Raw genomic sequence first — 57,671 nt, forward strand, 5'->3', positions numbered from 1 at the left:
GAAGATCACGGGCTGGGTCTGCAGGATGTGTTTATCCTGAAGAGTGTTTATTCCGTCGCTGCCGTTGCGTTGGAAATACCTTCCGGCTACCTGGCCGACGTCTGGGGACGTAAGAAATGCTTAGTGACCGGATGTTTTCTCTTCTTTGGCGGATACCTTTGTTATTCCTGCACCAATACGTTTGAGGCCTTTATCATAGCTGAATTATTACTCGGTATTGGGCAAACGTTGGTCAACGGCGCCGACTCCGCCCTGCTCTACGACACCACGGCGCATTATAAGAAAGAGAATCTCTACATGCGTTACGAGGGACGCATCACCATGATCGGTAATTTTGCCGAAGCGGTGGCGGGCATCCTCGGCGGGTTGTTAGCGGTTTCTTCACTCCGCTATCCCTTCTACGGGCAGGTAGTGATTGCCTTTATCGGCATCCCGGCAGCTTTTTCTCTCAAGGAGTATGCGGGAAAGACGCAAGTACAGAACCCCGTAAACGAGATACTTCGCATCATCAAATACGCGCTTGTCACGAACAAGAAGCTTTGTTATAATATTTTGTTTTCGGGCGTGATCGGTGCGGCCACGCTGACGATGGCTTGGTTTGTGCAACCCTTCCTGATCGATCTGGAAACGCCGACGGAGTATTTCGGCATTATCTGGACGGTGCTGAACCTGACCGTCGGCATTGCAGCGCTCTATTCCGACCGGATCGAACGCTATTTCGGCATACAGAAAACAAGCTTGTTGATTCTTTTCTTCATTATCGGGGGATATGTCGCGTTGGCTTACAACCAAACTTATTGGGGCTTGGCCGTATTATTCGTCTTTTACCTGTTCCGCGGATTCGCCACCCCTATCCTAAAAGGATATATCAACCAGATGACCTTTTCGGAAATGCGCGCCACAGTGCTCTCCATCCGCAACTTCGTAATTCGCCTGATATTTGCTGCCGTAACGCCATTCATTGGATGGCTGAACGATATGTACTCACTCCGGGTCGCCCTATTGGTATCGGCAGCTGTATTTTTTATCCCGGGATTGATATTCGTCCTATTGCAATTGAGCAAAAAAGCATCCTAAAAAAGTCCGGTAGCCGTCTATCCTTTCTTTGAAACCAATACCTTGTCGATGCGCGCACCATCCATATCGACAATTTCCAGGTGGAAGGTAAACCATTCGAGCCGCTCACCGGTATGAGGCACATGCTCCAATATCTCCAGAATCAAGCCACTCAGGGTATTATAATCATGGTCGGCATAAAGATCTTCCAGATCGAAATAGGCCAGGAAGTCATAGAAAGAAAGCTGTCCATCGACCAGCCAGGAGCCGTCTTCACGTTCCACAATTTCCATCTCCTCACCGGCTTCGGGCATCTGTCCGATCAGGCCTTCCAGGATATCCTTCATGGTAACGATCCCTTGTATGCCACCAAACTCATCAGTCACAATACCATATTTGACACATGCCTGCTTGAATTGCGCCAAAGCATTATACACACTTTGATTTTCCGGCAGGTAAGTAGCCGGTCGAATAATTTCTTTCAACGTAAAGCCGGGCTTCTCCAGGTGTAAAAACAGATCTTTCAGAGAAACAACTCCCTGCAGATCGTCCAACTTTCCGGAAGCAACCGGGTAAATATTATATAAGTTCTCCTGCACCTTTTCACGTATCTCCGCCACACTATCGTCCATATCCAGCCAGACCAATTCGCTCCGATGCGTCATGATCGAACCGACATTGCGGTCGCCCAGGTTGAAGACACGTTCGACTATATCCTGTTCCACCTCCTGCACCTCACCGTCATCCAGTCCTTCCTGCACAATCGCTTTGATCTCCTCTTCAGTCACTTTACTCTCTTCCACATGTTTCAGACCAAACAGACGCACGACAAAGTTTGTACTGGCAGAAAGTAACCACACCAAAGGAGCGGTGATTTTCGACAATATATTCATCGGTTTGGCGATAACCTTCGAGACCGCCTCCGCGAAACTCAGGCCGACCCGCTTCGGAACCAACTCACCAAGAATCAACGTAAGGTAGGTAACAGCAATCACAATCGTCGTTTTGGAAATAGCCAAAGCATAGGGTTGCAACAACGGCACACCGGCCACAACCTCCGCCAGGTCGGCAGCAAAGGCTTCGCCGGAATAGAGACCGGTCAGGATGCCGACTAAGGTGATACCAATCTGTACGGTGGACAGGAAACGATCCGGTTCGTTGGCCAGATCTAAGGCAGTTTTAGCTGATTTACTTCCTTTTTTTGCATCGATTTCCAACCGGGCCTTGCGGGCGGACACTAAAGCGATTTCTGACATGGAAAGGACTCCGTTTAATAAGATCAGGCCAAGAATTATGACAATTTCCATTTAAGTGAATGATATAAAGTTTAAAACAAACATACATATTTAATAACAAACGAGTCGTACATTTGATTTTAAAAACAGAGTTTTTCTGGAAAAAAGTAAAAAAAATTGCTCATTTGTTTGCATTTTATCAAAGACACCGTATATTTGTCGCCGAAATATCAAAAAACAGATGAGAACAAATTTAGTAAATACATGTTGGTGGTGGCGTTTCAAACTACTCAAAGAGTCGTAGGGAACGAGGGCCGTATGTATATATACTAAAAATAGGAATATAGGATTCGAAGAGGTCTGTCGCAACTGCGGCAGGCCTTTTTTTATTTGCGCATATACCAAATTGTTTAATTAAAATAGAAAAAAATGAAAACGTATCAAGTGAACAAAAACGGTTTTTATGGTGATTTTGGAGGAGCATATATCCCTGAAATACTTCACCAAAGCATCGCCGACCTGCAGGAGACCTACCTGGAAGTATTGGAAAGCGATAGTTTCAAACAGGAATTTGCAGAGTTGCTGCGCGATTACGTCGGTCGCCCTTCCCCACTCTACCTGGCCAAACGGCTGAGCAAACGCTATGGCGGACGCATCTACCTCAAGCGGGAGGATCTCAACCATACCGGAGCGCATAAGATCAACAATACGATCGGCCAGATCCTATTGGCACGCCACATGGGGAAAACCCGCATCATTGCCGAAACAGGCGCCGGACAACACGGAGTCGCTACGGCAACGGTCTGCGCCCTGATGGATATGGAATGTGTTGTCTATATGGGAGAAACAGACATCAAGCGCCAGCATGCCAATGTGCAACGTATGCAGATGCTGGGAGCGGAGGTGCGTTCGGTCACCTCAGGCAACAGAACGCTGAAAGAAGCGGTGGATGAAGCGATTCAAGACTGGTGTGCAAATCCCTCCGACACCTTTTACCTGATCGGTTCAGCGGTAGGTCCTCACCCCTATCCGGACATGGTTGCCCGCCTGCAATCGGTGATCAGTAAGGAAATCAAAAAGCAGTTGCTGGAAAAAGAGGGACGCGACTACCCCGATTACCTGATTGCCTGCATCGGTGGCGGCAGCAATGCCGCCGGAACGATCTACCACTATATGGACGACGAACGGGTAAAAATCGTATTGGCAGAAGCCGGCGGGAAAGGTCTTTACTCAGGCATGACTGCCGCAACGATTCACTTAGGTAAAAAAGGAGAATTGCATGGTATGCAGACATTGGTGATGCAAAACGAAGCGGGTCAGGTGGAAGAGCCCTATTCCATCTCCGCCGGACTGGATTATCCGGGCATAGGGCCTCTCCATGCCAACCTGCACACGACAAAACGCGCCAAGGTATTGGCCATCAACGACAATGAAGCCTTAAACGCAGCCTTCGAACTGACTCAATTGGAAGGTATCATCCCTGCCCTGGAAAGCTCCCATGCGTTGGGAGCCCTTCCGAAACTGAGGTTCCAACCCGACGAGGTGGTGGTACTTACCGTCTCCGGAAGAGGAGATAAAGATATGGACACCTATCTGTCTACTCTTTCTCAATAGTCTGCCTTTGGCTCTAAACAGGTCGACAAAACGAAACTATTTTTCAAAAATTTCTTTTCCTTGGCTCATCCGGAGAATGCCTACTTACCGGATGAGCCTATCTTTTTTTTCCGAAAATGTTAAAATATCGATTGTAAGCAAAACGACCATTTTGCTTACAAATCCATACGTTAAAAAGTGTTTCTCCCGGGAGTTTGTCTCCAAAGTCCCGCTTTTTTGCGCGAAAACTCCCGCCGAAATTACAAATCGTAAATTGGGGGTTTCGTCGGAAACGAGCGAATTAACATTTGTTCGCATTTTATACAATGCCTGGAAACTATTCAGTTCCCCATCGGGTCATGTTTCGGTATTGATGGGGAGTGAGTCCTGTTTTGCGCTTAAAAACGGTGCAAAAGTAATCGGCATTGTCGAATCCAGAGTCGAAGGCGATTTCTTTATTTGCCAGGGTGGTGTTGGTGAGCAGTTCTTTGCTCTTTTGAATGCGTAGTTCGGTGATGTACTGAGCAGGCGAGAACCCGGTATAATCTTTGAACAGGCGGCGAAACCAGGAATAGCTCATGTTGATTTCACGAGCCACCTGTTCAGGGGTGATGTTTTGCTGAAAGGATTCCCGGATAAGGACTTTTGCTTTATTCATCCGGTATAGTTCTTTGTTTTCAAACGAGGCACACTTATCGATGGAATAGACATTGCCCAATAGATAGTTAACAATACCCGCCAATATCTGCTGATAGCCTGCCATCTGCTCCTGCGCCGTTTGTATGGCACGTTTGTATTGCTGTAATAATTCGTCGTTCATGCCGATATTGAATACCGGGTGCTGGCGATTGAAGAAGCCGTTGCGCACCCGCTCGTCGATATTAACCCCGGTAAATCCGATCCAATACTCGTCCCAGCCGGTCTCTTTGTCGGGTTTGTAGCTATGCCATTCGCCCGGAAACAACAGGAACATATTGCCCTCCTTCACCTCAACCCGCTTCCGTTCAGACGAAGTAAAGACACCTTTGCCGCGGGTGATATAGAGCAATTGGTATTCATTCAACACACGCCCCTTATCGACATTGAAGAGGTAGCGCGTTGGATGGTTACGGGGCGGATAGGCTTCGCCGGGCTCGATGCGCTGATAGCCCACAGAGTTGACGATGAGCCCCCAGAGGCTATCGGATTCGTTTACGATCAGGTATTTTATATGTACGGCGGAAGATTTCATAATTCAATAGCAAAAAATAAAGTCTCCAATAGCGAAAACGCCTCAAATGTAGCAATTAAGAAATAAAAAGCAACAAATATCAGTAGCAAAATTCAAAGTACACAAATCAAATAAAGCAGTAATCTTTTCCGGAACATCCTTATATTTGCAATCAACTTGCATTTTTTTAGGCAAGAGTTATTACATAGTTACGAAATACCATGACACAAAAACACCATTTTTTCGCCCTCGACTTGGGTGCGACAAGCGGACGCTCCATTATTGGTCGTCTGGAAAACGGCAAACTGGAACTACAGGAGCTAACACGTTTTCCCAATACAATCCTTCGGGTGCAAGACAAGTATTACTGGAATATCTACGCCTTGTACGAATCACTGAAAGAGGGTCTGAAAACAGCTGCCGCTAAAGGCATCGAAATAGACTCGATCGGTATCGACACCTGGGGAGTCGACTTTGCCTATCTGGCAGAAGACGGTAGCTTGATCAACCTGCCGCGCTCCTATCGAGACCCCTATACCGAAGGGGTGCCCGAAGCGTATTTTACCCGCCTATCCCGCCAGGAAGTGTACGACCTGACAGGTATACAAATAATGAATTTCAATAGTCTATTCCAGCTATACGCAGCACAGAGAGAGGGCTCGTTTGCCGTGAGACAGGCCAAAAACATATTGTTTATGCCCGATGCCCTATCTTATCTGTTGACTGGTGAGCGCTATTGTGAGTATACGATCGCTTCCACCTCCCAAATCGTAAACGCCCGTACACAAAAAATAGATCCTCTCTTGTTGGATGTTCTTGATATCTCTCCTGAAGTATTCCCCGAAGTGGTGATGCCCGGTACAAAAGCAGGCAACGTCATGGAGAGCGTGGCACGGGAATGTGGCATAGGCGAAACGCCTGTGATTGCTGTGGCCGGGCATGATACGGCATCTGCCGTAGTGGCGGTGCCGGCAGAGGATGAAAACTTCGCCTACTTGAGTTCGGGCACCTGGTCGTTGATGGGGATAGAGGTGAAAGAGCCGATTATCAACGAACAAACTTTCGCCATGAACTTCACCAACGAAGGAGGCGCCGACGGCACGATACGCTTCCTAAAGAACATTACCGGTATGTGGTTGTTGGAACAATGCCGCAAGGAATGGGATAAAGTCGGGAAGAGTTACAGCTATCCGGAGATTGTTGCCTTATCAGATTCGGCAAAGCCTTTCCGTTCACTTATCGATCCCGACGACGCTTCGTTTGCCAATCCGGAGAGCATGCTTCAAGCTATTACGGCTTATTGCCAACGCACCAACCAGCCCTGTCCGGAAGAGGACGCGCAATTTATCCGTTGCATATTCGACAGCCTGGCGCTTAAATACAAACAGGTATTGAACAGCCTGCAGGAGGTTGCCCCTTTCGAGATCAAGAAACTGCATGTGATCGGAGGCGGCTCGCAAAACAAACTATTGAATCAGATGACAGCCAATGCGATCGGTATACCGGTGGTAGCCGGTCCGTCGGAAGCTACGGCCATGGGTAATATCATGATACAGGCGATGGGTATGGGTGTTGTCGGCAGCCTGCAAGAGATCCGCGATGTTATCCGCAACAGCGTATCGCCGGATGTATTTGTTCCGACCGACAATGCGATCTGGAGCGAGGCGTTTGCAAAATTTCAAACAATACAGCATTAAATAATATACTTAAATTGATTACCATGAACAAAAGTGCATTAGTAGAGAAATCGTATGAGATAGCGAAAGAACGCTATCAGGCCATAGGGGTTAACGTAGAAGACGCCTTAGAAAAATTGCAAAAGATAGCCGTTTCTATCCACTGCTGGCAATCGGACGACGTGACCGGTTTTGAGAAATTAGAGAACTTAGGCGGAGGTGGCATCCAGGCTACCGGTAACTACCCCGGCCGTGCGCGCAACATCGAAGAGCTGCGTACGGATATCGAACAGGTGCTTACCCTTGTCGGAGGAAGCCATCGTTTGAACCTACACGAGATATATGGTGATTTCGGCGATAAAATGGTTGATCGCGATCAGGTGGAACCCGAACATTTCACCAGCTGGATGCAATGGGCGAAAGAAAAAGGCTTAAAGCTCGATTTCAATTCTACCTCGTTTGGTCACCCGAAGAGCGGCGACCTGACCTTAGCCAATCCCGACAAAGCGATCCGTGATTTCTGGATCGAGCACACCAAACGCTGTCGTAAGGTATCGGAAGAGATGGGTAAATTCCAGAACGATCCCTGTATCATGAACCTATGGATCCATGACGGCATGAAAGACCTGACTGTAAACCGCCTGAAATATCGCCAGATCCTGGAACAATCATTAGACGAGATCTTCAGTACCGAGTATAAGAATATGAAAGACTGTCTGGAATCTAAACTGTTCGGTATCGGACTGGAAAGCTATACCGTAGGTTCACACGACTTCTACCTGGGCTATGGTGCGAAGAAACAGAAGATCGTTACCTTAGACACAGGCCACTTTCACTTGAGCGAAAGCATTGCGGACAAGATTTCTTCGCTCCTGCTGTTCACACCGGAAATCATGTTGCATGTAAGCCGTCCTATCCGTTGGGACTCTGACCACGTAGTAATCCTCAACGATGAGATTAGCGAATTGGCGAAAGAAATCATCCGTGCCGACGCCTTGGATCGCGTACACGTTGGACTCGACTTCTTCGATGCTTCTATCAACCGTATCGGAGCCTATGTGATTGGTATCCGTTCGACTCAGAAAGCCTTCTTGCAGGGACTGCTCGAACCGATCGCTCAATTGCGCGAATACGAAGCAAACGGCCAATACTTCGAGAGACTGGCGTTGCTTGAAGAGGCAAAGGGACTGCCCTGGAATGCCGTATGGGACTACTTCTGTTTGAAGAATAATATCGCGGTTGGTGAAGATTATATCACCGAAATACAGCAATACGAAAAGAACGTTACCTCTAAGAGATCATGAATACGATCATAGGTCTGTTGATCATTGCCATTGGCAGTTTCGGGCAGAGCAGCTCGTATGTACCTATTAAGAAGGTAAAAGAATGGAGTTGGGAATCGTTCTGGCTTACCCAGGGTATATTCGCCTGGTTGGTATTCCCGTTTTTAGGCGCGCTACTCGGCGTGCCTGGGGGATCGTCCTTACTTGAATTGTGGGGATCGGGCGGAGCTTTCTCTGCCATTATCTACGGTGTGTTATGGGGAGTCGGTGGACTGACCTTCGGGCTTAGCATGCGCTATCTGGGCGTTGCGCTCGGACAAAGTATCGCCCTTGGCACCTGCGCCGCTTTCGGCACCTTGCTTCCTGCTATGTTGGCTGGTACCGATCTGTTGCATGGCAATGGACTATTGTTATTGATCGGGGTAGCGATTACGCTGGCCGGTATCTCCATCATCGGGTATGCCGGTAGCCTTCGTTCCAAAAACATGACGGAGGAAGAGAAGAAAGCCGCTGTAAAGGATTTCGCTCTGACAAAAGGTCTGTTGGTTGCCCTGTTATCCGGGGTGATGAGTGCCTGCTTCGCCATGGGACTGGATGCGGGAACACCGATTAAGGAGGCTGCCATTGCCGGTGGTGTGAAAACACTTTATGCCGGTTTGCCAGTGATCTTCTTAGTGACGGTGGGTGGTTTTGTGACCAACGCAGCCTATTGCATTCAGCAAAACATCAAAAACAAGACCGGTAAGGAGTATTTCTCAGTGAAAGGCTCTGTCTTGGTGAACAACCTCTTGTTCTGTGCCCTGGCTGGTGTATTGTGGTACTCCCAATTCTTTGGTCTGGAAATGGGCAAGAGTTTCCTGACGGATAGCCCGGTTTTACTGGCCTTCTCCTGGAGTATCCTGATGTCGTTGAATGTGACGTTCAGTAATGTGTGGGGGATCATTCTCAAAGAATGGAAAGGGGTGAAAGGAAGTACGATCGCTGTATTAATCATTGGTTTATTGGTTCTTATCTCCTCGATTATCGTAGTGGCGCTGTCACAATCCTGAATAGATTCGTATTAAAAAATAAAAGAAGGCGTATCAACGTGGCAAACGTTGGTACGCCTTTATTTATTCTCCTATCTCAAAGCCTCCCACCTCTCCTGTAGAAAGTACTCTCCCGCCATAGCGAACATTTCACAGGAAAGTACCAGGAATACTTTGTGTTTTAATATTTACAGAAATCCTTGGTTGATTTCAGGCAGTTTAGTTGGAAATCACGATTTTTAGGTTTTAGGCGTAATAACAATTTATAGGAAAAGCATTTGCCACAGTTAGCCAAAAATAGATATCTTTGACACAGTTTTCCGCTAAAAAAATGAATACATGATGAAATATTGTTTTAGAACAGCTCTCCTCTGTGGATGCCTGTTGATTACGACACAAGCCTTTTCGCAAATAAAAAACAAATGGATTCCTCTGTTTGGTGAGAACCTTTCTGAAGCCCAGTACGATCCCGAAGGCTGGTATGAGGCAAATGGCATACTAACGGCCACAAAAGACAAGGTGATATGGACAACTATTGAATATGAGAACTTCGAGATTGACCTGAATTTCAAAAACGACAGGGGGACGAACAGCGGCGTGGTGGTCTATTGCACAGATACCACCAATTGGATTCCTAACTCGGTCGAGGTACAAATAGCCGACGATCATTATTCGCGATGGGCAGATGCTCAACCTTTCGAGCGATGCGGCGCCATCTATGGGCATCTGGGGCCTCACATTAACAAGGTGGTTAAAAAACCGGGCGCCTGGAATCACCTGCGCATCCGTTGTTCGGGACAACATATTACCGTTGTCTTGAACGGCAAGAAAGTGACCAATATGAATATGGCTTTGTGGACATCGGGAACAGAAAACCCCGATGGTTCGGAAATACCCTCCTGGCTCCCCAATCCGTTGGCCGACAAACCGACAAAAGGCTATATCGGTTTGCAGGGAAAACACGGATCAGCCTCCATCTCCTTCAAAAACATAAAAATTAGAAGCACCGACCCTGATGGCTTCCCGGCACCTGTCGTAGAAGAAAAAACAGAAGAGGTACAGCCGGAGGAGTGGCAGATGAACGGACAACAAGGGATAGGACTATAAGGTATCCACCACCTCACGCTGCTGATCAAAAAACAAGATTCTCTCCCGTTCTCCGATGCCGGAGATCAGCGTGGAATAGCGCTTCAGGGATTTGATCCAGTTATTTATCCGACTAAAAGAGATATTATCTTCTGATATCATCATGAAAAAGATAAAGGAAGAAAGCATACTGGCTTGCATATTAGGCGAACAGATATAGGCATAGGTAATATCAATATTGGCATCCGAAATATACAATTCAAACTTATTCCCTGTTTCATCATACCTCCCCTTTGAGGCCAGGTTTTCCAAGTCATTCAAAAAGCGATGCAGTTCCTTTTTCAGGTCACGGATCTCTTCATTGCCCATTAAACGAATGCTTTTAGCATATTTTATATCATCCACTAAAGCCCTTATAATCTTACGATCCCAAATATAATAAGTGTCAGTAACTTCTTTCAGCAAAAGCCCCAAATCACCCCGGTAATCGATCAGATCATCTGCCTCCACTATTTTATTATAGGGAAGGGAGGAAGGAGAATTTTCTGCATGATGGGTGTATTTTAATAGCATAAATCGCGTAAGCAAACTATAAGGAAAGAAAAGAGTAAAAGGAATCCCCGATAGAGCCATGCCAAACTCGGAATAAGGCTCTTTGCCTAATCGCTCTAAATAATGTATCGCATCCGTAACAATAGGCATTTTTTTAGAGGCAGTCAAATAATATTCCGGCAAACGCATCAATAATCTCTTTTGCGATTCCTGACCGTTCCGCGCGATGATCTCATCTAACGAAATATTCAATTTAGCGGCAAGAATAGCGGTTTCACGAAGCGTAAATTGGACTTCTCCACGCAACCGCCTATAGGCTGTTTCTTTTTCCATACATAAGGTTACAGCCACAAAATCCGCCAAAATCGTTTTTTTGGTAATTTTCCCTTCTAAAGCATTTACAAAAGCTTTATTCATTATGCAATCATTCATATAGTAAGTGTTATTGGTTTAACTAAAAACGTACCTCAAATGCATTAAAGTCAATCCGTCATGGTCTACCAATTGGATTAGGGTCACACAACCGTTCAAAAAGAAGCGATTCCGACAAATATAGACATAAAAAATCTCTTTTAAAAGAAAAACTGGCATGAATTGTACGAAACATTCCGCTACTTTTGTTAGAAATTTATTTGTTATTACTTATTCGATTTAACAACTAAAACTATGAACAGATGTCAATCCCTTCTTATCTACAACTCACGTTGGTAAATCCGATTTCTATCTGTTAATGCGACCAGCTTTTCTAATACGTATAAAAGAAAAGCCATCTATGTATTTTTTTTATATAACAAACAAAACTTTTTAATAACTATTCGGCTATGATGAGTCACGAAATTGGTAGCAATGCAGGAGATGTTTACTCCTTATTATCACAAAAAGGGAAACTTTCCATCAGAAAGATTGGCGAACTGACCTATAAACAAGAATCAGTCATATTTCTTGCGTTAGGTTGGTTGTTGAGAGAAAACAAAATTAAAATTACGGAACAGAATGGAGAACTGCTATCTGAAATTTCATTCACCACAAGTGATATGTACTATTAAATTTCAGCCTACTTTTTTCCGTTTTTTTAGGTTTTTATAGGTATAAAAAAATGAAGGGTGTCTAGTCTAAGAACACCCTTCATTGCTTCATATCTTTCCTGTTTTTCTTATTTATTGGAAGACAAAAACACCTTTGTCCCTCCGTTTCGATGTATATCCGAAGCCTGCGTAATAATCACCTCTTTCACCCCGGCATCGATGGCCTGGTAGGCATTTTCCAGTTTAGGGATCATGCCTCCCTGGATGATACCCTCTGCCACATATTTCAGGAACGTTTCCCGGTCGATTTCAGGGATCACGCTGTCGTCATTATCCGCATCCAATAACACCCCTTTTTTCTCAAAACAGAACATAAGCGTCACCTCAAAATGTTTGGCCAACGCCTTGGCGGCCTCCCCGGCTATCGTGTCGGCATTGGTATTGAGCATATTGCCCTGCTTGTCATGGGTCAAAGGAGCCAACACCGGCACAATGCCCTGTCGGATCAACGAAGCCAACAAGTCGGCATTCACCTCTTTCACATCACCGACAAATCCATAATCGACCTCTCTCACCGGTCGTTTTTCCGAGCGCATCAGGTTCATGTCCGCGCCGGTCATCCCTAACGCGTTCACATCCAATGCCTGCAAACCAGCTACTATATTCTTATTCACTAAACCTCCGTACACCATGGTGACCACTTGCAGAGTTTCCAGATCCGTAATCCGGCGACCATCCACCATCCGGCTCTCAATGCCTAACCGCGCCGCCAAGCTGGTAGCCGAACGTCCACCCCCATGCACCAACACCTTATATCCCGGAATGGCAGAGAAATCATGCAACAACTGATTCAGCGTCTCCGCCTCCTCCACAATCTTCCCTCCAACCTTTACCAACGTAAGCTTTTCCTTCATCTTATTCAAGTATATTTTCAGCCACAAAAATACGAAAGAAATGAATTTATCACTACATTTGCCACCACATCATTCGCGGTAGTAGCTCAGTTGGTAGAGCATCAGCTTCCCAAGCTGAGGGTCACGAGTTCGAATCTCGCCTACCGCTCCATTGATAATCAAGGAACTAACATGTTCCTTTTTCATTTTAGAAGCACTTCCATTCCACTTTTATTAACCTTTATGCAGAACTTATCTACTTTTCTGCTTTTTCATCAGAATTTTCTTCTCCTAAGCTTCTTATACCATTTGCCAAAGCTGCTATGGATTTTTCCATAGAATCTTCATGCAACTTCTTGGCTTCTTCCTCTGGTAGGCTGCTTATAAGCCTTACATCATCTTCCCCTACCAGACCTCTCATTCTGTTAAATTCTTTTCTGCTTTCCATATCTTCACTTTTCCCTAAAGATAACAAGAACTTGGCACAGGAACAACCTATCAGGCATAAACAACAAAAGTCCAGATACAATAAGCATCTGGACTCTCAAAAACATCAAGTATACCCTTGTTTTAATCTGTTTTACAAGCTTTTTTTACCTTTTTTTTCTTTCCTATAGTTTTATCTTATACGAATTTTTTCCCTTTTTTACTATATAAATTCCCGGCTGTAGAACTTCCTTCAATTCGTCCTCATAGTACTCACCTACTTTTTTGCCTTCAAAGGTAAAAATTGAAACAATTTCTCGGCTTATCAAAGGAATGTTAGATACAGTCTCGTCTCTTGGATTTTCAAAACGAATCCCTCCAATAGAATAATCATAATAATAACTTTCTCCAATTTTTACATTTGCTCTTAGGTAAACTGAATAGCTTGTACCGTTTTTAAACTCTACTTGGAATGAAAATTTAATCGAAAATATTATTTCTTTAACCTTAAAGAATACTACGATAGTTTGGCAATTACAGGTTTAGAGTTTCATACTCTAAACCTGAGTAAAAGCATCAACTTCCTAAGTATGCTACCTAACAGTATCGATTTTGAATAATTATTGTTGGCTTATTATCCGGATAGAGGGTACGTCTGTCCATCTTGGATGTATATAATCCTGGTTAACTTCAAATCCCTCCAATTCATATCCGTCACTCAGGCTTTTTATAGGTTTATTTTTCCAAGTATATCCCGGATATTTCTCCCACCATATACTTTCCGGAGCATTCATTGATCCATTCATACATTCATAGAAATCGTCCGCCACCTCCTGAAGGATATGAGCAAATCTCAGATTCATTATCCACTTTTCGGGTATTCCTTTCACGCCATGAATAACACCCAAAATATTTCCGGTAATAGCTCCTGTGCTATCTGAGTCTCCAGTATGGTTTACCGCAGCTAAAACTCCACCAACAAAATCATCCTTAAAATATATCGCACAATAAAGGGATATAGCCAATGCCTCTTCCGCAACCCATCCACCGCCCAGCTTTTCTTCGATATTAGTAGAATGGTCATCCAGGATACTCCTATGAGCCTGAGAACCCAAACAATCAATTGCTTTTTCAATAGCTCTTAATAACTCTTGATGGTTTGCTTTCGTCTTCAATATTATATTCGTTTCCTTTATCGCTTCCTCCAGGCCAGTACCATTGGTCAAAAAAGAAATCAGTGCAGCAAAATAGCCGGCAGCCAAATAGCCGGTAGGATGTCCATGGGTAATAGCCGCCAGTTCACACCCAATATCAAATGCCTCTTTAGGAGGGTAGGCTAACCCGACAGGAGCCATTCGCATGATTCCCCCACACCCTTTACTATTGTTTATCGGTTCAAGCGTGCTACCCCTTTTGTTAGATTGCAAAGCAGAAAGGCAGGAGTGACCCGGCGCTCGCTGTTTGAAGAGTTCTTTTTGTTGATAAAGCCATCCATTCTCCAAGGTATCCTTATCAAGAAAATACTCACTCTCTATGGATTGCGTTTTTAACCAACGCAAATAAGAACGGTGTACTATTGCTGGAAGCCAAGAGGAACCAATAACGCTTTTACACATTTTCGTCCGCAACAAGCCCTCGGCTGTAAACAATGTCATTTGCGTATCATCTGTGAACTCGCCCACATTGCCGGGGTATTCAACATAATCAGCTAACGGTGTTTCTCTATCATAGTCGTCATCTATTTCGTCACCATACTTGATGTCAATCTCATCGAATGACATAAACTCAACAGGAGCGCCCAAAGCATCACCAACCCCTCCGCCTATAAAGCAGCCTAGGTATTTCTGTTTCCGGTCTTTTTCTATATATGCCCGCGCCTCTTCTCTACATTTTATAGTATAATTTATATACCAGTCAAGATATTTCAGATTATACCGTTTTAGAATGTGTAATTGCTCTTCTTCGCTATACTCCATACTGAATTTTATAAGACAATACTTATATTCTATTACATTCCCCAGTTTTCCAAGATCATTATATAAGTCATGGTCTCTAATTGCTATAAATTCAGCCAATATATCTTCGGGGGTCTCTTTTTGGGTAAGCAACAATTCTTCATAGAGAAGAATCGGATAGCAATGAGTCAAGATGGAAAGTTTGGGGAAAACAATCCTCAAATCTGTCTGATTTTCTACTGCCTCCTTCAATATTTGAATAGGAGGTTTCGAAATATCTGAAAAATAGTCTGTCGCAAGCTTTAGTAAGTCATCAATGCAGCTATCCATCTCTTTCTCATGAATCCAACCCGTCCAAGATGAATGCATAAAATGCAAATGTGGAACCATTTGGTGGTATTCCGGCAATCCTAAACACACACAAACGTCTTCAAAAATCTTAGCACTAAAGATCCCTCTCGGCTTTAAAATTTCTCGTAATTTTTCTCTTTTGCTATTTTCGTTCTTCATTATTTATTAATTCAGAATAAAAGAGTTTCTCAGCCTTACTTAACCTCAGATTCAGAAGCAGGGACGATTAGTTCCCATTTATCCTTATATTCTTTTATATGTTTAGGATGTATTCTTCGTTGTTCCTTATAATGATCGCACCGCTCAACAACCTCTTTGCTTGGAACTATATAGAAATCAGGTATGGTTTCAATGTCTTCGAATTTATTACGATAGATAACAAACACTACATAACGATTATCTTTAACCTCGATATTATTTACAGGGACAGAAGCATATCCGGAGACAGACTTCACATCCACTTCTATATACGTTCCTTCTTCCTGTAAGATAAGAATATCTACTGCTTTTTTATTCCCCATACTTAAGAATGCTTCAGATTTTCTTCTATATAACATAGAAAGAACCAAGTATTCACTGGCAATCCCCGTAAAATAAGCTTTGTTATCACTCATGATGTTTATTCTTTATTATTAATTAGTATTCATCTCAATCGCTTTCCGATGTATCTCATTTAGCTTCTCCTTTAGATGTAACGGCTTGATTACTTTCAGGGACTCACTTTGTGAAAGCAATTCCATAAGGAAATCGTATGTAATTTTAACATACAACCGGATTCTAAATTCTTCGCTATTGTTTATTAGAACTTCTTGTGATTCATGGAGTGGAAAAGAGTTATTATATCTTCCACTTTTAGGAGGAAATGATAAAATCACCTCTTCTGCGACTTTATCCCTGTCGGAATAAATTCCAAAGGAGTTTGCAAATTCTTTATTGATATCTATTCGCTTATCCTTCTCAAATCTAACATACGTATCACTCAATTTATAAATGCGATCCAATCCCCAAGTTTTGATCAGTCCTTTTTCCTTCGGATCGCCATCAATCTCTACGGCAAGAAGATACCATCTTTTCTTAAATTCTTTTAAGGCATAAGGCATAACCTTTCTCACATGAGAAAAACTATTGTCATATTTAAGATAAAAGAAATCAACTATTCGACTTTCCTTTATTGCTTGTATAAGCGTATGCAAATGCTCTGTCCCATTGAGCTTTGTTTTTTCCACAAAGACAAAATCAGGAAGAACACCTAAAAAATTGAATGGCTCAAATATTCTTTCAAGCCTTGAGTATTGTTCTTCATCCTCAGGAATGTAATAGCCATTATGTAACTTCGAGTATTCAATGCTAATATCAAAATCACGTATATCCCTTAAATCTCTCTGGATAGTTCGTTTAGAAACTATCGCTTGATAATAAGAGGACATCTCTTGTTGGATATAATCTACAAGATCATCTAAACTGATATACTTTTCACTCCGTATTTTACTAATAATAAGTAAATAGCGCTGGATATACGTCGATTTTGACATAATATAATCAATTATTTGACAAAGGTAAGCTACTCAAATGCCAAAGGATGTCATTCTACTTTATAATATACACTTTTCAATAACCTTCTGGTCATCCCGAAGGTTCCGACTGAACAAAACCGCGTAAAACAAAAGAACTCTAAAGGAACAAATCATTCCCACTCCGGTGGATCTTGATTTTTCAGGTGCTTCACAAAGAAATCGTGCATTTTGCGCAATTCAAAATCACCTCCTAAACTATGTCCTTTGCCGGGCAGGTAGAGCTGCTCAAAGTTTTTATTGGCTTTCATCAAAGCACTGACCACTTGCAGGGTTGAAGTCGGATCGACATTATCATCCAATTCGCCGTTCACCAATAGCAGCTTCCCTTTTAATAGATGGGCATTATCGACATTCGAAGACTCGCTATAGGATTTATCGATCGGATAACCCATCCATTGTTCGTTCCACCACATTTTATCCATCCGGTTATCATGACAACCACAGAAAGCAACCGCCACCTTATAGAAATCATTGTGGAAAAGCAACGCAGCCATGGCATTCTGCCCACCAGCCGACCAGCCATAAATACCCACACGGGATATATCCATATAGGGGTATTTCTCTGCAGCTGCCTCGATCCATAGCTTACGATCCGGGAAACCGGCATCTTTCAGATTCTTCCAGGACACATCATGGAAGGCTTTGGAACGGTTATAGGTTCCCATTCCATCAATCGATACCACAATAAAACCTAATTCAGCCAATTTGGAAATCAAATGGTAAGTAGGAGAAAAATTCTTATTCACATGTGAATCATGCGGCCCGGCATAGATCATTTCAATTACCGGATAGCTCTTATTCGGATCGAAATGGCTGGGGCGAATAATATTCCCCCAAATATCGGTCTGTCCATCTCTGCCCTTGGCATGGAACACTTCCGGCATCGTCCAGCCTTTTGCTATCAGATCTTCGATATCCGCCTTTTCCAGATCCATCGTTTTCTCGGCCGTATCGGTCTTTTTCAACAGATAAACAGGGGGCAGATCCGGACGTGAATAGGAATCAACAAAATAGGCATAATCATCTGAAAAAACAGCACGATGGTTTCCATTTTCTTTTGTCAGATCGGCAAAGCCGGTGCCATCGAGCTTGATGCAACAATAATGAAGGTTATAAGGATCTTCCTCCTTATTAAAACCGGAGGCAGTAAAATAGATCATACCCCGCTCTTCATCTACTTTCAACACATCCCTAACCACCCATTCGCCTTTGGTTATCTGTCGGATCACACGTCCTGTATGACCATCAAGCATATACAGATGGCGCCATCCGTCACGTTCTGAGATCCATAGCGTTTGTTGCCCATCATTCAGATAATATTTATAAAGCTTATTGTAATAGATAAACGTTTCCGATTGTTCATCAACCACATGATGTATCTTACCGTCCTTCGCATTCACTTCGGCGACAATAAAACGTTGATGTCCTCTTTCATTAAAATCAAAGGTAAACCCTCTCCCATCCGCACGCCATCCGGTCAACCGGAGAGAATACTGATTTTCATACAGATCCGTATCCAATGGCATCTGCGTCTTATTTTCAACATCGAACATAACCGGTAGCCTCACCGCTAAAAGGTCACCCGGCTTGGCATAATTGCGCCACCGGAGTTCGGGTTGCAGCTGTTTTTCCGGAGCGGACTCTATCAACGGAATCCTGCGCGTCTCCGTATCTTTCACTTTAAGTGTGATCAGTCTCCTGGAGTCAGGAGACCATACTAATTGCGAACTATAATAATGGTTCATGGTACCGTCCATGGTCAGAGCGAATTCCTCTTCATTGAACGTACGTTTTATGTACACGTTGTTATCACGAACGTATGCCTCCCATAAGTTGTCTGGCGACACGACCGAATTTCCGGTGCGAACCATCGCATTATTCGAACGGGGATCTCTTCGGGACGCATTTTCTTCCGCCGCACCATTGGCATTGAGACGAATCAACTTATTCTGACGGATAATATACTCCCAACTGGCTCCTCCAGCCATAAAGGTCATCTTTTCCTTATCAGGAAATTCCACATTGGCCAAGGGGAGGTTATTCCGGCTCACTTCTCCTTCGATCTCCTTACTCAATAAAGAAGCCAGCTTATCGTGCGAAAAAGCATAGTTTTTTTGTCGTTTATCGGCATCGACCATGTAGTAGAAATCCCCTCCTCTTTCATGGTTCATATACCAGAATGTATGTGTACCGTTAATCCATTGCGGCTGGATGGATGCCGCATAGACATACTTGTTTAGGTGCAAGATCGTATCAGAACGATCATAGTCTGTTTTTGTAACCTGTGCTAACGCAACGATTGGAAGCAACAGAAAGAGTGCAAAAAAAATCTTCTTCATAATTGTATTATTGTTTAGAAATGCAATAATACAATTCTTTTGCATACCATCTCCCTGGAATACTCTTAAAAAACAAAAAAAGCCGTCCCCAATACTGAGAACGGCCTTTTGGGTGAAAGACGGGATTCGAACCCGCGACCCTTGGAACCACAATCCAATGCTCTAACCAGCTGAGCTACAATCACCATATTTGTCTATCCAAAAGACACTTCTTTTTAAGACGGTGCAAAGATAGAACTTATTTGTTAAATCACAAGAGATTTAACCATAAATTTCTTTTTTTCCGGCCAACAGCGTATTGCGCATAAGGGATATAATCGTCATCGGCCCTACCCCACCCGGTACCGGCGTAATATAGGAACATTTTGGCGCCACCTCATCAAACTTAACATCACCGGTCAGTTTGAAACCACTCTTTGTCAAGGCGCTGGGCACACGCGTCGTGCCTACATCCACAACGACTACACCCTCTTTCACCATATCCCCTTTCAGGAATTCGGGAACTCCTAATGCCGCAATAATAATATCAGCGCTCAGGCACATCTCTTTCAGGTTTTTGCTACGGCTATGGCATACCGTTACCGTACAGTCGCCCGGATAAGCCTTTTGCATCATCAATGTCGCCATCGGTTTGCCGACGATATTGCTACGTCCCAGCACCACACAATGCTTACCCTGCGTCTCTATTTCATAACGTCTGAGAAGCTCCAGGATACCAGCCGGAGTAGCTGAAAGGAAACAGGGAAGCCCAATCGACATACGTCCGACATTGATCGGATGGAATCCGTCCACATCCTTACGATAATCAATGGCTTCAATCACTTTTTGTTCCGATATATGCTTCGGTAAAGGTAGCTGCACAATAAACCCATCCACATCCGGATCGTTATTCAATGCTTCCACCTGATTCAAAAGTTCATCTTCCGTTACATCTTCCTCGTAACGGATCAGAGAAGATTTGAATCCGATCTCTTCACATGTGCGAACCTTACTGGCTACATACGTTTCGCTACCGCCATCATGTCCTACCAGAATAGCTGCCAGATGAGGGATCTTACCACCTTCCGCTTTGATGCGAGCCACCTCTTCGGCCATTTCCTGCTTCATCTGAGCAGAGACCGCCTTACCGTCTAAAAGCTTATACATAGAATTATATCTTGAAAGTTATCGTCTCTTCATCTTAGGCATATTCTTCATGCCCGGTTTCATCTGCGTCATCATACGCATCATCTTACGTGTTTCATCAAATTGTTTGATCAGTTTGTTGACCTCCTGAACCGTTGTTCCGCTCCCATTAGCAATACGCTGACGGCGCGAACCGTTCAACACCGCCGGGTTCGTGCGTTCCTCCGGAGTCATCGAATAGATAATCGCTTCAATTGTTTTAAAGGCATTATCATCGATATCAATATCCTTCATCGCTTTGCCTACACCGGGAATCATCGAAGCCAACTCTTTCAGGTTACCCATCTTCTTGATCTGCTGGATCTGACCAATAAAATCGTTGAAGTCGAATTGGTTTTTCGCAATCTTCTTTTGCAAGCGGCGAGCCTCTTCTTCGTCATATTGCTCCTGAGCACGTTCTACCAAAGAAACAATATCACCCATGCCCAATATACGGTCGGCCATACGTGACGGATGGAACACATCCAGTGCATCCATCTTTTCACCCGTTCCGACAAACTTGATCGGCTTATTGACAACAGAACGTATAGAAAGCGCCGCCCCACCACGGGTGTCACCGTCCAATTTAGTCAGAACCACCCCGTCAAAGTCTAAGCGTTCATTAAATTCTTTGGCGGTATTAACGGCGTCCTGCCCCGTCATGGAGTCGACAACAAACAGCGTCTCATTCGGCTGGATAGCCTTCTTGATGGCTTCAATCTCGTTCATCATCTGCTCATCGATAGCCAGACGCCCTGCCGTATCGACAATAATCAGATCATTTCCTTTGATTTTCGCCTCTTTAATCGCATTCAGCGCAATTTGAACAGGGTTTTTGTTTTCTATTTCAGAATAGACAGGTACCCCTATCTGCTCGCCCAACACATGCAACTGTTCGATAGCCGCGGGACGATATACGTCAGCAGCCACCAAAAGAGGCTTCTTCCCACGTTTTGTTTTCAGCATGTTTGCCAATTTGCCGGTAAAGGTAGTCTTACCCGATCCCTGCAAACCGGACATCAGGATAATCGCCGGACTGCCGTCCAGATTCACATCCACCGTATCTCCGCCCATCAGGGTAGCCAGTTCATCATGTACAATCTTGACCATCAACTGACTCGGCTTCACAGCCGTCAGCACATTCTGTCCTAACGCTTTCTCCTTTACCGTATCTGTAAATTGCTTGGCTACTTTATAATTCACGTCAGCATCCAACAACGCCCGACGCACATCCTTCAGGGTTTCCGCAACATTAATCTCCGTAATTTTGCCTTCCCCCTTCAACAGCTTAAACGACCTATCTAACCGTTCGCTTAAATTCTCAAACATACTATCTATTTTTGTTGATTATCCATATTTTATTGAGCGGCAAAGGTAAGAAAAATATCCGGAACGATCATACCATAAACAGAGGATAAGATGATAAGGATATTTTTCGTCGGAGTTCTCACTGGTTGACAGTTGTCAATCAATTGATTGATAATTATCGTTTAATTGTTTGACAATCGTCAATTAATGCGTTGACAATTATCAATCAGTGAAAAACCAGGCGAAAAACAGGGGAAGATCAAATCAGAAAGAAGTTGAAGAGTAAAATTGAAACTTTTGATTACCTTTGTTTTAGGTTCATTTCTATTAGGTATAAAGGAGGATGTCGGTATTGTCCCCGGCACAGTGGATAGAGTCGATTCTTCTTTGACATTCAGATTTTGACTGCAATTCGCAATAAATAGTATTATGAAAACAAATAACAAATCGATATCAAAGTGGGGAAAACAGGGTCTGTTGTGGTTTGCTGCCGCTTTGGGGGTGGTTATACTGCTTTTCTTTTTCTTCTTCAAACCTTCTTGGAAGGAGCAGATATCCGCGCTTGAAATACAGAAAAAACAATGGGTTGCCGATATGCGGGAGGCTTTTCCGCAGCAGAGCTACGATCCGGTAGAACTCAAAAAGCGTCTTGATTATTACCAGGAGACGGGCAATAAGATTGGTGAGCAGGTGATATTCCGTGCCTTGGGTAATGATGCACGCAATACATCGCAATTTCGATTGGCTATTGAGAACCATACCGCAGCGCTTCAGATTGGCTATGAGATTGGCGACACGATCTTTATCACCACGGTTTTGAATGAACTGGGAACCGACTTCCGGCGAATAGGCGCGCTCAACGAAGCCGCCCCCTACCATTATCTCTCCCTGCGGATAGCCGAAGAATACGGGGGAGAGGACAGAGCGACCATCAGCCGCAACATGGCCAGTTCCTACAACGGGCTGGGCGTGATCTACCACTCCATAAACGAGGAACAGGAGGCGATACGCAGCTATGAGAAAGCGCTTGAGATAGAAATAGGAAACAATAACCTGCGTGGTATCGCTATGAACTACGCCAATATCGGCTCGGTCTATTTCGATATGGGCGATCAGACAAAGGCTGAGGAATACTACCGCCGTTCACTCGATTATAACGAAAAGGCCAACCTGCCGCTCGGCATCGCCCTCTGTCTTATCAATATCGGACATATTTATGAGGCGCAAGGTGACGATCGCCGCGCATTGACCCAGTATGAAGAGGCTTACGAATTGCTTTCGGACACATCCGACCGATGGCATTGGTTGAATGCCTGTTTTAGCATCGGAAAGATACATCTCAAGAGCGGGCAACTCGTTAAGGCATGGCCCTACCTCGATGCCGCTCTGCGTACCGCCAGCGCGATCAACTCGCCGCAGCATATCAAACAAGCCTACGAATTGCGCTCGGAGTATCACCATAAGCGAGGTGATTTCAAGCAGTCTGTCGATGATCTGCGTATTAGCCGCGCCTATGCCGACACCCTGCAGCAGAACCAGGAAACAGGGCGGCTGCTCGACTCGCGCGTCAAGTATGAAACAGAAAAATATGCCAAACAGATTGAAGAGCTGGATGAGCTCAATCGCGAACAGGAGGCCAAGCGAAAGGCAACCCTATTGTTGATGACACCTGTTATCCTCGGCCTGCTTATCCTGTTACTATTGATACTCTATAAACGCCGACTGGAGCGCCAACAGACAATCGAACTCAAGAATATCGAGCGGATGCGTTCGAACTTCTTTACCCATATCACCCACGAGTTTCGTACACCCATCACGGTGATTACCGGTCTGAGCGATCATATCTTGTCGACCATAAAAGAGACCGATAGCCCCGAGGCGAAAGATCTCAAAGCCATCCGCCGGCAGGGGCGTAACCTGATGCATCTGGTCAACCAACTGCTCGACTTCTCGCGATCCGAAGCGGGTGTCAGCAAACCGCGTTGGCGACAGGGTGATCTGGTGGAGTACCTGCATGTCATTGCCGAACCCTACGCGCAATATGCCCGCAGCCGGGAGATTGACCTCTTCGTGTATAGCGAAGTGGATACTCTTTCGATGAATTTCATCGCATCCTCTGTTAAAAAGGTAATGAGCAACCTGCTCTCCAACGCCATCAAACACTGTTCGGCGGGAGATAAGATCGTAGTGCATCTCCGCCACGATAAGGCGGCCGGCCAATGCGTGATACAGGTGAAGGATACGGGTGAAGGCATCACGCCCGAGCGTCTACCCCATATTTTCGAGCTCTATTACACCTCCGACGCGGAGAACGGTGATCATGTCGGCAGCGGCATCGGGCTTGCCCTTTCGAAGCAACTCGTCGAAGAGGCGGGAGGTATGATTGGTGTTTCCAGTACTGTTGGCAAGGGTACTGAATTTACCTTGTCGTTGCCGGTGTCGAATGATCCTATACCGGTAGAGGCACGCGAAGAGCTGAACGAAGAGGATGCCGGCATCCATTTGGCCGACCTCGATACAGATGGCGATGAAAACACGACACCGGGCAAGGCTTCGAATACGAAGAAGATGATTCTGATCGTGGAAGACAACAAAGATGTGGCGCATTATATGCATACGATCCTTGCGCAAAGATATACGTTGATTCACGCTTCGAACGGCAACGAAGGGCTGTTGATGGCCGAACAACACATACCCGATCTGATTATCACCGACGTGATGATGCCCGAAAAGGATGGCTATGCCTTTACCGCCGACCTGCGCGCTTCGATCGCCGTGGCGCATATCCCCGTGATTATGGTTACCGCCAAAGGTACAACCGAGGATAAGCTCGATGGTCTTAGGGTGGGTGCCGATGCTTATCTGGCCAAACCCTTCGACGAACGCGAACTATTGGTGCGCATCAAACAACTGCTCGACAGCCGCGCCATGCTGATGAAGACCTACGCAAACGCCCTCTTCCAGGCAGGAACGGCCTCCCATACCGACCCGAATATGGCTTTTATCACCAAATTATCCTCCGTTGTCAACAGCCATCTCAACGATGCCGACTACTTCCCCACCGGGCTTGCGCAGGATATGTGTTTGAGTGAATCGCAACTGGGACGCAAACTGAAGGCCATGACCGGGCATACCATCACCTCTTTCGTGATGCAGGCGCGCCTGAACAAAGCCAAATTGTTGCTCTCCAAGCGCGACCGATCGATCAAAGAGGTGGCTTTCGACTGTGGATTCAGCGACTTGAGCTACTTCTCCCGTTCGTTCCGAAAGGCATTCGGCTATACCCCGTCGCAGTTTATCAAGATACCGGAAGAGAGAGGGTAGTAATTAGTGTTTAGTGATTAGTGTATAGTGTTTTCTGAATTAGACCAATATATCAACAGATAATCAGTCTGTTAACTCCTTCCGGTGCGGAAATAGTACAACTTTCATGCATAGATTGCGGATGCCGTCCTACTTGATGCGGAATCTGTGATAGCCCTTCTGTGCCTATACCCATACATTTGCTTTCAAGCGGTGAGGAAAGTTTTCAACCGAAGACAAACCGATCCTAAACATTCATAAAGTAAATAGGATGGATAAAGGTATAGAACAATCAATAAGTAGTAGGCGTGATGCTCTCTATACGCATTACAACCTGCCCGAAGAGGCTCGACAAAAGGCGGAGGCACTCTTCGAACGTATGGAACAGTTCGGACAGCGATGTCGCAACCAGGCCGACTTTGAGGAGAAGTTCACCTCCCTCACACTCAATCGCGAGTACAATAATCTCTTCGTTGAATTTACAGCGTATGTAAAACTACCCGAAGGCACCACCGCTCCCCGGGAGCAAATGAAGCAAAACATGGCGTCAGGGGCTCAATCGGCGGTCTCCCATCAAATCCGTATGGCGGCCCGAGGGGCGATTGTCAAGGCGATGCCGGAGGAGATGCACCGGCGATATACCCGTGGCATTTACGACATACCGGTGTTGGGCGATATAGCTTCGGCGTTCAATAGGCTCGATATCGTGAAGCGGATCTTTGGTAAATAGGAATAGCCGGGCAATACTACGACAAATAACAATACCCACAATAAATATAGTAGACGTATGAAAAAGAAAAACAAGTTTACAAGATTGGCAGCCACTCTATTTATTACGCTGAGTGCCCTATGTATCTTCTTTGTCTCTTGTAGCAAAGATCCGGGACCGGAGATAATAAAAGTAACGGGCGTAACACTCAGTAAGAGTACACTCGCATTAGTAGAGGGTGAGACCGAAAGTCTCAGAGCTACGATAGCTCCGGAGAACGCGACCAACAAAAGGTCGACATGGAAATCGAGCGATATGACGGTTGCCGCCGTCGACGCTGAAGGCAAAATTGTAGCCGTAAAAGCCGGCAACGCAACCATTACCGTTACGTCTGATGACGGATCCAAAACCGCTACCTGCGCTGTGACCGTTAAGGCGGCCACCCTGTCGGTAACGGGCGTAAAGCTCAACAAAGCCACGCTTACCTTAGCTCAGGGCACGAGTGAAACGCTCACCGCCACCCTGACTCCCGAAAACGCGACCAATAAGAAGGTAAGCTGGAAATCAACCAAGACCGATATCGCCACCGTAGACAGCGAAGGCAAAGTGACGGCCGTAAAGGTGGGCGCGGCCTCGATTGTCGTTACAACGGAGGAGGGAGCTAAAACCGATACCTGTACCCTTACGGTGGTAGCGAAAGCGATAGCCGTAACCGGTGTGAAGCTCAATAAAACCTCCCTCTCGCTGGTGGAGAGCGCGAGCGAAAAACTGATTGCTACCGTTACACCTAATGACGCGACCAACAAAACTGTTTCCTGGAAATCAAGCGATGCCTCGATTGCTATTGTCGACGCGGAGGGTCATATCGCTGCCTTAAAGACTGGCAAGGCCACCATTACCGTCACCACCGAAGACGGAGGTAAGACGGCCACCTGCGCCGTTACAGTAACAGCGAAAGCGGTAGCCGTTACAGGTGTAACCCTTAACAAAACCTCTCTTTCACTGGTTGAAGGCGGGAGCGAAACACTTACCCCCACCGTGGCTCCGACAGATGCGAGCAATAAGAAGGTAAGTTGGAAGTCGAGCAATACAGCAGTTGCTACAGTGGACAACAACGGTAATGTGACCGCCCTGAAAGCAGGCACGGCCACCATCACCGCCACCACCGAAGACGGGGGCAAGACGGCGACCTGTGCCGTAACAGTAACAGCGCCGGCCGCGGTTCCGATGTTTAACATCGGAGCGCAAACGGGTGATGGCGGAGACGGCATACTTGACTCGGGAACAATGGAATGGGTGAAGTACTCGCTGACCGGTACGAACGGCATGACCTTTACGGGCAAAACGGCCGATATAGCGTGGTTTAGCGATGCGGAGGGAAAGAACACCGCTACCGAACCCGTCGGTGTCCGTTTTGCCATCCTTAAATTTCCAGGTGAGAATGACAATATAGTCTCCCTTGGGGCATCCGTCGCCCAAGCCACTCCCGAGGGAAGCTATTACTTCAGGATCATCATCGAAGGCGTAACCTCGTCCAATGTGGGTGTACTGAAAGTGGGCAAGGCGTGGGAGATGAAAATTAACAACGTAATATGGGCAGCGCGCAACGTCGAAAGGCCCGCATTATTCGTTTCCAATCCCGAAGATACTGGATGGTACTACCAGAGGAATCGTTACACAGGCTGGAGTCCGACCGATCCGCTAACCCCATCGCACGACGGAGAGAAATGGAATAGTGTCGTTGATACCAACGACAGTTGGGTGACAAGGAACAACCCCTGCCCTGCAGGTTATCGCCTACCGACCTTAGATAATATAAATGCATTATTAGATGAGACCAGTGTTGATCGTAAATGGGTAACACAAAACGGTGTGAAGGGATACAAATTCACCGACAAGAAATCCGGCAACACTCTCTTTATACCGGCAGGGGGCCATCGCGATAGGGATGGTAAGCTGTCAAGCCCCGAAGAAGGGCGTTATATGACCTCTACGTATGAAGAAGATACTGCGCGGAAGGTATGGAGTACACGGACGCTCTACTTCAATCGCAATGAAATAAGACCGGGATTAATTCGCGAAGCCGTTGCATATACTGTCCGCTGTGTAAAGAAATAATTAATGAATAAATAAAACAAACATCATGAAAAAGAGAAGAAACATCATCTTGATAGCCACGGCAGCCCTGCTGCTGACAGGCTTCACCGCACAGGCACAAGGTCTGGGCAAGTTGGGCAACGCCTTAAAGAAGGCCGCCGAAACGAAGACACAACAGGCAGAATCACCTAATAACCCATTAAAACAAAGTAACATGACAAACGCGACAACCATGTATGTAAGCGTATCCACCGGTGCGGGCAGCCGCACCGCCGACGGAACGCAGGAGAAACCCTACAAAGACCTGCAAGCAGCCATTGACGCCGCCGAAGAGGGCGCATTGATCCGGATTGCCGAAGGCAACTACCTCGGTAAGATGGATCAGGGATTTATCGAACTCAAAAAGTACCTCGCGCTCGAAGGGGGATGGAACACCGACTTTAGTGAGCGTGACCCCGTGAAACACCCGACCACGATACGTCCGGATGCAGCGATTGCCAAGGCGGGCACGGCAGGGGCACACGCCTTGATGGATGTGATCGTAAAGGGCAACCGCGGTGGCACGGTGATGATCGACGGCATGGTGTTCGATATGGGAGAGTATAACCTCTATTGCCAACCGGTGTACGAGAACCCGGTGGCCTCGGCTCCGGCCGGCTGTGAGACGGGAAGGATTATCTGTGTAGGCGAATCGCCCTCGGGTGTTCCTACCATGGGTGGCATACCCGGCTCCAGACAGGCTGTCTATGGCGCTGTGGAAGGCAAACTGATCGTGCGCAACTGCGTATTTGCCAATGCGGTACACTACGGAATACAGATGGAGAATATCGCCGGAAACTGGGAGTTCTATAACAATATCTTTATCGCCTGTCGCATGGCAGCCTGTGAAGTGCGTGGCAATGGCGTGGCTCCTGAACATGAGACGACACTCGACTTCCACCACAACACCGTGCTCTTCACCTGGACACGCGACAAACTGCTCGAAGATATGGGCTATGGCTTGCGTTATATGACACGCATGAGCTACGATGTACACGATAATATCTTCGGAGGAAATGTCTACGCTGCCCTCGACCGCACCCGCTTCGACAGCGACCTCAAACGCGATAAGATACGCAAGACCAATGCGTTCGACAACCTCTTCTTCGCCAACCGCATGGGTGACATCTGTCTTCCTTCGGGTGGTGGCATGTGGAACTTCCAGTTTGCCAATAACTTCGAAGAGGTGGAACAATTGGAAAAATATGAGAACAACCGTGAAGTGAACGATGCCGAGATGGGAACGCTCTGCAAAGTGATCAACGAACCCTACCTGAAAGGCTATTTAGGCCTGGAAATGAGCCGTAGCTCGCAGTACAACGAGAACTCGGCCATGAACACCTTCCGTGCCGCGATGGGCATGAACAAACAGGGCTCGGAAACCAACCGCGTCTCGATGTATGGTAACCGCTATCCGCTCGCTGAGGTTGGCCAACTCTGGGGCGTTATCCCCGGCAAAGGAGCACAGACCCCTAAATAAGATCCCTTCCCCCCTTTTCGCCCTCCAAAGAAAAGAAATGAATTGGGCGAACCCCGGAAACGGGAAAAGCGAACCTCTCCGGTTAACTGGAGGGGTTCGTTGCGGTTATTATATCTTCCCACTCATTGGTATTTTCAAAAAATTCCGGTTTAGCCAGGATGATCTTCGTGATTTCCGGACATTCAGGGATATTTATATACATCGTGCCGTAAATGGCATTTTCTGGTATTCTCTTCCCTTCCATACGGATAGTGCATTTTCCATCCGTAGACTTATACGAATAACTGTAGGTATCCGTCAGTTTCACATCCATACCTGTTATCAGGTTGAATATCATACAGGTATCTTCAGGTTTCCCGATAGGAATAGCCCATTCCGTATCCAGGAAATTTTTATGTTTCAAGGCATTAATTTTACCATTCCGGTAAAAAAAACTACGGAAGGCAGCAATCGCTTCCGGTCCCGATTTGTAAGGATCAGGATCCGGTCCGTCATCACTCGAACACGCAGAAAACAAAACGACCGTAATCATGCAGGCCAAACTTATCAGTCTCATTCCTGCGTTTTTTAGTTTATCATTCATAATAGATCATTTATATTGAAGAAAATCCTTTTTGTTACGGAATTAAAAATGGACGATCGCTGCCGCTTCATATCGTCAGCCTGCAAGGTAATAATAATTTCATTATGAAACTTTCGTTAAAAATAAAAGTTTCTCCGGCATGAAACAGAAAAAGGAGTTCGCAATAGTAATAACTGATATACTATTTCAATTCCATGAGGTTCAATTAGAAGTGCCCAGCAATTATTTACCTCGCCCAGCATTGACTGACTTTGTTTTTAACACCTCTGTAATCTACCAGTTTTATTTTCTTCTTAGGATAAGTCATGTCAAAGCTTATTTGCAAAGTTTCATCAGGGGGTAATCCTGCAATTTCCATTTTATGCAATAAGGTTTCCTTTAGCAAATCTCCAGCTAATTCGGATTCGTAAGTATAATAAGTATCCTTACCATCTTCTCCATGCCTTCGAATAAAAATAGAGCCACCACATCTAAATAAATTTTTATTTGTAAAATTAGGGTTGTCTTCAATAATTACATCCTTTACTCGCATACCATTAAACATAGCTGGATCTGACAAGATCGTCTTTAACGCCTGCTTCAAATAATGGTCGTCATAAAAACTGATAAACATCGAAGTTTCACAAAAATTTGAGAGTTGATCCCCTCCCCGCTCATTTTTCGCATGGCTTCTTGAGAAAAATGGTATAAGAAAAAAAATAGTTTCTTATATTTGCCCGTTAATCATAGATTCCAACTTAAATTTAAACAGCAAATGAAACATGTATTTATGGCTTTAAGTGTAGCGGTTTTAGCTTGTGCGACTGCTTGTACGGAAAGTAAAGAGCAAACCAATGCGAATCCGTTCCTGTCGGAATACACGACCCCGTATGGTGTACCTCCGTTTGAAGAGATAAAACTGGAGCACTACAAACCGGCATTCCTCCAGGGAATGGAAGAAGAAATGGCCGAAGTCGAAGCGATCTGTAACAACAAAGAGGAGCCGACATTCGAGAATACGATTGTCGCCCTGGATCAAAGCGGTAAGTTATCGAACAAAGTAAGCGCAGTTTTCAGCGGACAGAACAGCGCGAACACCAACGATGAAATGCAGGCGTTAAGCCGTGAGATGTCTCCTCTGTTCTCGAAACACAGTGATGATATCCGTTTGAATCCGGTCTTATTTGCCCGGGTGAAAGCCGTTTACGATAAAAAAGAGCAGTTGAATCTCAACAAAGAGCAGGCGAAACTACTGGAAGAGACCTACAAAGGATTTGTTCGCGGCGGCGCCAACCTGCCTGCCGACAAACAGGCGAAACTGCGCGAATTGAATAGCGAGATCTCTATGCTTCAGTTGACCTTCGGGCAGAATATGTTGCAAGAGACCAATGACTTCCAACTTATCGTGGAAAAAGAAGAAGACCTGTCGGGATTGCCGGAAAGCCTGATTGCCAATGCGGCAGCCGTAGCCAAAGCAGCCGGTATGGAGGGCAAATGGATCTTCACGTTGCAAAACCCCAGTGTGATGCCCTTCCTGCAATATGCCGATAACCGTGAGTTGCGCGAAAAGATATTCAAAGGATACATCATGCGCGGTAATAATAACAACGGAGCAGACAATAAAAAGGTGGTGGCCGAACTGGTTGCCAAACGCCTTGAAAAAGCAAAACTAATGGGCTACGATACATACGCTGCTTTTGTACTGGAAGAACGTATGTCGAAAAATGCTGAAAGCGTATATGCCCTGCTCGATGAGATCTGGCCACCGGCTTTAGCCAAAGCCAAAGAGGAATTGAACGACATCAAGGCAGAGATCCGCAAAGAGGGAAAAAGCTTTGAACCGGAAGGTTGGGACTGGCGCTACTATTTCGAGAAAGCCAAGAAAGCGAAGTTCGACCTGGATGAAAACGAAGTACGTCCTTACCTGAAACTGGAAAACGTGCGCGACGGTGCTTTCTGGGTAGCCAACAAACTGTATGGTATCACCTTCACGCAATTAGACAATATGCCGTTGCCGCATCCCGACGCACAGGTATTCGAGTGTAAAGAGAAAGACGGCACGCTGCTCGGGCTGTTGTATATGGACTTCTTCCCGCGCGCAAGCAAACGCGGTGGTGCCTGGTGTGGCGGTTATCGCTCGCAGACCTACGATGAAGCAGGCAAACGGGTAGTGCCTATCGTAACCAATGTATGTAACTTCAGCCAGCCGGCTGCCGGACAACCGGCCCTATTGAGCGCCGACGAAGCGGAAACCCTGTTCCACGAATTTGGACACGCCCTGCATAGCCTGTTCCGTGATGTACATTATTATGGTATCAGCGGTGTTCCCCGTGACTTCGTAGAACTGCCCTCGCAGATCATGGAGCATTGGGTATTTGAGCCGGAGGTATTGAAACAATATGCCAAACATTATGAAACGGGTGAAGTGATGCCTGCCGAACTGATTGAAAAACTTGACAAGAGTGGCAAATACGGACAAGGATTCGTCACAACAGAATATTTGGCAGCCTCTCTGTTGGATATGGATTACCATGTATTGACTGAGATCCCTGCCAACTTCGAGGTGATGGCTTTCGAAAACAAGGTATTAGGCGACCGTGGACTGTTGAAACAGATCCCGTCACGCTACCGTACCACCTACTTCAACCACACGATGGGTGGAGGATACACCGCCGGCTATTACAGCTACATTTGGGCAGAGGTACTGGATGCGGATGCTTACCAGGCATTTGTTGAAACAGGAGATATCTTCAACCAGGAGGTAGCTTCCAAGTTTCGCAACTATGTATTGACGCCGGGCGGTATCGATGACGCGATGGATATGTATGTAAACTTCCGGGGCAAACGACCCAATACGGAACCTTTATTGAAGAACAGAGGACTTAAATAAAACGACACAAAAAACGGGAGGCCGATCGCTTCCCGTTTTTTTATCTATTTAAAGTGCGTCATAAGTATGCCTGTCTGATATCAATCCAATAGAAGGGAAAGCAATAAACGCAAGGCTTCGGCAGTGGCCTGTGACATGACTTGGTGACGGTCGCCTTGGAAATGGAAGCAGGCGGAATGGGTTTGGTCTTTTAGTGCTGCGGCTATCCAGACGGTGCCGACAGGTTTGTCTGGCGTGCCACCGGTAGGACCGGCAATACCGGAGGTGGCTACTGCGCAGTCGACACCCAAAGCCTCGATAGCACCCCGCGCCATCTGCTCTACCACGTCTCGGCTTACGGCGCCATATTGCGCGAGGCTCTCCTCCGAAACGCCCAACAGGCGCTTTTTCACCTCATTGCTGTAAGAAATGATTCCGCCCGCGAAATAGGCTGAACTACCCGACAGCGAAGTCATCGCAGCCGCGATGCGTCCGCCGGTACAACTCTCGGCCGTGCCCATCATCCAACGCTTAGAGAGTAGTTGCTCTCCCAACGCTTGGCATAAACTGTCCGGTGTATCGTGAGAAGTATATTCCATGGGTCAGATCACTACGCGGGAAAAAGGAACAGCATCCATCGGACAGAAGTCGTTGTCCATGTATTTATAATAGCCGGTAATCGCCACCATGGCGGCATTATCGGTCGTAAAAGCAAATTTGGGAATATACACCTTCCAGCCAAAGCGTTTGGCATGATCCAGGAAGGCGTCGCGTAAACCGGAGTTGGCCGAAACACCACCGGCCACCGCTACCTCCTTAATACCGGTATCTTTTGCCGCTTTGCGGAGCTTATCCATCAGGATATCCACCACCGTAGCCTGCAGGGAGGCACAGAGATCCCGCTGGTTCTTTTCGATAAACTCGGGATCCTCTTTCAACGCGTCGCGCAAGGTGTAGAGAAAAGATGTCTTCAATCCGCTGAAGCTGTAGTCGTAACCCGGAATATGCGGCTTGCTGAAGCGGAAAGCTTTCGGGTTGCCTTCGTTGGCCAGGCGGTTCACCACCGGCCCTCCCGGATAGCCCAATCCCATCACTTTCGCACACTTATCGAACGCTTCGCCGGCCGCATCATCGATAGTCTGCCCGATCACCTCCATATCCTTATAGCTATTCACCTTGATAATCTGGGAATTTCCACCCGAAACCAACAGGCAAAGGAAAGGATAGCCGGGCTGGTTATCATCATCGGGCGTTTCTTTGATGAAATGCGCCAATACGTGCGCCTGCAAATGATTCACCTCGATCATCGGAATATCGAGTGACATTGCCAGCCCTTTGGCAAAAGAGGTGCCAACGAGTAAAGAACCCATCAGACCAGGGCCACGGGTAAAAGCGATGGCGCTTAATTCCGACCGGTCGATGCCGGCACGCTTGATGGCCTCGGCCACCACCGGGATGATATTTTGCTGGTGCGCTCGCGAAGCCAACTCCGGCACGACCCCACCGTATGCCTCATGCACAGCTTGCCCGGCAATCACGTTCGAGAGCATCACCCCGTCACGAATAACAGAGGCCGACGTATCATCACACGAAGATTCAATTCCTAATATGGTTATATGACGCATATATTCTCCTTTTTTCATGCAAATTAACGAAATCTATATCGATAATATCGTAGATTTGCAGTTAAAATAAGGAAAAGAGATTAGAGGATTAAAATACATAGTTGTTACACTACTTATCCTCCTTTGGATATTTTATGCTCTTCCGGCCATTCTGGTAAACATTCCCTACGTGCAACGTCAGATTACGGAGGTTACTAAGCATGAGTTGTCGGACTATCTGGGTGTGCCTGTCCGGATCGAACGTATCGGCATCGACTGGATCAATCGTTTAACACTCGAGGGCGTCGCGTTGGAAGACCAAGCGGGTCAGCCGATGATCGAGGCCAATCATCTCTCTGCTGGTTTCAAAATTATACCTTTCCTACAAGGCAAGTTTGTATTCACCACCGTTCGCCTCTTCGGTTTCAACCTCTATCTGAACAAACAGCAACCCGACGACAAGCTCAATCTGCAATTCCTGATCGATGCGTTCGCCAGCCGCGACACACTAAAAAAGGAGCCGACCATCGATTTGCGCCTCAACTCGGTCTTGTTGCGGCAGGGCAACGTGAGTTATCACGTGCAGAGCGAACGGAAAACCACCGGCGTTTTCAATGCAAAACACATCGATATTGACAACATCAGCGCCAATATCTCCCTGAAGGTATTCAACAAAGACAGTATCAACGCGCAGGTAAAGAAATTGAGTTTCGACGAATCTTCGGGCTTCTCGCTCGACAGACTCTCGATGAATATCATTGGTAACCGCGACAGCGCCAACATCGATCAGTTCGAAGTGCGACTGCCTAATTCGCTCTTGAAGATCGACAAAGCCACCATGGGCACGGCAACGATCGAAGGGGTCGCCTCGTTTCTGAACAATGCGCCATTGGAACTCAGTATAGCTCCGTCGCGTGTTTGCCTGAAAGACCTGTCAGCCTTTATTCCTGCCTTTTCCCATTTTACCGATACCGTACAGCTCTCTGCCAATGCCTCGGGTACGATCAATAACATTAACCTGAGACATCTGCGCATCAGGCAACCCGACAAAATGCAGTTCGACGGGCAGATGGATCTGCGAGGCATCACGAATTCGGAAGAGACCTATGTGTTCGGAAAGGTCAACCAGATGTATGTCACGCCGGAAGGCCTGTTAGGCTTAGTAAACAACCTCTATGCGGAGCCTATCGCCATCCCTGAGCCGGTTAAACGACTGGGTACAATCCGCTTTACCGGTGAGATATCGGGCTTCTTCGATAACCTGGTTGCCTTCGGGGTATTCAACTCCTCCATCGGCTCCATCCAGACGGATATGTTGTTTGGTCGTGATAAGGAGAACCATATCGCTGCCTTTCTGAGAGGAAAAGCTATCTCTTCTGAATTGGCCATCCACGATCTTTTCCCCGAAAACAATCCATACGGAAATGGGCGTTTCGATATAGCCATCGATGCCAGTAAACCGGTCGACGGCCATTTCAGGGGAAAGATCATAGGAAACATCAGCGAGATCGACTACAGGGGCTACCAATATGAGAACATCCTCCTCTCCGGGAATTTTCAAAACAACGGATTCGACGGCACCATAGAGGTGAATGACCCGAACGGCTATTTCCTGGCCGAAGGGATGTTCGAGGATAATGGGCAACACTCCATCTTCAATTTCACGGCCGACCTGCGCCATTTCCGCCCCGACAAACTGAATCTTTCCAGCAAATACGAAGAACCGGAGATATCCTTTTCCCTCCAAGCCGACTTTACGGGGAATAAATTCGACAATATGGAAGGGAACGTACGCGTTGACAGCCTCTCCATAGGAACCAAACCCAGCAATTTTCTATTAGAGACGTTGGAAATTGAGGCCTTGGGACATGCCGACGACCGCCGGGTAAAGATATCCTCCGACCTGTTGAACGGGGAGATTGCCGGTGCCTATTCGTTCCAGACCATGCTGCCGAGTATCAACAAAACGTTTGAACTCTACCTGCCTTCCCTGATCAAACTGACCAAAAAGCAGACCCGGGTAAATGAAAACAATTTCTCGGTTTACCTGACCCTGAACAATACCGAAAAGCTCTCGCAAACACTGCTTTTGCCTTTTACGGCCCTGGAAGATGTAGTTATCAGCGGATATTATAACAACCAGTACGATAAGTTCCGCCTCGAAGCCTATCTGCCCCGGTTTGATGTGGCTGGATCGTCGTTTGAAGCGGGTTATCTGATCGCTCAGAATGAAGGCGAGAAGGTAGATCTCCAGGTGAAAGCTACCCTGTTCAACCGTAAGGGCATTCGCAATCAGCTCGATCTGCAAGCCGATGCGGCAGACAATTTAATCAACACCCGCATCCAATGGTTCAACAATAAAGAAGAGCTCTTTAGTGCCGACCTATCGACTTCTACCCTCTTTGTCGAAGAAGAGAACGAACGCGGACGGCCGGAACTGCGAACAGAGATCTCGATCCATGAAAGCCCGGTGTTCGTGAGTGACTCCGCCTGGCATATACAACCAGCATCGATCACAGTTCAAAATGGCAAGATTGACATCGACAATTTCATCTTCACCCACGAAGACCAATACATACACCTCGACGGACTTATTTCACACGACATACAAGACTCCCTGCACCTGGATCTGCAGGACATCGAACTGGAATATATTTTCGACATACTCAATATCCCTGTTCTGCAGTTTGCCGGGCGGGCTACCGGCAGTTTCGTAATCAACGACATCTACGAAAGCCGCATATTGAATACCGACCTGACCGTCGAAGACTTCTCATTCAACCAGACCAATTTCGGAAAACTGAACCTCTACAGCGAATGGGACGAGATGCAGCAAGGTATCCTCATGCTTGGTTCCATCTATAAAAACGACAGCACCTGGACGGATGTGAACGGATATATCTACCCTATCAAACCCAAAGAGGGGTTGTCATTGCGCTTCGATGCCAATGATATCGATATCTCCTTCCTGCAACCCTTCCTCGATAATGTGGCAACCAATGTGAAAGGACGGGGATTTGGACACGCCCACCTCTTCGGCTCTTTCAAGGATATCACGGTCGAAGGCGATGTTTATGTGAAAGACGCCGGCTTGGGCATCGAATTCCTGAATACCTATTACACCTTCTCCGACTCTATTCACATGGATCCCCACAATATCCGGGCGAAAGGAGTCACCTTATACGATAAACACAACAACACCGCGAAGCTCGATCTCACGTTCAACCACACCAGCTTCCGCGATTTCAACTTCCTGGCCGACATACAGGCCACCAATATGCTTTTGTATGACCACACCGAACGGACAAGCCCTGTCATTTACGGAACGGCTTTCGGCAGCGGGACGGCACGCATAAGCGGAAACGAAAAGGTGGTCGACTTCGATATCAATATGCGCAACGAGGCCAATACCTCTGTCGGATTTAACTTTATGACAAGTACGGCTTCGACCGCTTACGACTTTATTACCTTTATCGACAAGAACAATCCCGACTCCATCGCGGGAGAGACAAACGAGAATAAAAACGGCCTCCCTTCGTTTGTCACCAATGAAGGCACCGAGATACGCATGAATGCGCAGGTCGATATCACCCCGGAGGCAACGATCGAACTGGTGATGGATCCCATTGCCGGCGACAGGATTAAAGGAAAAGGAAGCGGCAGTGTGCAGATACAATACGGCACCCGGTCGGATCTTCGCATGTATGGCGGTGCCAACATTCAGGAGGGGAATTACAATTTCAGCCTCCAACAAATCCTTTACCGCGACTTTAAAATACGCGAAGGCAGTACGATCAGCTTCCAGGGAGACCCGATGAATGCCACGCTGGATATCGACGCGATCTATAGCCTGACAGCCAATATCGGCGATCTTGACCAGGGACTGTTGCGCGAAAGCGACCGCGCCAATATACCGGTCAATTGCGTATTGAACATCGAAGGGCAACTGCAAAGCCCACTGATATCGTTCGATATCGAGCTGCCCAGCTCCAACGAAGAGATCGAACGGCAGGTGCGTAGCCTGATCGATACGGAGGATCAGATGTCGCGGCAGATTGTTTACCTCCTGGTATTACATAAATTCTATACACCCGATTATGTGGTCAACGAATACCGCAGCGGCGACTTCAGTGCTGTTGCCTCATCAGCCATTTCCACGCAGCTCAGCAACATCCTCAACTCCATGACCGACAAGGTGCAGATCGGCACAAACATACGCACATCCCAAGATGGAGGATTCAACGAAGACACAGAGATCGAAATGCTTCTCTCCAGCCAGCTTCTCGATAATCGGTTGTTGTTCAACGGCAATTTCGGCTACCGCAACAGCCTGGCTCAACAGAAAAATATATTTGTCGGCGAATTCGACCTTGAGTACAAACTGACCCCCAGCGGGGAGATACGCCTGAAAGCCTACAATCACGCCAACGATATGTATCAATACCTAAAACAATCGCCCTCCACACAAGGCGTAGGTATTATGTTCAAAAAAGACTTCACCACCCTGTACGACCTTTTCCACCGAAAAAGAAGGATACAGATACCCTTAAAAATGGAAGAATAAGAAAATCGACGTGTAAGCAAGACTACCCCTTTTTAACTAAAAACACCCCCCTATTGCTTACACTTCAAATGTTAACAAATACTAACCCCCGGGAGTTTGTTCGCAAAGTCCTGCCTTTTTGGAAAAAAAGTCCCGCGGTTTTGACAAAATGTCAATCGGCAATCGGACGGCTGCCGACATCATCCTGAAGAAAATACGACATTATAAAGAAAACACTACCTTTGCTCTTCGAATCAAAGAGACAGGAGAATGAAAGTATGTATTGCGGAAAAGCCCAGCGTTGCCCGTGAAATAGCTGAAGTATTAGGCGCACGCCAACGCATGGATGGCTATATTGAAGGGAATGGATACCAGGTGACCTGGACATTCGGCCATTTGTGTACCCTGAAAGAACCGCATGATTATACGGATGCATGGCGTAGCTGGAATCTATCCTCCCTGCCTATGATCCCTCCCCGCTTCGGCATTAAACTGATCAGTAACCCCAGTTATGAAAAACAATTTTCCGTCATCGAGAAGCTGATCCAAAACGCCGAAATGGTGATCAACTGCGGGGATGCCGGACAGGAAGGAGAATTGATCCAACGTTGGGTCATGCAAAAAGCGGGATGCAAATGCCCTGTCTACCGTCTCTGGATCTCCTCCTTAACGGAAGAGGCTATCCGAGAAGGGTTCAAGTCGTTGCATAAGGAATCAGACTACCAGCGCCTGTATGAAGCAGGGCTTTCGCGCGCCATCGGCGACTGGCTATTGGGCATGAATGCTACCCGTCTTTACACGATTCGCTATGGGCAGAACAAACAGGTACTCTCTATCGGACGCGTGCAAACACCCACATTAGCATTGATTGTCAATCGCCAGGCCGAAATAGAAAACTTCACACCCGAACCGTTCTGGGAACTGAAAACCATCTACCGCAACACCACTTTTTCATCGACAAAAGGCAAATTTTCCAAACAGGAAGAGGGAGAAGAATTCCTGAAAACGGTTGAAAACAGTGATTTCACCGTAACGGATGTCTCGAAAAAGAACGGAAAAGAATATGCACCCCGCCTGTTCGACCTCACCTCCCTGCAGGTCGAGTGCAATAAAAAGTTTTCACTTTCCGCCGACGACACATTAAAGACCATTCAATCGCTTTACGAGAAAAAGATAACAACCTACCCGCGTGTAGACACCACCTTCCTGAGCGACGACATCTACCCGAAGATTCCGCAGACATTGAAAGGAATGACCGGCTACGCCGAACTGACAGCACCACTTCTGGCCGGAGGGAAAATACCCAAGAGCAAACGGGTGTTCGACAACGCGAAGGTAACCGACCACCACGCCATTATACCAACAGGGATGCCGGCAAACCACCTGAGCGACAACGAACAAAAGGTGTACGACCTGGTTGCCCGACGGTTTATCGCGGCCTTTTATCCGGATTGCGACATTGCTACCACCACGGTGATGGGGAAAGTGGAGAAGGTGGAGTTTAAAGTAACCGGAAAACAAATCCTGAAGCCGGGCTGGCGGACGGTATTCGGAACGGAAGAAAAAGATCCCGAGAAAGAGGGAGCCGAAGAAGAGGTAAGCGTACTCCCTGCTTTTACCGTAGGCGAAAGCGGCTCGCATCAGCCGATACTGAAAGAGAGCTGGACGCAACCCCCCAAGCCCTATACGGAAGCAACCTTGCTCCGGGCGATGGAAACGGCCGGTAAATTAGTCGACAACGAAGAGTTGCGCGATGCCTTGAAAGAGAATGGCATAGGACGTCCATCCACCCGGGCAGCCATTATTGAAACATTGTTCAAACGCAACTACATCCATAAACAACGTAAAAGCCTGTTGCCCACCGCCACCGGCCGGGAACTGATCGGCACGATAAAAGAGGAACTGCTCAAAAGTGCCGAATTGACCGGACTATGGGAAAAGAAATTGCGCCAGATAGAGAAAGGCACCTACGAAGCACGCACCTTTCTGGATGAATTAAAAGAGCTGGTCTATCAGGTAGTAGCCAATGTTCTTTCAGCTCCGGCCACACAAACCATTACGCTGACCGACCCCAACGAGTCGAAAAAGAAAAAGACTACCAAAAAGCCTCAGACAGAGCAAAAAGCAACTGCTCCGGCAAAGGCGATCTGTCCGGTTTGTGGCAAGGGAAATATACTTAGAGGGAAAACGGCATATGGTTGCGCAGAATATAAAAACGGCTGCACCTTCCGGCTCGATTATGCGGTCTATGGAGAGAACCTTTCTGAGGAAGAATTGATCAAGCTATTGAAAGATTGGAAACCAAATGGCTGAAAATATATAAGGGTAAGCTTTTCAGCTTACCCCAATTTTTTTAATGCACTTGAGAAAGGGATGAATTGTCCTCTTTCCACATGATCCAGACCTACCTCTTCGCGGGTTGATTCCGCGTTTGTTACACTTTCATCTACACGTTGCAAATCTTGACTCTTCGTCCTCGTTTGCAATTTCCAATCTTCGCCTTTCGTTTTCATCTTCATTTTCATATTCAGGTTTATATCATTCACAAAGATAGCATAATATTCAAGAGATGAATTATCTTTGATCTTAAAAAAGGATAAGATTTCATGGAAAATGTTGAATGGTTCCCTTTGGTCGACGAAGCCGGAAAAACAATCGGTAAAGCAACGCGCCGGCAATGCCATAACGGAAGTAAACCGCTCCATCCGGTCGTACATCTGCATGTATTTAACTCCTCCGGCGAGCTCTATCTGCAAAAGCGCCCTATGCACAAAGATATCCAACCCGGCCGATGGGACACAGCCGTTGGCGGGCATGTCGATTATGGGGAAACCATCGAAGAGGCGCTGAGGCGTGAAGCGGCCGAAGAACTTTCTATCACCGCATTTCATCCGGTTTTTATTTCTCGCTACATTTTTGAATCTTCCATTGAAAAAGAGCTGGTAAACACATTCTACACCTATTACGACGGCCCGATCAGCCCCAACCCTGACGAACTTGACGGAGGCCGCTTCTGGCCGATTGCCGAAATCGAAGCCGCCTTAGACAAAAAGCTATTCACCCCTAATTTCGAGAATGAATATCGACAAGTGGTCAGGGTGATCATCCAGGAAAGATAGTTTTTTCACTAAGCGCTTTCATCAAGCGATCTTCATTTGACAAAATGTAAGCAAAATGGCCCTTTTGCTTTACAATATGATACGTTAAAAAATGTTTCTTCCGGGACTTTTTGAAAAAACTCCCGGGAGTTCGAAAAAAAAGTCCTGCGTTTTTGACAAAATGTCAAAACGGAAATTGGTAAATCGCTTTGTTGATGTTATCTTTGTCGGTTGATTCGTAAAACGATAGACCAATGGTTGAAAAGAATGAAAAACAGTATGAATTAGACAAGCGCTATCTACGTATGGCCAGTGTGTGGGCAGAAAATTCGTATTGTAAACGCCGTCAGGTGGGAGCACTTATTGTGAAGGATCAGATGATTATATCGGATGGTTACAACGGTACCCCTTCCGGATTTGAAAATGTATGTGAGGATGAAAACAATGTAACCAAACCATACGTCTTACACGCGGAGGCAAATGCCATTACCAAAGTAGCCGCCTCTTCCAACAGCAGCCGGGGAGCAACCATCTATGTCACATCGGCACCCTGTATCGAATGTGCAAAATTAATTATTCAAAGCGGCATCAAGCGCGTCGTTTACTCCGAACGCTACCGGGTGGAAGACGGATGCGACCTGTTGAAGCGAGCAGGTATTTCTCTTGAGTTTATCGAAATTAATGAATAAAAGCATATATGAAAAACAGAAGAAAATTAACCATCTGGCTTCCGGTCATTATCGCTGTCAGCATAGCCGCAGGTATTTTCATCGGGAATTACTTTCTGACGCTCTCGAATGGAAAACTGCGTGGCTACTACAGCGGAAATAAGGTCAATGCCGTACTCAATATCATCAATCAACAATATGTGGATACGGTGGATATGGCGCAATTGATCGAGGGAGCCATCCCTAAGATATTGAGCGAACTCGATCCGCATTCGGTGTATATCCCGGCTTCCGACGTAGCGCTTGCCAATGAAGACCTCGAAGGTTCCTTCAGCGGGATTGGTGTCTCTTTCAATATGCAAACGGATACCATCCTGGTGATCAGTGTTATCAGCGGCGGTCCGGCCGAAAAAGCAGGATTATTGCCTTTCGACCGTATCATCACCATCAACGACTCTATCTTTTCCGGGAAAGAGATTAGCCAGGCCAAGATCATGCGCACCCTGCGGGGAGAAAAAAACAGTACGGTCAACCTGGGTGTAAAACGTGGGGAATCGGACGAATTGCTCCAATTCACTGTCACTCGTGGTGACGTACCGGTTCACTCCGTGGACGTTTCCTACGAAATCAGCAAAGGCATCGGTTATATCAAAACAAGCAAATTTGCCCGTACGACCTATGGGGAATTTATCACCGCTATCGCAAAACTGAAGCTACTCGGCTGCAACTCCTTCATTATCGACCTGCGTGGAAACAGCGGAGGCTATATGGACGCGGCCATCAGCGTGATCAATGAATTCATGCCGGAAGGACGTATGATCGTTTATACCGAAGGGAAAGCCTTCCCGCGTTCGGAGGTATTTGCCAATGGTACGGGTACCAGCAAAAACGATCCGGTGATTCTTCTGACCGACGAAGCGTCGGCCTCTGCCAGCGAGATCTTCGCCGGAGCGATCCAGGACAACGATCGTGGCCTGATTATCGGGCGCCGTACCTATGGCAAAGGATTAGTGCAAACACCGATCTCGATGAACGACGGTTCGGAGATGCGCCTGACCATTGCCCGCTATTATACGCCTTCGGGACGTAGCATCCAGAAAGTGTATGAATTAGGGAAAAATGAAGAGTATGACATGGATATATACAACCGCTATATACATGGAGAATTTGATACGGCCGACAGCATTAAGCTCGACGAATCCCTGCAATACGAAACGGTAGGCGGGCGTACCGTCTATGGCGGTGGTGGCATTATGCCGGATATCTTCATCCCACGCGATACATCAGGCATGACCTCTTATTACACAAGCGTTATCAACAGCGGCACCCTCTACCTCTACGCCCTGGAGTATTCCGACAGAAACCGGGAGGTGTTATCACAGTTCGGCACCTGGCAGGAGCTATATGACCACCTGAAGACTCAGCCGATACTCTACGATTTTACCAATTTCGCAGCCACGAAAGGCATTCGCAAACGGATGTCTCTCATCAATATCTCCGGCTCATTGATCGAGAATCAGCTGCAAGCCTATATTGTGCGTAACTTCTTCGACGAAGACGGGTTCTACCCGATCTTCCAGAAAGAGGATATCACCCTGCAGAAAGCGGTTCAGATACTGAAAGAGGGGAAAGGGCTTCCCACCCCGGAATTCATACAAACAGCAACAGATAATGGAAATCTCCAAAGCGAAGCAGGCCCTACGAAAAGATATGGCCTCTCAAAAGAAAAGATATTCAACGACTATATTGTCTGAAAAATCAACGAACGCATGCAGCCTCCTGGAAGAAACCAAGCTCTTCCAGGAGGCTGCGTGCATTGCTATCTACCATGCCATGCCGGACGAAGTACAAACGGCCGCGTTGATCGAGAAGTGGTACAAGAAGAAAACCATCCTGTTGCCCGTCATCGAGGGAGACGATATCCGTATGCTACCCTACCGGGGCAAAGAGGCGGTGAAACCGGGGCTCTTTGGTATTTTGGAGCCGGTGGTCGGTGAAGAGACAAAGACTTACGCCATCGATCTATTGATTGCACCGGGTGTCGCTTTCGACCGCCTGGGAAACCGCTTGGGACGCGGCAGAGGTTATTACGACCGGCTATTGACAAGCCTGTCGATTCCTAAACTGGGACTTTGCTTTGATTTTCAGCTACACGACGAAATCCCGGCCGAACCGTTTGATATTCCGATGCAGGGCATCGTGACTGACAAAGAGATCATCCTGATCTCTATCTGACCCCTTTCACATTCATCCGGATACTATACAAATATTCCGACGCGGTAATAAAAAGGGTCTGCATATCCTTTCCTCCGAAACAGACATTGGCTGTCCAGCCTGCCTCCACAGGAATATGTCCGATTTGCTCGCCTTGCGGATCGAAGATGGTCACTCCCCGTCCGGTCAGGTAAATATTTCCCTTTTCATCGATCGTCATGCCATCGGAGCCCATCTCCGTGAACAGTTTCTTATTGGACAAACGACCATCGGATCCGATCTCATACACATATGTTTTGCGGGCACGGATATCGGCCACATAGAGGAGCTTTCCATCGGGCGTGCCGATGATTCCGTTAGGTTGTTCCAACTCGGTATCTACGCGGAACACCTTCTTGCGGTCGGGAGTCATGTAATAAACATATTGCCCCTCTTGCTGCATGGCCGGATCGCGTGTCCAGTAGTCGCGCGCATAGAGGGGATCGGTGAAATATATTCCTCCATCGGGACGCACCCAAAGGTCGTTCGGGCCATTCAGCTTCTTGCCTTCGTAATCGGTTAGAATCACCGTGTGAGAGCCATCCCGGCTGATACTCCACAACTCATTATCCATATCGGAGCAGGTAAGCAGCTTGCCCTCCCGGTCGAAATACATCCCATTGGCACGGCCGGTGTTTTCCATAAAAACAGACAGTTTACCCTCAGTCGACCACAACAGAATGCGATCGTTCGGCTGATCGGTGAAATAGACATTTCCTTTCGCGTCGACCGCCGGACCTTCCGTAAAGCGGAAGCCATCGGCCAATTTCTCAACCTTGGCGCCCGGAGCCACCAAGGAGGTTTGTCCACAGGCAAAAAAAGAGCTACTCATAAAACTAATACTGATTAGAACCATTGCTTTTTTCATATAGATACCTATTTAAGTGGTGTAAGACTCGCTTCAGGTAGTGCGTCAACGCTGTATACCATTCTTAATCAACAACGCGTCGATCGTCGGATCCTGCCCGCGAAAACGGCGGTAAAGTTCCGCAGGGTCCTCTGTTCCTCCCCGCGACAGGATATTAGTACGGAACGACTCAGCCGTTTTCCGATCGAAGATTCCCTGCTGTTTAAACAGGGAGAAGGCATCGGCATCCAAGACCTCCGCCCACTTATAGCCATAATAACCGGCCGCATAACCACCGGAAAAGATATGTCCGAAGCTGCTGCTCATCAACACCTCCGGCACTTCAGGCAAAACAGCCGCTTCCTGCCAGGCGGCTTTCTCGAACAAGGTGATATCCCCCTCGTAAGGCTCTCGCAAGGTATGCCAGGCCATATCGAGCAAACCGAAGCTAAGCTGACGACAACACAGATAGCCGACATTAAAATGAGAAGCATCGACCAATTTCTGCACCAGTTCCGCCGGAATTTTCTCACCCGTTTCATAATGGAGAGCGATCTGATCGAGGTATTCATTTTCAGTCAACCAGTTTTCCATGATCTGCGAAGGCAATTCCACAAAATCACGGTAGACATTCGTACCCGAAAGGCTGGCGTAGGTGGTATCGGCCAACATACCATGCAACGCATGACCAAACTCATGCAGGAAGGTCTCCACCTCATCAAAAGTCAACAGGGAGGGCTTCGTGTCGGTTGGCCGGGTAAAGTTCATGACAATGATGATCTGCGGACGGCTGTCCGTGCCATCGGCATCCCGGTATTGCGCTTTCATATCGTTCATCCAGGCACCCGATTGTTTTCCTTCGCGGGGATGGAAATCGGTGTACAACACAGAGAGAAAACGTCCGTCGGCGTCGTACACTTCGTATGTTTGTACATCGGGATGGTAGACCGGTATCTCTTTATTCTCATGGAAGGTAATGCCATAGAGCTGCGTAGCCAATCCGAACACACCCGCTTTAACCTGTTCCAGTTTGAAATAGGGACGCGTCATTTCATCGTTTACCCGGAAACGGATATCCTTCAGCTTCTCCGAATAATAGCTCCAATCCCAGGGCATCACCGTGATATCGGCCTGTTCCATACCAACAGCAAAGCCCTGCACGGCTTGGTATTCATTCACTGCCACCGGTTTATAAGCAGTCAGTAATTGATTCAATAATCCGTAAACCCCTTGCGGATTCTTCGCCATCCGGTGTTCCAGTTGATAGTCGGCAAAGGTTTCCCTGCCCATCAATCGGGCTATTTCCAGGCGGATATGAGCAATGCGGCGAAGAATCTCGCAGTTATCGTATTCATCGCCTTTGTTCCCTACACACATGTAGGCTCGATACATCTTTTCCCGCAGGTCGCGCCGGGCAGAATAACGCAGAAAAGGCTGATAACTGGGAGCCGACAGGGTAAACAACCAGCCTGTTTTCCCCTTCTCTTTCGCCAAAGCAGCCGCAGAATCGAGGATGCTCTCCGGCAAACCGGCCAATTCATCGCGCTCTGTCAAGAGCATTTCAAAGCGATTTTTGTCTTTCAACACATTTTGCTCGAAGCGGAGTTGCAATAGGCTCAACTCATTACTAAGCCGGCGATAGGTTTCTTTGCCGTCGGCAGGCAGGGCGGCTCCTTTTTTATAGAAAGCATAATAGGTCTCTTCGAGCAGTTTGCGGTCTTCCTGCGACAGATCCAAGTCATCACGCCGATCATACACCGCCTTAACACGGTCGAACAGCTTTTCATTCAAGTAGATATTATTCGAGCTTTCCGACAATTTGGGCGAGACGCGTTGCGAGAGATCCATCATCTCATCGTTCGACTCGGCAGCCAACACATTGAAGAAGGCATGACTCACCTTATCTAACAGGGAACCACTTCTTTCCAACGCCACCACGGTATTGGCAAACGTTGCCGGTTCCGTGTTGCCGGCTATAATAGCGACCTCTTGTTCCAGGCGTTTGATACCTTCGTCGAAAGCCGGTTCATAATGTTCCAGTAGGATCTTATCGAAAGGGGGCGTACCGAAGGGTGTCCGGTAAGCCTCAAAAAAAGGATTCTTGTGCATAATGTTCAAAAGTATAGATGCAAAAGTAGCCATTTAAATAGAGAATGCCCGATTATATCCTTATTTTTGCAGATTATTAAAGTGCGTTATGAAAATCGAACAAAACTACTCGCTTGAGGCTTACAATACGTTTCACTTACCGGTAAAAACGCGTTGGTTCATGGAATATGACAACGTGGAAGAGTTGGAAAAGATCTTATGTGATGAATACTTTCAGCAGTGCTACTCCCTGCATATCGGAGGAGGAAGCAACCTGCTTTTTGTGAATGACTTCGATGGCATCATCGTTCACTCCCACATCAAAGGGATAGAGGTGTTGGAGGAGACCGGCGAATCGGTATGCCTGCGTATCGGTGCCGCTGAGATCTGGGACGATGTCGTTGCATACGCTGCCTCACACGGCTGGGGAGGCATCGAAAACCTGTCGCATATACCGGGCGAAGCAGGCGCCGCCGCCATCCAGAATATCGGTGCTTACGGCGTAGAGATACGAGAGGTGATCGAACGGGTCGAGAGCTATAACCAATTGACGATAGAGAAGCGCCTCTTTAGCAATGATGAATGTGCATACGCCTATCGTCATAGTTACTTCAAGAACGAACATAACGACCCACATATCGTGACACATATCGTGATCCGGCTACGGAAAAACCCTGCCTACTGCCTCGATTATGGGCAACTACAGCAGGAGACAGCGGGAAAAGAACTGTCACCGGCTGTTGTCCGAGAAGCCGTTATCCGCTTGCGCGAGCAGAAATTGCCCGATCCATCGGTTATTGGTAATGCCGGCAGCTTCTTTATGAATCCGGTCATCTCGCAGGAGGCCTTTACACAAATCCAGGCGGCTTATCCGGACGTCCCCTCCTACCCGGCCGGAAACGGAGAGATCAAATTATCCGCCGGATGGCTGATCGAGCAATGTGGATTAAAAGGCAAACGATATGGGAACGTAGGCATGTATGAAAAGCAAGCCTTGGTATTGGTCAATTACGGTGGAGCCACCGGCGACGAGATTGCCCTCATGGCTGAAAGCGTGCGCATGGCCGTCAAAAACAAATTCAATATAGAATTAACCCCTGAAGTGAAGTACGTTGGATGATGAAAGTTTTGTTATTGGGAACGGGCACCTCCACCGGAGTGCCCGAAATTGGATGTCATTGTGAAGTGTGTTGCAGCAGCGATCCGCGCGACCGCCGGCTTCGCACCTCCGCGATTGTTGAAACCGAGGGCAAACATATCCTACTCGACTGCGGGCCGGATTTCCGTTGGCAGATGCTGAAACACCGGATAGAGACCTTGGATGCCGTCTTGCTTTCCCATGAGCATTACGACCATGTGAGCGGATTGGACGACCTGCGTCCCTACGTATTCCACCAGGAATTGCCTATTTATGCCGAACACGATGTGGTACAAGCCATACAAACACGCCTTCCATACGCTTTCCGGGAGCATAAATACCCGGGCGTTCCGCAACTCAACCTGCAAACAATCGGCTTATCTCCCTTTCTGGCAGCTGGCATCGAAGTAATCCCTATCCGTGTGATGCACGGCAAATTGCCTATTCTGGGCTTCCGCATCGGCAATATGGCCTACCTAACCGACCTGAAAACGCTACCGGAAGAGGAATACGACAAATTGCAGGGATTGGATCTATTGTTGATCGACGCCTTGCGCATCGACTCCCGCCACTTCTCACATGCGGGAGTTGCCGAAAACTTGCCGCTTATCTCACGCCTACGCCCCAAAGAGAGCTATTTCATTCACATGAGCCACCGCATAGGATTGCACGCCAAGGCTAATATCGGCCTTCCCCCGCATGTACATTTCGGGTACGACGGACTGGAAATAACGATATAAAAGGGAGTCACTTGTACTTCCGGTATATCCAATAAGCGATATAGCCCATCAACAGGCCGAAGAGTATGCCGACAAACACATCCAACGGGTAGTGTTTCCCGACATAGATACGGCTATAAGCGACAACCGTTGCCCATAGAAAGATTCCGATGCGATAATAGATATTCTTGAAATACAACGCGCTGAACATAGCCACACACATCGAACTCGACGAATGAGAGGAAAAGAAACTAAAACTTCTCCCCATCTCTTCCAACTGATGCATGATCTCCTGCAACACCATCTCATGTCCGGGCCGAGGACGCATAAAAACCAGCTTAAGCAGGTTATTGAGTAGAAGCGTAGCCAATACTCCCCCCGCAAAGAAATACGAAGCCTTCCTCCCCTGCCCTTTCCTATCAAAAAAGATAAAAAGAAACACTGCCAGGCATATCAATGTCCAAACCCATTGATTGCTGAAAAAGAGCATCACCGGATCGAGCCAGGCAGAATGCTTGCTATTCAAGTAAACAAACAGGTCGCTGTCCCATTGGGGGAAATTAAAATCAGGCATATATTCTTTTTTTAATCCTTATATAAGTGACAATACAAATTTACATAATTCTCATCGTTTTTTCAGCCGTGAGAAAAAGTTATCACCCCTCATGAGAATAAAAAAGCAAATAAATGATATGAGTATAGAAATAGGTTAAGGAAAAAGTATTTCAAATCGTGTCCAACCATTGTGGGAGTTCAGGCTGAAACGGCAACCATGATTCACCAATACATCGCGCACAAACATGAGTCCGATGCCCTGGCCGGTTGATTTGGTGGTAAAGAAAGGGGTAAAGAGTTTTTGCTTGGTCTCTTCGTCGATGCCGGCTCCGTTGTCTTCAATCACGACCGATAAAGGAGATGCTTGAGTGGTTATGCGCAACTCGCCTGATTGGCCAATCGCTTCGTAGGCGTTTTTGGTGATATTAAGCAATACCTGCTCGAACTGAATCCCGTCGATCCGCACCCGGGGTTCGCCCGGATCTAACGAAAGCGAGAGCCGGATGTCGCGCTTCTGACATTCGAGACGGATCACTCCCTCTACGGCTCGCACTTGTTCGTTCAGGGAGATCGGCACGAAGGAGGGCTCGGGAATGCGCACGACATTTGCCAGATTACTGATAAAGCCGGTCAGATTGCGGCAACGGTTATAAGAGGCATCTATCGCCGACACGACATCTTCCATCCCCGGGCCTCTTTCCTGCCGGAAGATATCGGAAACCACATGGAGTGTGGAGCTGATGGCTCCGATGGAGTTGTTTACCTCGTGCGACATCATACGGATAATACGCTCATAGGATTCTTTCTCCATCCGCAACAGTTCATTGGTCAATTCTTCCACCAAAATAAAAGGATGGTTGAACCCCTGATCCACAAAGGAGGAATAAACACAACGGTAAAGACTGGCTCCATCCCCACGCACGATCATATCGTCCTGCAACTTCAAAGCCGATAGTGCCGGAGCCAATGAAAAGGTGGCTTCCGATAGTTTTTTGCCTTTCACCTCTTCCAGATTCGTCAATCCCAATAGCTTTAAGCCGGCCGGGTTGATGTCGGTTATCTGTTTATCGAAATTCAGTATAATGATCCCTTGCGGAGAGGCTTTGATCAATAAGTCAAGGAATTGGTTCTTTTCACGAACCACTAAGCGTTCGTTGCGCAAATGGGTAATCATCCGGTTGAACAGATTGATCAGTTGATTCGCATCTTTGTTGCCGACCGGACGCAAATGGGTGGAGAAATCCTGCTCTTTCAGCAGTTCCATGCCACTCAACAGAAGCAGATAGGGTCTGATCAGTTTTTTATACAGGAAAAGGGAAAACAAGACCGAAGCCAACGCAATGCATTGCATCACCCAAAAAGGGAACGATTCATGGCGAAAAAAGAGAAAACCGATTGCCATGAACACCGCCGTAACAAATACAACAATGGCAATGAACGCCCACTTTGTTCTCATTCCGGGATCTGCATATTATATTTCTCCAACCGCCTGTAGAGCGTTTGTCGGCTGATTCCTAAAGCAGTTGCAATCTTAGAGATATTGCTTCCATAGAGTTCGATGGCCCGCCCGATCATCTTCTTTTCCACTCTTTCGAGCGACTGCACGCTATTCTCTTCCACCTCTTTATTGACAGGAAGCTCCACATATTGCGCTTTGAAATCCTGGGCGGTGATAAGCGGCCTAGCGGAGATAAGTATTGTCCGTTCGACCAGATTCTTCAATTCACGTATATTACCCGGATAGGGTAGCTTTTTCAGGAATTCAATGGCGTCCGGAGCAACCTCTACATATTTAAGGCCGTTGCGACTGGCCTGCTGCCGGGCAAAATGATCTACTAATAAAGGAATATCATCCAGCCGTTCGCGCAGAGCCGGCACCCGGACGGTGATCAGATTTATGCGATAAAACAAATCTTCCCGGAAGGTTCCTTGCGACACCATTTCCGCCAGGTTGCGGTTTGTTGCGCTGATGATGCGCACATCCACCTGCCGGGGCATGCTTTCTCCCAAGGGCTCAAAGGTCTGATCCTGCAGTACGCGCAATAGTTTTACCTGCGACACCATATCCAATTCCCCTATTTCATCGAGAAAAATCGTGCCTTTGTCTGCCATCTCGAAGCGCCCCGTACGGTCGTGATAGGCATCGGTGAAAGCCCCTTTCTTATGCCCGAACATTTCACTTTCAAACAATGATTGGGAAATACCCCCCAGATTCACTTTCACAAAGGGCTTCTCTTTGCGCTGGCTGTTCTCGTGGATTGCTTCGGCAATCAATTCCTTTCCGGTTCCGCTCTCTCCGGTTATCAGGACGGAGGCATTGGTATGCGCAATGCGCGACACGGTTTGCAATACCTGTTTCAACAAAGGGGAATGACCGACAATCTTCGGATGACGAAAAAGCGTTTCGCCGGAGAATTCATTTTCTTTCTTCTCCTCACGACTCAGATCGATGGCCGTACGGATAGTATTCAATAGAGCCAGATTGTTCCAGGGTTTGGTCACAAAGTCGAAAGCACCGGCTCGTATTCCTTTTACAGCCAGGTCGATCGATCCCCAGGCAGTGATCAGGATCACCGGCGTATCGGGGCAAAACACACGCACACGCGCCAACAACTCCAACCCCTCTTCTCCGGTGGTTGTCTTGGAGTAATTCATATCCATCAGGATCAGTTCAGGGCAGGTATGCCGCACAAAGTCAATTACCCCCTGCGGAGTTGTCTCTGTCGCCACTTCATATCCTGCCCGCTTTAAGACCAGCGTAAGCGAAGTCAAAACCGTTTTGTCGTCGTCGCAAATTAGAACCATAGACCAAAGTTAATTATGAATTATGAATTATGAATTATGAGACTGAGAAAATAATTGCTTTTTACCTTTGGCAAGCGATTTTTGATTTATAATTGCTTTACGCTTCGCTAAGCGATCTTCGAATCATAATTGCTTTACGCTTCGCTAAGCGATCTTCGATTCATAATTGCTTTACGCTTCGCTAAGCGATCTTCGATTCATAATTCATAATTCATAATTCATAATTTTTTTTATTCTTCCCTCAGCGCCTCTGCCGGTGGAACGGACACGGCTTGCCGGGCGGGATACCAGACGGCAAACAGGGAAACAACCGCCAGGAAGAGATAGGTGACAAAGTAATTGATGAAATCCTGTTCGATACCGGCGCCTATATAGTCACGCTGCGATTCAGGCAATCCGATCGCTTCCAGGAAATCGGTCTGCGCAATATTCAGGCAGATATTCACCGCCACGAAACTGGCGATAAACAATAATATCAGGGTTTCGCCAAACAACATACGCTTCACATTCTTTTTAGAGGCTCCCATGGAAATACGCGTACCGATCTCGCTACGGCGCGATTGCACCCGGTACCAGAACGTACCGATAAGCCCCAGGAAGATATTGATTACCAGAAAGGAGGAAATCGCATAGATACTGTTCAGATTACCGGTAATGCCACTGTAATTGAGAATCATCTCTTTCCGTTTTTGCAAAGAAATGACCGAACTCAGGAAATAAGGTCCCAGATCGAGTTGTTCGCGCATCTCTTTGGTGAAGCGTTCGGCAAAATCTTTATCAGCATGAGGTGACACACGTATCACAATCTCATCATTCAGATCTACCTGGCTAAGCGGATAATAAATACCGGGATCATAATATGAATAGGAACCCTCTTTCGTTGGATTCACCACACCGATTATCGGATATTCTCTCTTTTCATAGTCATTATAAAATGCTTTCATCTTCGAGAGTGGCAATTCCATCTTTTTCTTGTCTTCATCGGTGTATTCAAAACAGCCGTTGCGGTTTCCCGATACGATCACATTCCAGCTTTCTGCCTTGTCCTCCCAATTAAAAATACGTCCGCTCTCTAATTTCATCTTAAACACATCGAAGAATTCCGATGTAACATAACGTATCCGTGCACCTATCCAGATGGAGTCCGGAAGATATTGCATGGAACTCCGGGAGAGAGAGCCCAGATAGGGCGCTGCCGCGTTGGAAAAGGCGATATTCTCTACTCCGGGGTATTGCTTGACCCGATTGACAAAGGTCTGTATCAGTGCATTATGATCGGTTTCTTCGCCCTCCTGCGGTTCATATTGTGTTTTCCGTGACATCTGTATCTGATAGGTATGGTCAATATCGAAGCCTACTGGCTCGCTGTTGCTTCTGACGATATAACTCAGGTAATCGCAACAAAACCAAAGAATACAGAAAACAACAATAAACTCCACCAAAATCCACCCGTTGGCTTTACGCTCGTTCCAGATTATTTTACATATATGACGTATCATAATTTATTTATCATTTTGAGTAAGTGAATTGACTATATTCATACGCGAAGCCCGGTAGGCTGGTATTCCGGCCGAAAGAAGATTTAATAAAATACATACCACAACCACCGATAATAAAACAGGCCAGGAGATCAGCGCATTGAACGGAATAAAGCTATCTTCCGACACGCCGAGCAACCAATGTTTCATCCGATAGATAATTCCGTAGGACAACAACAGTCCGATCACTCCGCCTAATAGAGAGGTAATCAGGTTTTCAAAAAGCACCTGGATAAGGATAACATGCCGCTTTGCCCCGAAGGCTTTCCGTACCCCGATCTCTTCCGTTCGTTTCCGCATGCGGGAAAGGCTCAAACCGGAAAGGTTGATGGCCGGAACCAATAGAAGAATCAGAAAAATAAATAACGATTTCCGCCGCGCTACCCGGATGATCTCTATTGCGCGTTCATTTTCGGAGGCCTGTTCCGACAGCCGGTAATCGGCATGTTTTGCCGGACCCCGGAAGGTCAACACCTTGTTTTCATGCTGAGCGTCATATCTTTTTTCTGCTTCTCGTATCTCCCGATCCAACGCCGGCAAGTCTTCGTTGTTTTTTAATATATACAAAAGTGTGCCCACTCCCCGTTGTTGATAACCATCTATACTGCTGTAAGGAATCCAGAGATCGGAATTGGCCATATCATATATTTTGGATACATCCTCTACAATCGCGACAACATGGTAGGGCACGGAATTCAAAAGCACCTCTTGACCGAGCGCTTTCTCTCCCTTAAACACCTCACGCGCGGTACTTTCCGACAATATCACCTGCTTTACGCCCGACTGCACCTCCTCTTCGCCCCAGGGTTTTCCTTCAACAAACCGGAAAGAATAGATTTTCCAATAGTCCGCTCCGGTAGTGCGCATACCTAAATTCAGTGTTTCCGAATGTCCCTCCCGGCTTACCGACACACTACTCCAACTCGTAACGGTTGTGTACTCAGGCGTTTGAAGATCAGCCAGGTAATCCCTGTAGCGTTCGTAAGAAACTAAACCGGAGCCCCAGCTTCCTTTAACCGTATCACGTTCTACCGCTCTTGTTACATAATAGGTTCGGTATCTGTTGGGTTCCGCCCCCAAACTGATGATTTTTATATTATCCGAAACAATAATCGCCATGATCATCATAATTGCCAAGGCTGTGCCTATGACGGCAATGGCACTGATGAACTTGTTTTGTTTCAGCATCTCTATGGCCTGTTTGTAATAAATCCGTAACATAATTGATAATTGTTAATTGATAATTGATATTTTTTCATTCTCCATTGTCCATTGTCAATTATCAATTATTATTCCACTCTGCGTCCATCAAAGAACCGCACAATGCGTTCGGTGGATTCGGCAATATGTTCGTCGTGGGTCACCATCACGATGGTGGTTCCCTCTTGATTCAATTTAAACAATAGCTCCATGATCTCCCCCCCCATCCGGCTATCTAAGTTTCCGGTCGGCTCATCGGCCAGAATGATCTTTGGATTGCCGATAATGGCACGGGCAATGGCCACACGCTGGCTCTGTCCGCCCGAAAGTTGAGAGGGGAAATGGCGCATACGGTGCGAGAGTCCGACCTTTTCCAATACGGCTTTCGCCTTTTCGCGCCGCTCTCTATCGGAAGATTTCCGGTAGAGAAGGGGCAGTTCCACATTATCTAATACATTCAATGAATTGATCAGATGAAAACTCTGGAAGACAAAGCCCAATGTTTCGTTACGAAATTCTGCCATTTCACCATCTTTCATGCCGGTAGTGTCCGTACCGTTGATCAATACACGCCCTTCGGCCGGCACATCCAATAGGCCCATCAGATTGAGCAATGTACTCTTTCCACATCCCGAAGGACCCATCACAGAAAGGAACTCCTTCTCTTTCACCTCCAGGTTGACATTCTCCAAAGCGACCGTTTCGACCTCTTTGGTGCGGTATATTTTCGAAATACCTTCTAATTGTATAATTCCCATATCGTTGTTCGATTTTATTATCCATCAGCAAGCAAGGAGTATGCCAAAAATGATAAATCACTAAATACAAAACGATTACACAAAACACCACTTGTCCGAATACGGACAAAACTGTCCACTGTATGGCTTTCAACCAAATGAACTGCCCCCCACAAAAGGATGCTTTTTTACGTTTACCTCAATAATGTAAACAAACGTTAAAACATCCATTTTCATCAAAACCCCCAATTTACGATTTGTAATTTCCGATGGAGTTTGCGCGCAAAAAAGAGGGACTTTGGAGACAAACTCCCGGGAGAAACACTTTTTAACGTATGGATTTGTAAGTAAAATAGCCTTTTTGCTTACAATCGATATTTTAACATTTAAAAAAAAGAGACCTCTCTCAAATTCACGCAATTCTCATCGTTTTTTCAGCCGTGAAAAATAATTATCACCCAAAGTATTCTATCGGCGATGAGCATGGACAGGACTGTCTTACACTTAAAAGGTTTACGCTATTGATCAATGAATGGATATCACTGGGGATGAAGCAAAAAAAACGCGGATGTCATCTGTTTTATTGATGCGACATCCGCGAAATTCGACAAGATATGATTTTCCTTTTCTATTTATTCCATCCGGAATACCTCCTGCAAAGGAATGGAGACCGGCGAATTGTCGGGGTTGGTATCCATGATATCGGCCATATAGTCCCACCATTTCTGTACGATGGGATTGGTTCCCATATCCTGCGAACCGGCTTCACCTTTAACCTTCTGGCAGGCGAAGAGCAGATTGGTCTCTTTGTCCCAAAAAATAGAATAGTCGTATACGCCATTATCGGACAATAACTGCTGCAACTCAGGCCATATCTCCGCGTGTCTCTTCTCATACTCAGCCTCGCAGCCCGGTTTCAAATACATTTTGAATGCTTCTCTTCTCATGATTGTTTTTATTTAAGGTGAATATCTGCTTCGGTAAAGGTGCGATTGAAAGACTCCTGGAGGATATACTCTTTCAGATCGCAGTCGTTGAGCTGCATGATGCCTTCAGCCGCCGCTT

46 protein-coding genes and 2 tRNA genes (2 of these 48 running past the window's edge) are annotated in these 57,671 nt (G+C 46.7%); 21 read left to right on the plus strand and 27 right to left on the minus strand.

Annotated features, from left to right (window positions below):
• Window positions 1–1,077, plus strand: the 3' portion of a protein-coding gene (locus M2137_RS09085; RefSeq protein ID WP_280766115.1) for an MFS transporter. The gene continues 84 nt to the left of window position 1, outside the view; the window shows 1,077 of its 1,161 coding nt (coding positions 85–1,161); the start codon falls outside the window, past its left edge; its stop codon occupies window positions 1,075–1,077.
• A 17-nt stretch (window positions 1,078–1,094) separates the two neighbouring features.
• Here the strand turns inward: M2137_RS09085 and M2137_RS09090 are convergent, their stop codons facing one another.
• Window positions 1,095–2,363 (minus strand): hemolysin family protein, encoded by a 1,269-nt coding sequence (locus M2137_RS09090; protein ID WP_280766116.1) that lies wholly within the window; start codon window positions 2,361–2,363, stop codon window positions 1,095–1,097.
• Between the two features lie 357 nt (window positions 2,364–2,720).
• On the opposite strand from M2137_RS09090, the gene trpB reads away from it, so the two are divergent.
• Window positions 2,721–3,905, plus strand: a complete 1,185-nt coding sequence (gene trpB / locus M2137_RS09095) for a tryptophan synthase subunit beta (RefSeq protein ID WP_280766117.1) — start codon at window positions 2,721–2,723, stop codon at window positions 3,903–3,905.
• 316 nt (window positions 3,906–4,221) lie between these two features.
• Here the strand turns inward: trpB and M2137_RS09100 are convergent, their stop codons facing one another.
• On the minus strand, window positions 4,222–5,115 hold the full coding sequence (locus tag M2137_RS09100) for a helix-turn-helix domain-containing protein (protein WP_280766118.1): 894 nt from the start codon (window positions 5,113–5,115) through the stop codon (window positions 4,222–4,224).
• Between the two features lie 200 nt (window positions 5,116–5,315).
• Between M2137_RS09100 and M2137_RS09105 the strand changes: the two genes are divergently transcribed.
• From M2137_RS09105 to M2137_RS09120, 4 genes are all read left to right on the plus strand, one after another.
• Window positions 5,316–6,791, plus strand: coding sequence for a rhamnulokinase family protein (locus tag M2137_RS09105; protein WP_280766119.1), 1,476 nt, complete (start codon window positions 5,316–5,318; stop codon window positions 6,789–6,791).
• 23 nt (window positions 6,792–6,814) lie between these two features.
• Window positions 6,815–8,074 carry an L-rhamnose isomerase gene (locus M2137_RS09110; RefSeq protein ID WP_280766120.1) on the plus strand — a complete coding sequence of 420 codons (1,260 nt, stop codon included), beginning with the start codon at window positions 6,815–6,817 and terminating at the stop codon, window positions 8,072–8,074.
• Window positions 8,071–9,102 carry an L-rhamnose/proton symporter RhaT gene (rhaT, locus tag M2137_RS09115; protein ID WP_280766121.1) on the plus strand — a complete coding sequence of 344 codons (1,032 nt, stop codon included), beginning with the start codon at window positions 8,071–8,073 and terminating at the stop codon, window positions 9,100–9,102. The genes M2137_RS09110 and rhaT overlap by 4 nt, the downstream gene beginning before the upstream one ends.
• A 318-nt stretch (window positions 9,103–9,420) precedes the next feature.
• Window positions 9,421–10,188 carry a DUF1080 domain-containing protein gene (locus M2137_RS09120; protein WP_280766122.1) on the plus strand — a complete coding sequence of 256 codons (768 nt, stop codon included), beginning with the start codon at window positions 9,421–9,423 and terminating at the stop codon, window positions 10,186–10,188.
• Here the strand turns inward: M2137_RS09120 and M2137_RS09125 are convergent.
• Complete coding sequence (locus M2137_RS09125) at window positions 10,183–11,052, minus strand: hypothetical protein (RefSeq protein WP_280766123.1); 870 nt, start codon at window positions 11,050–11,052, stop codon at window positions 10,183–10,185. The genes M2137_RS09120 and M2137_RS09125 overlap by 6 nt on opposite strands.
• Before the next feature lie 488 nt (window positions 11,053–11,540).
• On the opposite strand from M2137_RS09125, the gene M2137_RS09130 reads away from it, so the two are divergent.
• Window positions 11,541–11,765: a winged helix-turn-helix domain-containing protein gene (locus tag M2137_RS09130; protein ID WP_280766124.1), complete on the plus strand. Its 225-nt coding sequence runs from the start codon at window positions 11,541–11,543 to the stop codon at window positions 11,763–11,765.
• 107 nt (window positions 11,766–11,872) lie between these two features.
• Here the strand turns inward: M2137_RS09130 and argB are convergent, their stop codons facing one another.
• Entirely contained in the window at window positions 11,873–12,658 is a 786-nt protein-coding gene (gene argB, locus M2137_RS09135) for an acetylglutamate kinase (RefSeq protein WP_280766125.1), read from the minus strand.
• A 75-nt stretch (window positions 12,659–12,733) separates the two neighbouring features.
• On the opposite strand from argB, the gene M2137_RS09140 reads away from it, so the two are divergent.
• Window positions 12,734–12,809: transfer RNA gene (locus tag M2137_RS09140), tRNA-Gly, on the plus strand.
• Window positions 12,810–12,893: 84 nt separating this feature from the next.
• On the opposite strand, the gene M2137_RS09145 is transcribed toward M2137_RS09140, so the two are convergent.
• The 8 genes from M2137_RS09145 to ffh all read right to left on the minus strand — a co-directional run bounded on the left by M2137_RS09145 (window position 12,894) and on the right by ffh (window position 21,775).
• Window positions 12,894–13,085: a hypothetical protein gene (locus M2137_RS09145; protein WP_280766126.1), complete on the minus strand. Its 192-nt coding sequence runs from the start codon at window positions 13,083–13,085 to the stop codon at window positions 12,894–12,896.
• A gap of 598 nt (window positions 13,086–13,683) precedes the next feature.
• A complete protein-coding gene (locus tag M2137_RS09150; protein ID WP_280766127.1) occupies window positions 13,684–15,528 on the minus strand; it encodes an ADP-ribosylglycohydrolase family protein in 1,845 nt (614 codons plus the stop codon).
• Between the two features lie 35 nt (window positions 15,529–15,563).
• Window positions 15,564–15,983, minus strand: coding sequence for a hypothetical protein (locus M2137_RS09155; RefSeq protein WP_280766128.1), 420 nt, complete (start codon window positions 15,981–15,983; stop codon window positions 15,564–15,566).
• 18 nt (window positions 15,984–16,001) lie between these two features.
• Window positions 16,002–16,901, minus strand: coding sequence for a WYL domain-containing protein (locus M2137_RS09160; RefSeq protein WP_280766129.1), 900 nt, complete (start codon window positions 16,899–16,901; stop codon window positions 16,002–16,004).
• A gap of 152 nt (window positions 16,902–17,053) precedes the next feature.
• Window positions 17,054–19,282: a S9 family peptidase gene (locus tag M2137_RS09165; RefSeq protein WP_280766130.1), complete on the minus strand. Its 2,229-nt coding sequence runs from the start codon at window positions 19,280–19,282 to the stop codon at window positions 17,054–17,056.
• Between the two features lie 110 nt (window positions 19,283–19,392).
• A tRNA-His gene (locus M2137_RS09170) sits at window positions 19,393–19,468 on the minus strand.
• Between the two features lie 75 nt (window positions 19,469–19,543).
• Window positions 19,544–20,428: a bifunctional methylenetetrahydrofolate dehydrogenase/methenyltetrahydrofolate cyclohydrolase FolD gene (gene folD / locus M2137_RS09175; protein WP_280766131.1), complete on the minus strand. Its 885-nt coding sequence runs from the start codon at window positions 20,426–20,428 to the stop codon at window positions 19,544–19,546.
• An 18-nt stretch (window positions 20,429–20,446) separates the two neighbouring features.
• Window positions 20,447–21,775, minus strand: coding sequence for a signal recognition particle protein (ffh, locus tag M2137_RS09180; RefSeq protein WP_280766132.1), 1,329 nt, complete (start codon window positions 21,773–21,775; stop codon window positions 20,447–20,449).
• Between the two features lie 408 nt (window positions 21,776–22,183).
• On the opposite strand from ffh, the gene M2137_RS09185 reads away from it, so the two are divergent.
• From M2137_RS09185 to M2137_RS09200, 4 genes are all read left to right on the plus strand, one after another.
• Window positions 22,184–25,078, plus strand: coding sequence for an ATP-binding protein (locus M2137_RS09185; protein ID WP_280766133.1), 2,895 nt, complete (start codon window positions 22,184–22,186; stop codon window positions 25,076–25,078).
• 250 nt (window positions 25,079–25,328) lie between these two features.
• Window positions 25,329–25,787, plus strand: a complete 459-nt coding sequence (locus tag M2137_RS09190; protein WP_280766134.1) for a hypothetical protein — start codon at window positions 25,329–25,331, stop codon at window positions 25,785–25,787.
• 57 nt (window positions 25,788–25,844) lie between these two features.
• Window positions 25,845–27,884, plus strand: a complete 2,040-nt coding sequence (locus M2137_RS09195) for an Ig-like domain-containing protein (protein WP_280766135.1) — start codon at window positions 25,845–25,847, stop codon at window positions 27,882–27,884.
• A gap of 25 nt (window positions 27,885–27,909) precedes the next feature.
• Window positions 27,910–29,382, plus strand: a complete 1,473-nt coding sequence (locus M2137_RS09200) for a hypothetical protein (RefSeq protein WP_280766136.1) — start codon at window positions 27,910–27,912, stop codon at window positions 29,380–29,382.
• 82 nt (window positions 29,383–29,464) lie between these two features.
• On the opposite strand, the gene M2137_RS09205 is transcribed toward M2137_RS09200, so the two are convergent.
• Both M2137_RS09205 and M2137_RS09210 read right to left on the minus strand, forming a co-directional pair.
• Entirely contained in the window at window positions 29,465–29,938 is a 474-nt protein-coding gene (locus tag M2137_RS09205) for a hypothetical protein (RefSeq protein ID WP_280766137.1), read from the minus strand.
• 253 nt (window positions 29,939–30,191) lie between these two features.
• On the minus strand, window positions 30,192–30,578 hold the full coding sequence (locus M2137_RS09210; RefSeq protein WP_280766138.1) for a CRISPR-associated endoribonuclease Cas6: 387 nt from the start codon (window positions 30,576–30,578) through the stop codon (window positions 30,192–30,194).
• 141 nt (window positions 30,579–30,719) lie between these two features.
• Here M2137_RS09210 and M2137_RS09215 point away from each other — a divergent pair, with 141 nt between their 5' ends.
• The gene (locus M2137_RS09215) at window positions 30,720–32,834 is read left to right on the plus strand and encodes a M3 family metallopeptidase (protein ID WP_280766139.1); all 2,115 of its coding nucleotides are present in this window, start codon (window positions 30,720–30,722) and stop codon (window positions 32,832–32,834) included.
• A gap of 80 nt (window positions 32,835–32,914) precedes the next feature.
• On the opposite strand, the gene M2137_RS09220 is transcribed toward M2137_RS09215, so the two are convergent.
• Window positions 32,915–33,412 carry a CinA family protein gene (locus tag M2137_RS09220; RefSeq protein ID WP_280766140.1) on the minus strand — a complete coding sequence of 166 codons (498 nt, stop codon included), beginning with the start codon at window positions 33,410–33,412 and terminating at the stop codon, window positions 32,915–32,917.
• Window positions 33,413–33,415: 3 nt separating this feature from the next.
• Entirely contained in the window at window positions 33,416–34,438 is a 1,023-nt protein-coding gene (gene tsaD, locus M2137_RS09225) for a tRNA (adenosine(37)-N6)-threonylcarbamoyltransferase complex transferase subunit TsaD (RefSeq protein WP_280766187.1), read from the minus strand.
• A 169-nt stretch (window positions 34,439–34,607) separates the two neighbouring features.
• On the opposite strand from tsaD, the gene M2137_RS09230 reads away from it, so the two are divergent.
• Window positions 34,608–38,981, plus strand: a complete 4,374-nt coding sequence (locus M2137_RS09230; RefSeq protein WP_280766141.1) for a translocation/assembly module TamB domain-containing protein — start codon at window positions 34,608–34,610, stop codon at window positions 38,979–38,981.
• Between the two features lie 249 nt (window positions 38,982–39,230).
• A complete protein-coding gene (locus M2137_RS09235) occupies window positions 39,231–41,273 on the plus strand; it encodes a DNA topoisomerase 3 (RefSeq protein ID WP_280766142.1) in 2,043 nt (680 codons plus the stop codon).
• Window positions 41,274–41,299: 26 nt separating this feature from the next.
• Here the strand turns inward: M2137_RS09235 and M2137_RS09240 are convergent, their stop codons facing one another.
• Window positions 41,300–41,473 carry a hypothetical protein gene (locus M2137_RS09240; RefSeq protein WP_280766143.1) on the minus strand — a complete coding sequence of 58 codons (174 nt, stop codon included), beginning with the start codon at window positions 41,471–41,473 and terminating at the stop codon, window positions 41,300–41,302.
• A gap of 93 nt (window positions 41,474–41,566) precedes the next feature.
• Here M2137_RS09240 and M2137_RS09245 point away from each other — a divergent pair, with 93 nt between their 5' ends.
• The 4 genes from M2137_RS09245 (at window position 41,567) to M2137_RS09260 (ending at window position 44,961) form a co-directional block, all read left to right on the plus strand.
• The gene (locus tag M2137_RS09245) at window positions 41,567–42,079 is read left to right on the plus strand and encodes an NUDIX domain-containing protein (protein ID WP_280766144.1); all 513 of its coding nucleotides are present in this window, start codon (window positions 41,567–41,569) and stop codon (window positions 42,077–42,079) included.
• A 233-nt stretch (window positions 42,080–42,312) separates the two neighbouring features.
• A complete protein-coding gene (locus M2137_RS09250; RefSeq protein ID WP_280766145.1) occupies window positions 42,313–42,747 on the plus strand; it encodes a dCMP deaminase family protein in 435 nt (144 codons plus the stop codon).
• An 8-nt stretch (window positions 42,748–42,755) separates the two neighbouring features.
• Window positions 42,756–44,480: a S41 family peptidase gene (locus tag M2137_RS09255; RefSeq protein ID WP_280766146.1), complete on the plus strand. Its 1,725-nt coding sequence runs from the start codon at window positions 42,756–42,758 to the stop codon at window positions 44,478–44,480.
• Window positions 44,437–44,961 (plus strand): 5-formyltetrahydrofolate cyclo-ligase, encoded by a 525-nt coding sequence (locus M2137_RS09260; RefSeq protein ID WP_280766147.1) that lies wholly within the window; start codon window positions 44,437–44,439, stop codon window positions 44,959–44,961. The genes M2137_RS09255 and M2137_RS09260 overlap by 44 nt, the downstream gene beginning before the upstream one ends.
• Here the strand turns inward: M2137_RS09260 and M2137_RS09265 are convergent.
• A complete protein-coding gene (locus tag M2137_RS09265; protein ID WP_280766148.1) occupies window positions 44,954–45,847 on the minus strand; it encodes an SMP-30/gluconolactonase/LRE family protein in 894 nt (297 codons plus the stop codon). The genes M2137_RS09260 and M2137_RS09265 overlap by 8 nt on opposite strands.
• A 45-nt stretch (window positions 45,848–45,892) precedes the next feature.
• Window positions 45,893–47,935 (minus strand): M3 family metallopeptidase, encoded by a 2,043-nt coding sequence (locus M2137_RS09270; protein ID WP_280766149.1) that lies wholly within the window; start codon window positions 47,933–47,935, stop codon window positions 45,893–45,895.
• A gap of 88 nt (window positions 47,936–48,023) precedes the next feature.
• On the opposite strand from M2137_RS09270, the gene murB reads away from it, so the two are divergent.
• Window positions 48,024–49,034 carry a UDP-N-acetylmuramate dehydrogenase gene (gene murB / locus M2137_RS09275; RefSeq protein WP_280766150.1) on the plus strand — a complete coding sequence of 337 codons (1,011 nt, stop codon included), beginning with the start codon at window positions 48,024–48,026 and terminating at the stop codon, window positions 49,032–49,034.
• A complete protein-coding gene (locus M2137_RS09280) occupies window positions 49,034–49,792 on the plus strand; it encodes an MBL fold metallo-hydrolase (RefSeq protein ID WP_280766188.1) in 759 nt (252 codons plus the stop codon). The genes murB and M2137_RS09280 overlap by 1 nt, the downstream gene beginning before the upstream one ends.
• A gap of 7 nt (window positions 49,793–49,799) precedes the next feature.
• Here the strand turns inward: M2137_RS09280 and M2137_RS09285 are convergent, their stop codons facing one another.
• The 8 genes from M2137_RS09285 to M2137_RS09320 all read right to left on the minus strand — a co-directional run.
• A complete protein-coding gene (locus M2137_RS09285; protein ID WP_280766151.1) occupies window positions 49,800–50,345 on the minus strand; it encodes a phosphatase PAP2 family protein in 546 nt (181 codons plus the stop codon).
• Window positions 50,346–50,480: 135 nt separating this feature from the next.
• Window positions 50,481–51,782: an ATP-binding protein gene (locus M2137_RS09290; RefSeq protein WP_280766152.1), complete on the minus strand. Its 1,302-nt coding sequence runs from the start codon at window positions 51,780–51,782 to the stop codon at window positions 50,481–50,483.
• A complete protein-coding gene (locus tag M2137_RS09295) occupies window positions 51,779–53,131 on the minus strand; it encodes a sigma-54 dependent transcriptional regulator (RefSeq protein WP_280766153.1) in 1,353 nt (450 codons plus the stop codon). Before M2137_RS09295 ends, M2137_RS09290 begins: the two co-directional genes overlap by 4 nt.
• Window positions 53,132–53,361: 230 nt before the next feature.
• Complete coding sequence (locus tag M2137_RS09300) at window positions 53,362–54,630, minus strand: FtsX-like permease family protein (protein ID WP_280766154.1); 1,269 nt, start codon at window positions 54,628–54,630, stop codon at window positions 53,362–53,364.
• Between the two features lie 3 nt (window positions 54,631–54,633).
• Window positions 54,634–55,890 (minus strand): ABC transporter permease, encoded by a 1,257-nt coding sequence (locus M2137_RS09305; RefSeq protein WP_280766155.1) that lies wholly within the window; start codon window positions 55,888–55,890, stop codon window positions 54,634–54,636.
• 68 nt (window positions 55,891–55,958) lie between these two features.
• The gene (locus tag M2137_RS09310; RefSeq protein WP_280766156.1) at window positions 55,959–56,627 is read right to left on the minus strand and encodes an ABC transporter ATP-binding protein; all 669 of its coding nucleotides are present in this window, start codon (window positions 56,625–56,627) and stop codon (window positions 55,959–55,961) included.
• Window positions 56,628–57,238: 611 nt separating this feature from the next.
• Window positions 57,239–57,553, minus strand: a complete 315-nt coding sequence (rhaM, locus tag M2137_RS09315) for an L-rhamnose mutarotase (RefSeq protein ID WP_280766157.1) — start codon at window positions 57,551–57,553, stop codon at window positions 57,239–57,241.
• An 8-nt stretch (window positions 57,554–57,561) separates the two neighbouring features.
• Window positions 57,562–57,671 carry the end of a rhamnogalacturonan acetylesterase gene (locus M2137_RS09320; RefSeq protein ID WP_280766189.1) on the minus strand. Its footprint extends 694 nt past the window's final position, so only the last 110 of its 804 coding nucleotides appear in the window; its start codon lies beyond the right edge, outside the window — the gene reads right to left on this strand; the stop codon is at window positions 57,562–57,564.

The organism is Parabacteroides sp. PFB2-10, from assembly GCF_029893085.1.
Classification (GTDB): Bacteria; Bacteroidota; Bacteroidia; order Bacteroidales; family Tannerellaceae; genus QVMG01.

Excerpts from the sequence above, each read along its gene's own strand:
- M2137_RS09100 (WP_280766118.1), bottom strand. The coding sequence starts at position 5,115 with ATGAAATCTTCCGCCGTACATATAAAATACCTGATCGTAAACGAATCC.
- M2137_RS09105 (WP_280766119.1), top strand. The coding sequence starts at position 5,316 with ATGACACAAAAACACCATTTTTTCGCCCTCGACTTGGGTGCGACAAGC.
- M2137_RS09205 (WP_280766137.1), bottom strand. The coding sequence starts at position 29,938 with ATGAGACTGATAAGTTTGGCCTGCATGATTACGGTCGTTTTGTTTTCT.
- M2137_RS09270 (WP_280766149.1), bottom strand. The coding sequence starts at position 47,935 with ATGCACAAGAATCCTTTTTTTGAGGCTTACCGGACACCCTTCGGTACG.
- M2137_RS09200 (WP_280766136.1), top strand. The coding sequence starts at position 27,910 with ATGAAAAAGAGAAGAAACATCATCTTGATAGCCACGGCAGCCCTGCTG.
- argB (WP_280766125.1), bottom strand. The coding sequence starts at position 12,658 with ATGAAGGAAAAGCTTACGTTGGTAAAGGTTGGAGGGAAGATTGTGGAG.
- M2137_RS09195 (WP_280766135.1), top strand. The coding sequence starts at position 25,845 with ATGAAAAAGAAAAACAAGTTTACAAGATTGGCAGCCACTCTATTTATT.
- M2137_RS09300 (WP_280766154.1), bottom strand. The coding sequence starts at position 54,630 with ATGATACGTCATATATGTAAAATAATCTGGAACGAGCGTAAAGCCAAC.
- M2137_RS09090 (WP_280766116.1), bottom strand. The coding sequence starts at position 2,363 with ATGGAAATTGTCATAATTCTTGGCCTGATCTTATTAAACGGAGTCCTT.
- M2137_RS09285 (WP_280766151.1), bottom strand. The coding sequence starts at position 50,345 with ATGCCTGATTTTAATTTCCCCCAATGGGACAGCGACCTGTTTGTTTAC.
- M2137_RS09130 (WP_280766124.1), top strand. The coding sequence starts at position 11,541 with ATGATGAGTCACGAAATTGGTAGCAATGCAGGAGATGTTTACTCCTTA.
- M2137_RS09265 (WP_280766148.1), bottom strand. The coding sequence starts at position 45,847 with ATGAAAAAAGCAATGGTTCTAATCAGTATTAGTTTTATGAGTAGCTCT.
- ffh (WP_280766132.1), bottom strand. The coding sequence starts at position 21,775 with ATGTTTGAGAATTTAAGCGAACGGTTAGATAGGTCGTTTAAGCTGTTG.
- M2137_RS09310 (WP_280766156.1), bottom strand. The coding sequence starts at position 56,627 with ATGGGAATTATACAATTAGAAGGTATTTCGAAAATATACCGCACCAAA.
- M2137_RS09160 (WP_280766129.1), bottom strand. The coding sequence starts at position 16,901 with ATGTCAAAATCGACGTATATCCAGCGCTATTTACTTATTATTAGTAAA.
- M2137_RS09165 (WP_280766130.1), bottom strand. The coding sequence starts at position 19,282 with ATGAAGAAGATTTTTTTTGCACTCTTTCTGTTGCTTCCAATCGTTGCG.
- M2137_RS09235 (WP_280766142.1), top strand. The coding sequence starts at position 39,231 with ATGAAAGTATGTATTGCGGAAAAGCCCAGCGTTGCCCGTGAAATAGCT.
- rhaT (WP_280766121.1), top strand. The coding sequence starts at position 8,071 with ATGAATACGATCATAGGTCTGTTGATCATTGCCATTGGCAGTTTCGGG.
- M2137_RS09255 (WP_280766146.1), top strand. The coding sequence starts at position 42,756 with ATGAAAAACAGAAGAAAATTAACCATCTGGCTTCCGGTCATTATCGCT.
- M2137_RS09110 (WP_280766120.1), top strand. The coding sequence starts at position 6,815 with ATGAACAAAAGTGCATTAGTAGAGAAATCGTATGAGATAGCGAAAGAA.
- M2137_RS09220 (WP_280766140.1), bottom strand. The coding sequence starts at position 33,412 with ATGGAATATACTTCTCACGATACACCGGACAGTTTATGCCAAGCGTTG.
- M2137_RS09240 (WP_280766143.1), bottom strand. The coding sequence starts at position 41,473 with ATGAAAACGAAAGGCGAAGATTGGAAATTGCAAACGAGGACGAAGAGT.
- trpB (WP_280766117.1), top strand. The coding sequence starts at position 2,721 with ATGAAAACGTATCAAGTGAACAAAAACGGTTTTTATGGTGATTTTGGA.
- M2137_RS09155 (WP_280766128.1), bottom strand. The coding sequence starts at position 15,983 with ATGAGTGATAACAAAGCTTATTTTACGGGGATTGCCAGTGAATACTTG.
- M2137_RS09305 (WP_280766155.1), bottom strand. The coding sequence starts at position 55,890 with ATGTTACGGATTTATTACAAACAGGCCATAGAGATGCTGAAACAAAAC.
- M2137_RS09190 (WP_280766134.1), top strand. The coding sequence starts at position 25,329 with ATGGATAAAGGTATAGAACAATCAATAAGTAGTAGGCGTGATGCTCTC.
- M2137_RS09185 (WP_280766133.1), top strand. The coding sequence starts at position 22,184 with ATGAAAACAAATAACAAATCGATATCAAAGTGGGGAAAACAGGGTCTG.
- M2137_RS09260 (WP_280766147.1), top strand. The coding sequence starts at position 44,437 with ATGGCCTCTCAAAAGAAAAGATATTCAACGACTATATTGTCTGAAAAA.
- murB (WP_280766150.1), top strand. The coding sequence starts at position 48,024 with ATGAAAATCGAACAAAACTACTCGCTTGAGGCTTACAATACGTTTCAC.
- M2137_RS09150 (WP_280766127.1), bottom strand. The coding sequence starts at position 15,528 with ATGAAGAACGAAAATAGCAAAAGAGAAAAATTACGAGAAATTTTAAAG.
- M2137_RS09125 (WP_280766123.1), bottom strand. The coding sequence starts at position 11,052 with ATGGAAAAAGAAACAGCCTATAGGCGGTTGCGTGGAGAAGTCCAATTT.
- rhaM (WP_280766157.1), bottom strand. The coding sequence starts at position 57,553 with ATGAGAAGAGAAGCATTCAAAATGTATTTGAAACCGGGCTGCGAGGCT.
- M2137_RS09210 (WP_280766138.1), bottom strand. The coding sequence starts at position 30,578 with ATGTTTATCAGTTTTTATGACGACCATTATTTGAAGCAGGCGTTAAAG.
- M2137_RS09250 (WP_280766145.1), top strand. The coding sequence starts at position 42,313 with ATGGTTGAAAAGAATGAAAAACAGTATGAATTAGACAAGCGCTATCTA.
- folD (WP_280766131.1), bottom strand. The coding sequence starts at position 20,428 with ATGTATAAGCTTTTAGACGGTAAGGCGGTCTCTGCTCAGATGAAGCAG.
- M2137_RS09290 (WP_280766152.1), bottom strand. The coding sequence starts at position 51,782 with ATGAGAACAAAGTGGGCGTTCATTGCCATTGTTGTATTTGTTACGGCG.
- M2137_RS09295 (WP_280766153.1), bottom strand. The coding sequence starts at position 53,131 with ATGGTTCTAATTTGCGACGACGACAAAACGGTTTTGACTTCGCTTACG.
- M2137_RS09145 (WP_280766126.1), bottom strand. The coding sequence starts at position 13,085 with ATGGAAAGCAGAAAAGAATTTAACAGAATGAGAGGTCTGGTAGGGGAA.
- tsaD (WP_280766187.1), bottom strand. The coding sequence starts at position 34,438 with ATGCGTCATATAACCATATTAGGAATTGAATCTTCGTGTGATGATACG.
- M2137_RS09280 (WP_280766188.1), top strand. The coding sequence starts at position 49,034 with ATGAAAGTTTTGTTATTGGGAACGGGCACCTCCACCGGAGTGCCCGAA.
- M2137_RS09120 (WP_280766122.1), top strand. The coding sequence starts at position 9,421 with ATGATGAAATATTGTTTTAGAACAGCTCTCCTCTGTGGATGCCTGTTG.
- M2137_RS09215 (WP_280766139.1), top strand. The coding sequence starts at position 30,720 with ATGAAACATGTATTTATGGCTTTAAGTGTAGCGGTTTTAGCTTGTGCG.
- M2137_RS09245 (WP_280766144.1), top strand. The coding sequence starts at position 41,567 with ATGGAAAATGTTGAATGGTTCCCTTTGGTCGACGAAGCCGGAAAAACA.